Below are 57,671 nucleotides of genomic sequence, written 5' to 3' on the forward strand. Positions count from 1 at the left end.
CTGCTGGGGCTGGGGCTGGGGCTGGGGCTGGGCGTACGGAGTGGGCGGCTGGGCACCGGGGGCCTGGTACGGCGGGGCGGGGGCCGGGTGCGGGCTGCCGTAGGGGCCGGGGGTCTGGGGCTGTGCGTACGGGGTCCCGGGCTGGGCGGCGTATGGGGTTCCGGACTGGGGCGCGTACGGGGTCCCCGGCTGGGGGGCGTACGGGGTTCCCGGCTGAGGCGTGTACGAAGCGCCCGGAGCCTGGGCGTAGGGACCTGATCCCGCTCCCGCTCCCGCTCCCGCCCCTGCCCCTGTTGCGGCCTGCGCGGCGTACGGCGCCGGCGGCAGGTACCGGACACGGCCGCCCTCCTCCGTCACCGGCGTGAACCCGGCGCTCTGGAGCCGGGCCGCGAACTTCGCGTTGCGTTTGCGCGTGACGACCAGGCCGACGCCGAGGACGACCATGAGCAGCGCCCACAGCGCTCCCGCCACGGTGAAGGCGACGGAGTCCCCGCCCGCACGTACGCCCAGGACCACACACCCGACGGTGGCGCCGACCGCCCCGTACAGCATCCGCTTCTCGGCGTGCCTGCCGGTCAGATCGAAATTGATCCGGGCCTTGAGCAGCTCCAGCGCGTCGGGGACGACGGGCGGCAGCGACTCCCCGTCGGCGGCCTTCGGGAACTGCGCCCAGTTCTGCGCGACGCGCGCCTGGGCCTGCGGGCTGTGGTCAGGCACGATGAGCATCGTGAGCGCGTTGTTCCGCCCGCTCCCCTGCCGCACGTCCGCGTACTCGTAGCCGAACTGCTGGGCGACGAAGGCGAGCCGGGCGAGCTTCTTCACGGAGGCCATGCCGCTGGTGAGCTGCACGGGTTCCCCGCCGGACATGAGCTGGAGCATCTTGCGAACCTGCCGCTTACTCACCCGCGTTCACTCCCCCACCGCCGGGTCACACCGTTCACTTCCGCAACTCGGGCAGTCTTCCACAGCGGCGCGCCGCGACGGAACAGCGGCCCAACGACGTTGACCGGCCCTTGACTTGCGTCTTTGGATCCGACGAGGCGCGCCTGGGGATGCGATTCGCTCAGCGGTTGACGGCCTGGATCTCCTGGACGACGACGTCCTGTTCCGCGCCGAAGGTGCCGTCCGGGAGGTCGTCGCCGGTGTTGCCGGTGCCCGTCCAGTGGATCTTCCAGGTGATGGTCGCCCTGAGCTTGTACGAGCCGTCGCCCGACGAGCGCAGGTACTGCACCCCGCACGGCGGCGTCTCGTCCGACTTCCCCTTCGCGTACGCCTCCCCGATCCGGCCGCCCTTGATCGCACAGACACCGGAGGCGGGGTAGGTGGTGGCGTCTTCGGTGCCGGGTTCGATCTTCAGGGAGACGGGCTCCGCGGTGGTGGTCGCCGAGACGCCGAGCAGCGGTACTCGCGCCGTGACGGACACCGGCTTGAACTTCGCCGTGTCCAGCCATGCCCAGGTCGGCAGATTCACCTTCGTCGTACCCGCCGGGGCCAGATCCACCTTCGTCGACGGGACCCGGATCTCGGCGTACGCGAGCTGCGCCAGCATCTTGGGCGTGATGGCCTCGGGGATGTTCGCGGGTGGGGGATCGCCCTTGTCCACCCAGAAGATGGGCTTGTCGCAGTCGAGCGCGCCAGGGTCGCCCTCACGCCCCTGGGTGACGTACGAGTCCCACCAGTAGCCCTTGTCGGCCTTGTCCTTGTTGAAGTCCTTGTACGGCTCGCCGTTCACATAGCGCTTGCGCTGTTCCAAGTCCCACTGAGAGCCGGTCGACTCGGCACTCCAGATCGGCTCCAGGTACTTCTGGAGTTGGTCCGGGGAGTACTTGGGGGCGTAGTAGCAAGCGGGCGGAGTCCACGTCGTCGTGGAGACCACGGGTCCAGCGGAATCGCCGGAGCCGTTCTTCGAACGATCGAACACCACGGCACCGGCGGTCGCCGACAGCGTCTTGTCCTTCCGCTGTCCCTCGACCTGCGTCTCGGAACCCGTACCCTTGCCGCCTGGCGTGAAGTCCGCCCAGGCATTGGGGCAGTTGACGAACACGAGAACGCCGGCGAGCAGAGCGACTCTAGTGGCGTTCCTGGTCATGGCTGGCACTGCGCTGCCCCCCGAGTGGAAATGATCTGCGAGGTCTGCCACACGCCTTCGGAGCTCTTGTCCAGGCGTGTGTTGTAGAAGACGTAGCTGTTCTTGGTGACAGGCGTCTTCGCGACCTTGTTCGTCTTCTTGTCCTTGCTGAAGCCCTTGCTCTCGTCCGCACAGAAGGTGAGCGAGGCCGTCGTCTTGTTCTTGAGGGTCACGGTGCGGTCGTAGTAACGCGCCTCACCGGTGAGCGTGGCGCCGGCGTCCTTGAACTGCTTGACCCAGGTCAGCGCCGCTTCGAGTGCCTTACCGGTGTTGTAGTAGGCGAGCGCCTCACCCTTGGCGTCCGTCCCGGTGATCGCCGCGTCGACCGCCCGCATGCGCTCGGCATTGTCGGCGAGTACTGCTTCCTTGACGGAGTCCCCGCCCTGCGGAGTCTCGAAGGTCAGCGTCAGGTCGGAAGGCAGCGTGATCTTCGGTCGCCCCGCGGCAGCCGTGGCGCTCGCGCTCGGCGACGCCGACGCCTCGCTCCCCGTGTCGGCCCCGGCAATCTTGTCGTTGTCCTTCGAGCTGCCGTCGCTCCCGCCGCAGGCGGTGAGGAGGAGAGCCGCAGCCGCACCGACGGCGGCTGTGGTGAGCAGGCGAGGACGGCGATTCACGGCGGACTCCTGATGGGGCGTATGGGGTCTGGAGAGCAGCGACACGCTATCGGTGACGCGTGAGGCGACACCAGAGCGAATTGCATACACGGAGGGAACAAGCCACTCAAAGCCGCCCGCACCATGCCCAATGCAGCCCCGAAACCACCCCTTGAGTGACGCAAACGACCAGGCGCCGACGGCGAGTTGGCCACCGCAAAGGGCTCCGTCGTCACTCCGTCATGCTCGGCCCCCGTTCCAGCGGATCGTCGAAACTGACCAGCTCCGCCATATGCCGGAGGATCAGTCGGTACTGCTCCCGACGGGCGGTGGCCGTCGTGCTCAGCGTCAGGACGATCAGACGTCTGCAGTCCGGGTGCGGCACATAGGCGTGGATCTGGAGCAGCGGGACCCGGGGAAGGCCACTGCAAGCAGAAGGAGTGAGCGTGGTCTCGCTCAGCGCCGCCGGTCCACAGGGCAGTTCGACGTACTCGATGTGCGTGTGTCCCTCGGCGGTGGCCACGGCACGGGCCGCCGTGGCACCCCTCGACGCGACGGCAGTCTGCTTCCACGAGACCGTGAGGAGGGACAGCAACGGCCGACCGGCCCCTACGACATCGTCACGGTGCAGGCCGATCGCGCAGTGCACGGTACCGACCTCGCACAGAGCGCCCAGCAGTTGCTGCCCCTGCGCCAAGTGGGCGAGGAACGCCTGGCGAGCCATCTCGTCGGGCGCCGCGTCGAGAAAGGGCGCGAGGGCCCTGCGTACGTTCGCGTCGCGGACGTCGGACGCGGAGAGCAGGGCGCCCATGGGAACGGCCACGAAACCCGCCGGCTCCGCGAACCAGACATCGGCGTCGGGGTCCCTGGCCGAATCGGCAACGGTGACAAAGGAAGCGGTGGTCATCAAGTCCCGTCCATCGCAAATCAGTTCGGACGCGGAAACGGCGGCACGGATTCGGGCACGTGCGCTCCGGCGCGGCGGGCGCGTTCCAGTGCGGCAGGGCAAGCGTTCCAGTGCACCGGATCTGCGCCGCGGCGGCCCGCGGCCGCGCGCTGATAGAGCAGGTGCAGCCTCTTGGGGCCCTTGCCGCCTCGGCCGGTGGCCGCGACGACCGCGACGAAACGAGGGTCTCCGGCGAACCAGAGCGGTTCGATCTGAGCCTTCAGCTCCGGCTTCGTACGGGTCGTTCCGAAGCGCCGCATCCACCAGAAGGTGCGCATCGTCGACAGGAACGGCAGCGGAATCCGCTGCTCGGGATCCTCCGGGTTGGGCAGTTCCAACCACATCGCGTCGTCCTGAAGCCCGGGGTGCTTGTTCCGGCCACGGGGAACATCCGTGAGGAACTGCCACGGGTACTGCCAGAGGACCCGCTGGATCTGGATCGACGGGCCGAGGTAGGCGAGTTGGAGTACGGCGCGGAAGGTGGCGTACACAAGCAGGAGGAGGAAAGCCCAACCGATCCAGCGTGGTGTGGCCACAACGAGGAACAAACTCCCCAGCCAAGTGGCGACCCATCCCACCGAACGCACAACGATCAAGACCATGTGGTGTACCCACGCGCGTCTCGTGGATGGATGATGCCAGGCCGTGGGGTATTCGGTCGGATGCATACGCACTCCTCTCCGTTCCGGAGCTCAGAAGACATGACGGGCGACACTGACGATCCCGCCGGCGTCGAGGCCGAGCCGGGATCCGTCGACACCTGCCACGGAGCCGTCCTTGATCCCGTCGTCGTCGGTGTCCACGGCGGTCATGACGAGGCCGAAACCTGCCGTGGTGACACCGGTGGAGGCAGAGGTGACCTCGATTGCCTTGGTGATCTGTGCCGCTCGGGCACCTCGCACCGTGACGCCGAGCAGTGCGTTGTCCAGGCCCGAAATGGACTTCGCCTGCTCCATCGTGCTGCTCCCGACACGGGCCAGACGCTGACCGAGCGTGAGAACCTCCCCCGCCTCGCCAGTGGCCCGCAGGGCGGTCTCGACTCCTTTGCCCGCCGCGCCGACCCCGGGCACCAGGCCCAGGGCATCTCCACCGACGGTGACCAGATTGCTCCAGAAGTCCGTGTCGAGCTCCCCCTTGGCGAAGCCGTCCCACAGCGAGGCGCGCATCGCTGGGTCACCGATCGCCCTGATCGCCAGCGACGCGCCGCTCAAGACCGAGGCCGCAATCAACAAAACCGCCGCAGCCGTCCCGCCCGACACCACGAACAGGGCCGCCAGTCCGATCACGGCGCCCACGGTGCTCAAAATGTCCGGCAGATTCTCCCCCACCCACTCCAGCGCCTGATCGAAGGCACCCGGCTCGTGAGGGGCGAGTTTGTTCGTCGCGGCGCGGATCTTGGAGGCGCGGTGCTGGGCCTGGTGGTCGTGTTCGGCGGCGAGCTTCCGGGCGCGGGCGCGGATCTTTTCGAGTTCGGCCTCGGCGTGCTCGACGGCGGCGTTCGCCTTGGTGCGGGCCTTCTGCGCCTCGTCCTGCCGGGCACCCTTTCCCTGCAGTTCGGGGCTGGTGCCGGCCGTGGCGGCGTGGCCCTTCGCTCGGTCCACGGCGGCCTGCGCCTCCTCGGCGTCCTCCTCCAGCCGCCTCGCCCTGCGCTGGAAGTCGTCGAGTTCGCCCTCCCAGCGGTCGAGCTGCCGGGCCGCCTTGCGGAGGGAGTGCGCGGCGTTCTTCAGGTTCAGCGACAGCGGGCCTCCGTCGAGCTGCTCGCGGAAGGCGACGGCGGCGTCGCCCTGCCAGTAGCTGCCCTCCATGAGCCTGGTGACCAGTTCGTGCGTCTCTTCGAGCGCCTTCGCGCAGCCGCCGAGCTTCTTGCGCAGGCCGCGTACGGTGCCGGTGCTGCCCGGCACCGGGTTGAAGCCGAGGTGCGGATGGTCGGGGTGGGGGATGCGCGGGGCGGACTTGAGCCCCTGCGGCCGGCCCAGGTCGGCCCGGGACCGCGGGTCGAGAGCCGCTCCCGATCCCCCGGCGGGCCGGTGCGTCATCGCCCGCCCCCGGCGCCGGTCCCGCCCGTCCGGGACTTCCGCAGGGCCTCCTCCAGCGCCCTGTCCACCTCACGGTAGCTGTCCTTGCTCTTGCCGATGATCTCGGCGAGGTCCTCGGTCTGTTCGCCGATCCGGTCGGCGCCGTACTTCCAGTCGTCCTGGAAGTCTTCGCAGGCGGAGTCGAGGTCGTCGGTACCCAGGCCCGTGACCGTGGCGTCCTCCAGGGCTCTGCGCAGCCCCTTGAGCGAGTCGGCCGACTTCCTGAGCATCCTCATGAAGTGCGCCAGCTCGTCGCCGTCGACAGCCAACCGCTCCGCCACGCGTGCTTCCTCTCTGCGGGAAGGGTCCGCTTTCGGGACACGCGGAACGACATCAGAGCAGGTCGCGTCGGCGCGAGCGACAAGTCGGGCAATTCACCGCAGAGCGCGAGTAATTCCAGGTGGGAAACCTTCGATCGGGTGACACGAAGCGAGGGGCGGGACATGTCGTCCCGCCCCTCGGCATCAGGTCACCTCGGCCCCGGGCCACCTCGACCCCAGGCCCCACCGTCGGGTCCGCCCTACCCCCGGTGCGCGGCCCCGCGGCCGGCCCGGCCCCGGGAGCGGCCCTTCTTCACCCCGTTCGGCCACAGCCGAGGACTCCGCTTCGCCGCGATGTCCTCGATCCAGCCGAAGGCGAGGATCGTCAGACCGATCAGCGGCCAGACGAGGACGAACATCCACAGCATGTACGTCGAGTCGAGGGCCGCCGTGGCGCGCTCGCTCTCCATGAAGGGGAGGTTGTACACCTGGTCGATGATCGGGACCGTGGCCATGATCAGCATGTTGTGCCACAGGTAGATCGTGACGGCACGGTTGTTGGACAGGGTGACGAGCTTGTCCCACTTGGCCAGGCGGCCGGGGAGTTCCTGCCAGGACGGCGAGTACTGGAGCAGGATGACGACGAAGCCGAACGACCACGTGGCCTGGGCCAGCGGGATGTCGTTCAGGTCCCAGCCGTCCGGGCCGAGGTGGCCCGAGGCCCACCACAGGCCGAACGCCATGACGAGGGCCGAGCAGGACACGGCGACGTAGCGCGGCACCCGTTGCAGGACGCCCTCGTGGTGGGCGAAGCCGAGGACCCAGCAGCCGCCGTACACGGCGAAGTCCGTGATCGTGTTGCCCGTCTCGCCGGGGATCGTCACGATGCCGGTGCCGACGACGGCGGTGAGCGCGAGCGGGAAGAACAGCGTCGCCCACGGCACCCGGCGGAACGCCCACAGGAGCAGCGGCGACGCCACCACGAACCACAGGTACGCCCGCAGGTACCAGAGCGGGCCGACCGCCTGGACCGCCCACGTGTCCTCCAGCAGGCCCGCCTTGTCCCCGATGTGCCAGGGGAACGGCGGCGCGCCGAACGGGAAGACGTAGTTGATCATCTCGACCAGGCCCCAGGTGCCGCCGTGGTCGGGGTCCTTGGTCACGCTCCAGCCGCCGGCGAACATCAGGACGAGCGCCACCGCGCTGAACGCCCACAGGGGCGGCAGCAGTCGGCGGACACGACCGCGGATCACGCTGAACGCCGGGCGGTTCAGCGAACGCGCCATCAGGGAGCCGGCCAGCGCGAACATCACGCCCATGGAGGGGAACAGGACCGTCAGCCACGCCCAGCCGAAGAGGTGGTACACGACCACGCGGACCAGGGCGATGGAGCGCAGCAGGTCCAGGTAGCGGTCGCGGCCCGGGCGACGCGGCGCGGACGGCGCCGGCGGCTCCGGCTGCGCCGGGGGTCCGGGCTGCTGGTGCGACGGCTGGTGCGGGATGGAGACCCGCGGCGCGCCCAACGGCGGTGTAGGGGTGGCTCCCGTCGTGTACTCGTGCGTCGTCATCCCACCGGCCTCCGATCGTCACCGCTGTGTGCCGCCCGCTGCCGCGGGATCGCCCCGGGCGCCTCCACCACTCCGGTGCGCCGCAGCTTCTGCCAGCGCAGGCGGCCTCCGGTGAGGGCGGTGATCCAGGACTGGAGCAGCACCACGTACATCAACTGCCGGTAGAGGATCTGCTGGAGGGGGAGGGAGATCAGGTGTGTCATGCGCTCTCTGTCCAGCCGGAAGGCGTACGCGGCGCAGGCGGCCTGGACAGCCAGGACGCCCAGCCAGGCGATGATCGTCTTCTGGGTGGGGCCGAAGACCACGCCGTAGAGGAGGAAGACGTCGATCAGGGGGGCGAGCAGCGGGGCCAGCACCATGAAGAGCGAGACGAGCGGCAGCCCGACCCGGCCGAAGCGGCCCGACGGACCGCGTTCGATCAGGGCCCTGCGGTGCTTCCAGATCGCCTGCATGGTGCCGTACGACCAGCGGTAGCGCTGGGACCACAGCTGCTGGACGGACTCGGGCGCCTCCGTCCAGGCGCGCGCCTTCTCCGCGTACACCACGCGCCACCCGTCGCGGTGCATCGCCATGGTGATGTCGGTGTCCTCGGCGAGCGTGTCGTCGCTCATCCCGCCGACCCGTTCCAGGGCGGAGCGGCGGAAGGCTCCGACCGCGCCCGGGATCGTGGGCATGCAGCGCAGGATGTCGTACATGCGGCGGTCGAGGTTGAAGCCCATCACGTACTCGATGTGCTGCCACGCGCCGATCAGCGAATCGCGGTTGCCGACCTTCGCGTTGCCGGCGACCGCGCCGACCTGGGGGTCGGCGAAGGGCTGGACGAGTTCACGGACGGTGGCCGGTTCGAAGACCGTGTCGCCGTCCATCATCACGATGATGTCGTACCGGGCGTTCGCGAGGCCCCTGTTGAGGGCGGCGGGCTTGCCCGCGTTGAGCTGGCGCACGACGCGTACGTTCGGCAGGCGCAGGTTCTCGACGATCCGCGCCGTGCCGTCGCTCGAACCGTCGTCGATGACGATGACCTCGATGGGGTGCTCGCTCGCCATCAGTGAGTGCACGGTGTTCTCGATGCACTTGGCCTCGTTGTACGCCGGGACCAGGACCGAGACCGGTTCGGTGATCGGCAACGGGCCCCAGCGGAAGGTGCGGCGCCGCACCCGGCGCGCGTGCGCGGCGGACAGCAGGAGCATCAGGCCGAAGCGGGTGAAGACGAGGACACCGGTGATCGCGATGCCGACGACGAGGGCGTCGGTGATCCCGTCGGAGGCGCCGACCAGGAAGATCCACGCCTTGCCCTTCCACAGGTCGAGGCCGGTGACCGGGGTGTGCGCGCTGGGCGCGTTGAGCGCCTCGGTGAGGTTCTTGAACTCGTAGCCCTGCTTCTGGAGCTGGGGCAGGAACCGGTCGAGCGCCTGCACGGTCTGGTGGCGGTCGCCGCCGGAGTCGTGCATCAGGACGATCGCGCCCTTGCCGCCCTTGGGGGTGGCCCGGCGGATGATCTCGTCGACGCCCGGCTTCTGCCAGTCCTCACTGTCGGTGTTGTTGACGACGGTGATGTAGCCGCGCGTGCCGATGTACTGCGTCACCGGCCAGGACTTGTCGTCCATGGCGTCGGCGAAGGAGGAGTACGGCGGGCGGAAGAGGGAGGTGCGGATGCCCGCCGCGCCCTCCAGCGCCAGCTGGTTCTGGGACAGCTCCCAGTCGATGCGCTTCTTGGACTGGTACGAGAGGTCGGGGTGGTTGAAGGTGTGCAGGCCGACCTCGTGGCCCTCCTCCACCATGCGGTGCACGAGTTCGGGATAGCGCGAGGCCATCGTGCCGGTGACGAAGAAGACGGCGTGCGCGTGGTGCGCCTTGAGGACGTCCAGGACCTTGGGGGTCCACTCGGGGTCGGGGCCGTCGTCGAAGGTGAGGACGAGCCGGTGGTCCGGCACGCTCATGCTGGTCGTGCGGCCGCTGCGGGTGTCGATGACCGGGCCGCCCTCGAGGATCTTCTCCGGCACCTTGTCGGTGGCGGCCTCGGGCTGGACGCGGTGGTCGGCGAGGATCTCGCTGTGGACGTAGCCGCGCAGCATCAGCATCGCCATCAGGGCGACGAGGAGGAGCAGCGGCAGCAGCAGGCGCAGGGGAATGCGGCGGCGCCGGACTTGGGGGGCCGCGCGACGCGGGGTGCGTGCGGGGCCGTGACGGCTGGTGCGGGATGCCATCAGAGGACGTTCTCCGGGGACGAAAAGGCGTACGAGGAGCTGCCGGCAGCCTGCTGCCCGAGCTCCGGGGAGGTCTGTTCGAGGGACGCGGGAGCACCGTGGGCGACGGCGTCGGTGCCGGCACCGGCGCCGCCGGCGGTCTCGGTCGGATCGGCCGTGGGGCCGCCGGTGTCCGTCGGGCCGGCGGTCGTGGGTTCGACCACCGGGTCGGTCGGATCGGGGTCCGGGTCCGGCTTCTTGGTGGTGCTGGTGCCGGAGCCAGGCTTCTTGGTCGTGGACGTCGTGGGGTCCGGGTCGGCGGACGTGCCGGGGGCGGCCGCGCTGCCCGAGGCGCCCGGCGTCGGGCTCGCGCCCGCGGACGGCGTGGTGCCGTCGCTCGCCGTGGCGCTCGCGCCGGGCGAGACGCTGCCGGTGCCGGACGGGTCCACCGAGCCGGTGGGCAGCGGCGAGCTGTCGACCTGGCCGGCCGGCGGGTCGTCCTCCTGGCCCGGTACGGGGAGCCAGGGCGCGTCGGAGCTGCCCGACAGGAGCGTGGCGACGATGACGACGGCGTAGACCGCGCAGGCGAGGCCCACGAGGATGCCGAGGCGGCGGAAGCGGCGGCTGCGGCGGCCCGACTCGTCGACGAAGACGGGACCGTCCGAGCCGTCCTGGGCGCCGGGAGCGTCCTTGGCCTGCTTGACGAGCCACTCCTCCAACTGCCGTCCGGCGCCGTCGAGCTGGACGGTGACCTCGTGCGGGTCGTGGGTGTGGCCGGGGTCGTCGGGGTGTTCCCAGGACGTCCGGTCGTCGGTCCGGGCCGCGAGCGGGCGGTCCGGTCCGCCGGGGGCGGCTGAGGAGAGCAGTCGGGTCTCCGGCTCGTCGCTCATGGAGTGCGCGGCACCGGACGGGAACGGGCTCACACCGCGGGTCGCGGGCCAGGACGCCGTGGTGCCGGTCGCCTCCGGCCAGGACGCCGTTCTGCCGGCCGCGTCGGGCCAGACGACGGCGTCGTCGGCTGCTGCCCCGGGTGACGGATCGGCTCCGTGCCCTTCGCCCTGATCGACATCACGCCGACCCGGTTGGGCATCTTTCCGCCAGTTTTCCACGCGCACGCACATCCCCCCACGGGACAGTTCTCGGGTGCGCAACGACTCCGGGCACTCCACGTTCGCCGTCGGACCGGGCCCCCACCCAGCCCGAGCGCCCCCCTTATCACACTGTGCCCGGAGGAAGAATGTAGCGCACGTGGCGGAGACGTGCGCTTGCAGCTCATGTATGGCTCATCATGATGAGTGCATCCGTGGCCGGAATCCACCCGTTCTCGGGGCGATGCAGCCACCCTTCCTCGGCCGCGAGTTCGACGGCGGCTCGTCGAAGCGCGTCAATCCCGGGATGCACCAGCCCCTTCCGCCACACCAGCGACAGGGGTGACAGGGGAACGGGGTCGACCAGAGGCCTCAGCACCGTTTCAGGCATGGCCGGAAACTCCACGACGGCGAGGACGGGGTTCCGGTTCTTGGCCATGATCCGCCGGAACTCCTCGGCTCCCACGGCCATCGGAGCGGGCGGCGCGAGCGCGATCCCACGTCCCTCGAACAGGTGATGGGCCAGGTCGGTCCATTCCAGCGTCCGGGGATTGCCCGCCCCCGCGTACACGGTCTCGCCCGCGAGCGCGGCCAGCGGGACGGCCTCCAGTGCGGCCAGCGGGTGGTCCTCGGGCAGCAGCACGGCCATCGGCTCGTACCGTACGGGCTGCTGTTCCAGACGGGCCCGCAGCGCGGGGTCGAGCCCGGCGAACCGGCCGAACGACGCGTCCAGCCGGCCGGTGAGCAGATCCTGCGCCGCGCCCGTGAGGCCGCTCTCGAAGCGGGCCATCAGCTCGAAATCGGGCGCGAGTTCACGGGCCCGGTCGAGGACGCGGCCCGTGGCGAGTCCCGGGGTGTTGACGTCGACGAGCAGCGGACGCTGCTCCTGTCCACGCGCGAACGCGGACAACAGGGCCTCGTGCGCGGCGAGCACCCGCCGCGCGTACGGCAGCAGGCGCTCCCCGTCCGCGGTCAGCGTCACCTGCCGCGTGGTCCGCGAGAACAGCTGCGCGCCGAGTTCCCGCTCCAGCCGCCGGACGTCCCGGCTCAGTGCCTGCTGGGCCACGTACAGCCGGGCGGCGGCGCGGGTGAAGTGCAGCTCCTCGGCGACGGCGAGGAAGGCGTGCAGCAGGCGCGGGTCGAGATGACCGCCGGCGGGTGACTGGACAGGCATCACGCGAACCTACAACCCAGGTGCGTCAATCTCCACGGACAAGGTGTTGGACCTCGTGATCCACTCCGGGCGACGGTTGATCCATGCCGCACCAGCCCACCCTCGGCCCCACACCCGCGCCACCTCCGCCCGCTCTCGGCCCGACTCCCGCGCCGCCTTCGCCCGCCCCCGGCCCGACTCCCGCGCCGTCATCGCCCACCCTCGACCCCATGCCCGCGCCGTCATCGCCCGCCGCCGAGCACGCGCCGAGCCGGTCCGCCCGGGCGCGGACGCCCCGGGGCCGCACCCCGTACCACCGTCTCTTCGCCGTCCCGGGCGCCTGTGCCTTCACCATCGGGAACCTGATGGCCCGGCTGCCCATGGGGATGTTCAGCGTGAGCGCGGTCATCATGATCGCGGGCTCGCGCGGTTCGTACGCGCTGGCCGGCGCGGTGACGGCGACCGGGCTGGCGGCGACAGCGGTGGTCGCCCCCTGGACCGCGCGCCTCGTCGACCGGCACGGGCAGGCCCGGGTGGCCGTGCCCGCCACCCTGTTCGCCCTGCTGGGCGGCATCGCTCTGGTGCTGTGCGTGCGCTGCGGCGCGCCCGACTGGACGCTCTTCGCCGCGTACGCCGCCACGGCCACGACCCCCAACACTGGCGGCATGTCCCGGGCCCGCTGGGCACATCTCCTCAAGGGCGACCCGGCCGCGCTGCACACCGCGAACTCCTTCGAACAGGCCGCGGACGAGCTGTGCTTCATGCTGGGTCCGGTGCTCGCGGCGTTCCTGTGCGGGACGTTCTTCCCGGAGGCGGGCACGCTGGCCGGCGGCGCCCTGCTGATCACAGGTGTGCTGGTCTTCGCGGCGCAGCGCGCCACGGAGCCGCCGCCCCAGCGGCGCACGAAGGCCCCGTCCCCGGTGCTGTCGCCGGGCATGCCCCCGCTGTTGCTGTGCTTCCTGGCCACTGGTGCGGTCTTCGGTTCGATGGAGGTGGTCACGATCGCGTTCGCGGACGCCCAGGGGCACAGGTCGGCGGCGGGCGCGGTCCTGGCGCTCCAGGCGGCGGGGTCGTGCGTGGCGGGTCTGCTGTTCGGCACGGTGCGGCCGGCCGGTCCCGCCGAGCGGCTCTTCCCGCGCTGCGTCGCCGCGATGGCGGCCCTGCTGACGCTGCCCCTGCTCGCGGCCTCCCTGACCGGATCGCTGCCGGTTCTCGCGGGCGCGCTGCTCGTCGCGGGGATGGCCACCGCGCCGACCATGGTCACCGGCATGACCCTGGTCCAGGCCCGCACGCCCGAGGGCCGGCTGAACGAGGGCATGACCCTCGCGGTGACGGGTCTTCTGGGCGGGATCGCCGGGGGTTCGGCGGCGGGCGGATGGGTGGTCGAGCGCGGGTCGGCGACCGCCGGCTACGGCGTTCCGCTCGCCGCGGCGACGTCGGCCTTCCTGATCGCGGCGGCGGGTGCCGTCCTGCACACGCGTCGCACCGCGCACCGGCGGGCCGGAGCGGCCCGCCACGCGTAGGACGGCGGCCCACCACGCGTAGGACGGCGGCCCACCACGCGCAGGACAGCGGCCCACCAGGCGTAGGGCAGCGACTCACCACGCGAGGGCAGCAGCGCATCACGTGCGGGACGACGCGCCGCCCGACCGCGATCGAGCGCCGTGTCGTCCGGCCCGTCGAACCCGCGCCCCAATTCCGGCGCACCCCATTGACGCGCCCACGGCCCCCACATACCTTCCCCCGTCGAAGCGCTTCGACGTCACGCATCGAAACGATTCGACGATTGCTGCGTGACGCTTCCGTGACCCATCCAACTCCCCCGGAGGCAATGGATGTCGACGAAACGAAGGCGCACGGCGGCGACGGTGGCGGCGGCCCTGGCGGGCTCCCTGCTGCTGGCCTCCTGCGGCGGCTCGGACAGCGGGGCCGAGGACGGCAAGACGCTGCGGCTGTGGCACTACGAGGCGCCGAACAGCGCGATGGGAGTGGCCTGGAACGAGGCCATCAAGGAGTTCGAGGCGAAACACCCGGGCGTGAAGGTGAAGTTCGAGGAGAAGGGCTTCGAGCAGATCCAGAAGACGGCCCCGATGGTCCTCAACTCCGGTGACGCGCCGGACCTCATGGAGTACAACAAGGGCAACGCGACGGCGGGCAAGCTCTCCCAGCAGGGACTGCTGACCGACCTGACCGCCGAGGTCACCCGGCACGGCTGGGACAAGAAGATCAGCGGCGGGGTGCGGACCATCAGCCAGTACGACACGGACGGAGTCATGGGCTCCGGGAAGTGGTACGGCGTCCCCAACTACGCCGAGTACACGATGGTCTACTACAACAAGGACCTCTTCCAGAAGTACGGCGTCGCCGAACCCACCACGCTCGGCGAACTCACCTCCGCCATGGACACCTTCGTCGCCAAGGGCGTCACCCCGCTCGCGAACGGCGGCGCCGAGTACATCGCCCAGCAGTACCTCTACCAGCTGGCGCTCTCCAAGGCGGACCGCTCCTGGGTCGACGCGTACGAGCTCTACAAGGGAAAGACCGACTTCCACGACGCCGCCTGGACGTATGCCGCCGAGACCTTCGCCGACTGGGTGAAGAAGGGCTACATCAGCAAGAAGTCGACGGGTGTGAAGGCGGAGGACGCGGGCGTCTCCTTCATCCAGGGCAAGAGCCCCATCCTGTTCAGCGGCAGCTGGTGGTACGGCCGCTTCAAGGAGGAGAACAAGTTCGCCTGGGGCACCTTCCTGTGGCCCGGCAGCAACCTCACGCTGGGCTCCGGCGGCAACCTCTGGGTCGTCCCCAAGGGCGCCAAGAACAAGGAACTCGCCTACGACTTCATCGACATCACCATGTCGAAGAAGATCCAGAACCTGCTCGGCAACAAGGGCGGCATCCCGGTGGCCGCCGACCCCGCCGCCATCACCGACCCCCAGGCCAAGACGCTGATCGCCGACTTCAACACCCTCTCCGGCAAGGACGGACTGGCCTTCTACCCGGACTGGCCCGTCGCCGGCTTCTACGACGTGCTCGTCTCGGAGACCCAGAAGCTGATCACCGGGAGCGAGAAGCCGGACGCCTATCTGAGCGCGCTGCAGAAGGCGTACGACAAGGGCGTACCGAAGACATGACGGTCACCGTCGAGCGGGGCGGCCGGGTCGTCCGCAAGCAGCACGGCAGCGCACCGCGCCCGCGCCGCCCCCGCGACTCCTACCTGCCCTTCCTGCTGCCCGGCGTCCTCGCCTTCCTCGCGGTGGTCGCCGTCCCGTTCCTGATGAACACCGGTGTCAGCTTCACCGACTGGCAGGGCGTCGGCGCTCCCAAGTGGTCCGGGCTCGCCAACTACCGTGAGCTGATGGACGACGCGGAGTTCTGGGCGTCGTTCCGGCACAGCCTGTTCATGGTCGTCGCCATGGCCGCCATACCCACCGTGCTCGGACTGGTCCTCGCCGCCGCCCTGTTCGACTTCATCGGCCGGCACTTCGGCGGCAGGGTCGCCTCCGTGCTGCGGGCCTGCTTCTATCTGCCGCAGGTGCTGCCCATCGCGGTCGCCGGCATCGTCTGGAGCTGGATCCTCGCGCCGGACAACGGCTCGCTCAACGAACTGCTGAAGGCCGTCGGTCTCGGCTCCTGGCAGCAGGACTGGCTCGGCGACCCCGACCTCGCCCTGTACAGCGTCATGGGCGTGATGGTGTGGGTGCAGCTCGGCTTCCCGCTCGTCGTCTTCATGGCGGGCCTGCAACGCGTCGACCCGCAGCTCCACGAGGCCGCCGAACTGGACGGCGCGGGCTGGTGGCGGCGCTTCTGGCACGTCACGCTGCCGCAGATCAGGCCCGAGATCTACGTGGTACTGCTGTGGTGCACGATCGCCGCGCTGAAGGTGTTCGGGGCGGTGTACGTCCTGACCAAGGGCGGACCGGGCGGCGCCACCGACGTCCCCTCGTACTTCTCCTTCACGACCTTCTTCGAGAAGACCCAGGTCGGCTACGGCGCCGCGATCTCCACCGTGCTCACCGTGATCATCCTCGTCCTGGCACTGGCCGGGCTGAGGTTCCAGACCCGCGCGGAGGACGCGGAGGAAGGGGTCCGCACATGACAGCCGTCCGCACCGGCGCGGTGAGGACGCGCGGGCCCGCCCGCGGTGTCCTCGCCCGCTACCCGGTCCTCGTCGCCCTGGTGATCGCGGCCCTGTTCATGGTGCTGCCGTTCCTCGTCGTGGCGGTCAACGCCGTCAAGTCGCCGGCCGAGTACGCGGAGAACGGGCCGCTCAGCCTGCCCCGGGGTCTGTACCTCGACGGCATCGAGGACTTCTGGGACCGCGTCGACTTCGGCCGCAAGCTCGTCAACTCCGTCCTGATCTCCGGGTCGGTGGCGGTCGGTGCCGCCGTCCTGTCCGTCCTCAACGCCTACGCGATCGGCATCGGCCGGATCAGGGGCCGCACCTGGGTGCTCGCCTTCTTCGTGCTGGCGAACATGCTGCCGCAGGAGGCGCTGGTCTACCCGGTCTACTACCTGAGCAAGCAGGCCGGCCTGTACGACACGAGGCTCAGCGTGATCATCGTCTTCACGGTGATCCAGGCGGCCTTCGGCACCTATCTGCTCGCCTCCGTCCTCGGCCGGTTCCCGCGCGAGATCATCGAGGCCGCCCGGATCGACGGGGCGAACAAGTGGCAGGTGCTGTGGCGGATCGTCGTCCCGGTCAGCCGCCCCACCATCGGCGTGCTCCTCGTCTTCTTCTTCATCTGGACGTGGAACGAGTTCCTGCTGCCGCTGGTCATGCTGATCTCCAACGACAACCAGACGGTGTCGGTGGCCCTCGGCGTCCTCCAGGGCCAGCGCCTGATGGACGCCACCATGACGAACGCGGCCGCTCTCCTGGGCGTCCTGCCCGCCATCGTCTTCTTCCTCGTCTTCCAGCGGACCCTCACCCGCGGCATCGCCGTCGGCGCAGTGAAGTAAGGGGTACGACAGTGAAGTTCACGGACGGCTACTGGCTGCTGCGCGAGGGCGTCACCGCGGCCCATCCGGTCGAGGTCCTCGACGTGACCTCCGGACCCGGCAGCCTGGAGATCCACGCGCCGACCCAGCCCATCCGCCACCGCGGCGACCTGCTGAAGGGACCGGTCGTGACCATCACCGCCCACGCGCCGATGCCCGACGTCATCGGTGTCACCCTGACGCACTTCGAGGGCGAGCAGCCACGCGGCCCCGAGTTCGAGGTGCGGGCCGGGGAGGGCGCCGCCCAGGTGTCGTACGACGAGGAGTACGCGACGCTGACGTCCGGCGCGCTGTCCGTCCGGGTCGCCCGCGGCGGACCCTGGCACGTCGACTTCCTCGCCCACGGCCGCACGCTCACCAGCAGCGGCCCCAAGGGCATGGGCATCATGAGGGACGCCGGCGGCTCCCACTACCTGCGCGAGCAGCTCGGCCTGCGGGTGGGCACCAGCGTCTACGGCCTCGGCGAGCGCTTCGGCCCGCTGGTCAAGAACGGCCAGGTCGTCGACATGTGGAACGCCGACGGCGGCACCGCGACCGAACAGGCCTACAAGAACGTGCCGTTCTACCTGACCGACGCGGGCTACGGAGTCTTCGTCGACCACCCGGGCCGGGTCTCCTTCGAGGTCGGCTCGGAGGCGGTGTCGCGGGTGCAGTTCAGCGTGGAGAGCCAGCAGCTGACGTACTACGTCATCCACGGCCCGACCCCGAAGGACATCCTGCGCAAGTACACGGCCCTCACCGGGCGTCCCGCGCTGCCGCCCGCCTGGTCCTTCGGACTCTGGCTGTCCACGTCGTTCACCACCTCCTACGACGAGGAGACCGTCACCTCCTTCATCGACGGCATGCGGGAGCGCGAACTGCCGCTCTCCGTCTTCCACTTCGACTGCTTCTGGATGCGCGAGTTCAACTGGTGCGACTTCCGGTGGGACCCCCGGGTCTTCCCCGACCCGGAGGGCATGCTGGCCCGGCTGAAGGAGAAGGGCCTGCGCATCTGCGTGTGGATCAACCCGTACATCGCGCAGCGCTCGCCCCTGTTCACGGAGGGCAAGGCGCTCGGTCACCTGCTCCGCAAGGCCGACGGCAGTGTGTGGCAGTGGGACCTGTGGCAGCCCGGCATGGCGCTGGTCGACTTCACCAGCCCGGACGCCCGGGACTGGTACGCGGCCAAGCTGGAGGCGCTGCTCGCGCAGGGCGTCGACTGCTTCAAGACCGACTTCGGCGAGCGGGTGCCCGTCGACGTGGCGTACGCGGACGGCTCGGACCCCGAGCGGATGCACAACTACTACACGTACCTCTACAACCGGACCGTCTTCGAGGTGCTGCGCAAGCACCGGGGCGAGGCGGAGGCGGTCGTCTTCGCGCGCTCGGCGACGGCCGGCAGCCAGCGGTTCCCGGTGCACTGGGGCGGCGACTGCGAGGCGACCTACGAGTCGATGGCGGAGTCGCTGCGCGGCGGGCTCAGCCTCGGCATGTCGGGGTTCGGGTTCTGGAGCCATGACATCGGCGGGTTCGAGGGGACGCCGTCGCCGGCGCTGTTCAAACGGTGGATCGCCTTCGGCCTGCTGTCGTCGCACAGCCGGCTGCACGGATCGTCGTCGTACCGCGTGCCGTGGCTGTTCGACGAGGAGGCCGTCGACGTCCTCAGGCTGTTCACGCGGCTGAAGCTCAGCCTCATGCCGTACGTGTACGAGGCCGCGCGCGCCGCCCACGCGGAGGGCGTGCCGGTGATGCGGTCGATGGTCCTGGAGTTCCCCGACGATCCGGGGTGCGCGCACCTGGAACGGCAGTACATGCTCGGCCCCGATCTGCTGGTCGCGCCGGTCTTCAGCGACGACGGCGACGTGTCGTACTACGTGCCGGAGGGCACCTGGACGCACTTCCTGAGCGGGCGGACGGTGACCGGGCCGCGCTGGGTGCGCGAGCGGCACGGGTTCCTGAGCGTGCCGCTCCTGGTGCGGCCCGGGGCGGTGATCCCGGTGGGCGCCGTGGACGACCGGCCCGAGTACGACCACGCCGACGGCGTCACCCTGCGCGCGTACGGCCTGGGCCGTGGCACCCAGGTCACGGTGACGGTCGGCGGCGTCACCTTCACCGTCGTACGGGAGGGGAACACGCTGCGCGCCTCGTCGAGCGATCCGGCGGCGTCGTGGGGGCTCGCGGCGCAGGGGCGCGAGGTGCGGGCGCGGGCCGGCACCGGGTTCCTGTCGCTGGAGCTGGAGTCCGACTGATGGTCAAGATCACCGATGTGGCGCGGCACGCCGGGGTGTCCCCGAGCACCGTCTCCTACGCCCTCAGCGGCAAGCGCCCGATCTCCGAGGAGACCCGGCAGCGCATCGAGGCCAGCATCCGCGAGCTGGGCTACCGGCCGCACGCGGGCGCGCGGGCGCTGGCCAGCAGCCGGTCGAACGTGCTGGCGCTGGTGGTGCCGCTGCGGGCGGGCATCCATGTGCCGGTCGTGATGCAGTTCGCGGTGTCCGTGGTGACGGCGGCCCGCCGAAACGACCACGACGTCCTGCTGCTCACCCAGGAGGAGGGCGAGGAGGGGCTGCGAAGGGTCGCCGACACCGCGCTGGTGGACGCGCTGATCGTGATGGACGTCCAGTTGCACGACGCCCGGCTGCCGCTGCTGCGCGCGCTCGACCGGCCCTCCGTGCTCATCGGCTTCCCCGCCGCCGCGGACGGGCTCACCTGCATCGACCTGGACTTCAAGGCGGCGGGCGAGCTCTGCGTGGAGCGGCTGGCGGGGCTCGGGCACCGGGTCGTGGCGCTGGTCGGCTCGCCGCCCGAGGTGTACGTGCGCGGGACGGCGTTCGCCCAGCGGGTGGTGGAGGGGTTCACGGCCGCCGCCCACCGCAACGGTCTGTCGTCGTCCGTCCACCCCTGCGAGGCCTCGCCTGCCGCCGCGCGCCGGATCGCCGAGCAGCTGCTGCGCGAGCACCCGGCGCTGACGGGCGTCGTCGTCCACAACGAGCCGGTCCTGGAACCGCTGATCGACGCGTTCGAGCAGCTCGGGCTGCGGGTTCCCGGCGATCTCTCCGTCACCGCCATCTGCCCGGACGAGGTCGCCGAGGGTCTGCGGGTGCCCGTCACCTCCATCGCCCTGCCGTCCGCCGAGGTCGGCGCGCGGGCCGTGGAGCTGCTGATGCGGAAGCTGGACGGCGCCGACGTGCCCGGGGCGACGCTGCTGGCGCCCCGGCTGACGGAGCGCGCGAGCACCGCGCCGCGCAACGCCCCCTGAACGTCCCGAACGCCCCGTGCAAGGCCCTACCCGAAGGAGCCGTGACATGAAAGGCACGAGAAGAAGACCCGGCGCCACGCTCGTCGTGGCGCTGGCCCTGCTCGCGGGCCCCGGCGTCTGCCTCCCCGCCCACGCCGACGCCGCTCCCGCGTTCCGCGACCCGGACCTCCCGGTGGCCGCGCGCGTCGACGACCTGCTCGCCCGGCTCACCCTCGACGAGAAGGTCTCGCTGCTCCACCAGTACGAACCGGCGATCCCCCGCCTCGGCATCGGGGCGTTCCGCACCGGCACCGAGGCCCTGCACGGAGTCGCCTGGCTGGGGAAGGCGACGGTGTTCCCGCAGGCGGTCGGGCTCGCGTCGACCTGGGACCCGGCCCTGATCGAACGGGTCGGCTCGGCGGTCGGCGACGAGGCGCGCGGCTTCCAGCAGGAGCGCCCCGACGGCTGGGGCCTGAACCTGTGGGCACCGGTGGTGAACCTGCTGCGCGACCCGCGCTGGGGACGCAACGAGGAGGGCTACTCCGAGGACCCGTACCTGACGGGGTCGATCTCCACCGCGTACGGCGACGGCCTCACCGGCGGCGACCCCGACCACCTCAAGACGGCGCCCACCCTCAAGCACTACCTCGCCAACAACAACGAGACGCACCGCACGACCACCTCCTCCGACCTGCGCCCGCGGGTGCTGCACGAGTACGACGAGGCGGCCTTCCGGCCGGCGATCGCGGCGGACGCGGCGACGGGGGTGATGTCCTCCTACAACCTGGTCAACGGCCGTCCCGACACGGTCAATCCCGACCTGGACGACGTCGTGCGCGGCTGGACGGACAAGGATCTCCTCAACGTCACCGACGCCTTCGCCCCCGGCAATCTGCTCCCCGGCAACCAGGACTACTACCCCACGCTCGCCGAGGGCGACGCCGCCGCGCTGAAGGCGGGCATCGACAGCTTCACCGACAACAGCGCCGACCCCGACCCGACCACGACGGCCGTCGAGTCCGCCTTGGAACAGGGCCTGTTGAAGGAGTCGGACGTGGACACGGCGGTGTCCCACATCCTCGCCGTCCGTGTCCGGCTCGGCGAGTTCGATCCGGGCGGCGGCCGGTACGGCTCGATCGACAGCTCCGTGATCGACAGCCCGGCCCACCGGAAGCTGGCCCGCGAGGCGGCGACGAAGGCCGCCGTCCTGCTGAAGAACGACAAGGCGCTGCCGCTGAAGGCGTCGGCCAGGAACGTCGCCGTCGTCGGCCCGCTCGCCGACACCCTCTACACCGACTGGTACTCGGGGACGCTGCCGTACGCGGTCACCCCGAAGGACGGCATCGCGGCGAAGCTCGGCACCTCGGTGGCGAGCAGTGAGGGCGCGGACCGCATCACCCTCAGGAACAGGGCGACGGGCCGGTACGTCACCGCGGGGGCGACGGCCGACGGGGCGGCTCTGAAGGAGAGCGCCGAGAACGGCACCGCGTCCCGGTTCGACGTCTTCGACTGGGGTTCCGGCATCGTCACGCTGCGCTCCGCCGCCAACGGCAAGTACGTCGGCTACAACTGGTCCGGCTTCGTCAACGACCAGGTCCAGCCCAACGGCTGGTACGTGCAGCAGCAGTTCGTGCTGGAGCGGCAGGACGACGGCAGCAGCCTCCTGCGGTACGCGGGGTACGAGACCGCCGAGTCCTGGTGGTCGAACCCCGTCTACCTCGGTCCGACCGGCGACGACGGCACCCTCGGCCTGGTTCCGAAGGAACGGGCCGCCCACTACGACAAGGACGTCGTGCGCAGTGGCGTCGACGAGGCGGTGGCCGCGGTGAAGGGCCGGGACGCCGCGGTGGTCGTGGTCGGCTCGATGCCGTCGATCAACGGCCGCGAGGACCACGACCGCACCGACATGGGTCTGGCACCCGCGCAGGAAGCGCTGGTCGAGGCGGTGCGCGCGGCCAACCCGAAGACCGTCGTGGTCGTCGAGAACAGCTACCCGACCACGCTCGGCGCCCTCCAGAAGAAGGTCCCGGCCGTGCTGTGGACCACGCACGCGGGCCAGGAGACCGGCAACGCGCTCGCCGACCTGCTGTACGGGGACGCGAACCCGGCGGGCCGCCTCACCCAGACCTGGTACGCCTCGGAGTCGGACCTCCCGTCGATCCTGGACTACGACATCATCAAGTCCGACCGCACGTACCAGTACTTCAAGGGGCGGCCGCTCTACCCGTTCGGCCACGGCCTCTCCTACACGTCCTTCCGCTACGGCGGGCTGAAGCGTGTCGACGGCGGTTACGAGGTCTCCGTCACGAACACCGGTTCCCGGGCGGGCGACGAGGTCGTGCAGCTGTACACGCACCAGCGGACCTCGCGCGACAAGCAGCCGCTGAAGCAGCTGAAGGCGTACGCGCGGGTGTCGCTGGAGCCGGGCCGGACGAAGACGGTGCGGCTGGGGTTGCGCACCGAGGACCTCACCCACTGGGACGTCACGCGCTCCCGCCCGGTGGTGGAGAGCGGCACGTACGACGTACTGGTCGGGGCGTCCTCGTCCGACATCCGCGCCCGTGCCTCGCTCGCGGTGCGGGGCGAGACGATCCCGCCGCGGGACCTGACGAGGGCGACGCGGGCCGAGAACTTCGACGACTACGCCGGGGTGCGGCTGGTCGACGAGTCCAAGGTGCGCGGTACGGCGGTGGGCGCCGGCGGCGACGGTGCCTGGCTGAAGTTCGCGGACGCCCGGCTCGGACCGGGCACCGGACGGTTCACCGCCCGGGTGGCCGGGACCGCGGGCTCGGTCGAGGTGCGCCTCGGCTCGCCGACGGGCACCCTGCTCGGCACCGCGCACACGGACGGCACGGCGTCCCCGTACTCCTACGAGACGGTGTCCGCCGCCCTGGCCACCGCCACGGGACGCAAGGACGTCTATCTGGTGCTGAGCGGCGGTCTGCGCCTGTCGTCGTTCACGCTGCGGTGAGCCGGCCCGCCGAGGTGATCCGCTGAGGACCGAGGGCGCCGCCCGGGCCACCGAAAGGAAGAGCCCCGCTGCCGTGGCAGCGGGGCTCTTCCTCTGTATCCAAAACATGGGATGAGTGGAGATGGCGGGAATCGAACCCGCGTCCAACGGTGCAAAATCAGGGCTTCTCCGTGTGCAGTTCGCTGTGATTTTCTCAGCCCCGGCGATCACGCGAACAAGTCGCCGACGGGCTCAGTCACTGTTTGATTTCCTTCTGCACCCCGTGACCGGGTTCAGAAGTTTAGTCCCCTAGCTGATGCCAGGATCCGGGTCGGGAACAGCCCCGGGCTGACACTTCGCAAGTCGCTACTTAGGCAGCGAGGGCGAAGGAATCGCGCTTGGTGTTGGCGATTATTTTTTGCGACATATGGTTTACGAGATCATTGCCGCTTCCTCGACACGCTTCCCCTGCTTCAACAGCCGCTGTCGAAACCGATCATCCCCATGTTGTTTTTTCAAACCGGGACCTTCCGGCCCCTGGACCTTTCGGTCCGCGCACCCTCTGTGAGGTGCGTTGCCATCGTACGTGACCAACGCACGACGATGCCAGCCTATTCCTGCGGGCGGCGGCCTAGTCGCCCCGCTGCTTCCGCTTGGCCGCCGCGATCGCGCGGTCCGACTCCCGCCGGTCCTGCTTCTCACGCAGTGTCTGCCGCTTGTCGTACTCCTTCTTGCCGCGGGCGAGGGCGATCTCCGCCTTGGCGCGGCCGTCCTTGAAGTACAGGGCGAGGGGCACGATCGTGTGACCCGTCTCCTGCGACTTGGACTCCAGCTTGTCGATCTCCTCACGGTGCAGCAGCAGCTTGCGCTTGCGCCGCACGGTGTGGTTGGTCCAGGTGCCCTGGCTGTACTCGGGGATGTGGGCGTTGTGCAGCCACGCCTCGTTCCCGTCGATCTGGACGAAGCCGTCCGTCAGCGAGGCACGTCCCTGGCGCAGCGACTTCACCTCGGTGCCGGTCAGCACGAGCCCGGCCTCGTAGGTGTCGATGATCGCGTAGTCGTGGCGCGCCTTCTTGTTCTGCGCGACGATCTTGCGCTTGCCGTCCTTGGCCTTGGCGGAGCCGCCCCCGCCCTGCTTCGGCTGGGACTCCTTCGGTACGTACATTCCCTTGCTCATAGTGCTGGCCATTTTCGCACCACACAGGGGTGTGAGGGAAAGCCGATTACGCGGACCGCGAGCAGCGGGTCAGCGGGCATCCCCGAGACCGCTCAGCACGGTCTCGGCCCGCTCCAGCGACTGCTTGTCCGCCTCCAGGTCGGGGGTGATGCCCCGGCCGTCGACACCACGCCCGGACGGGGTGCGATAGTGCCCGACGGTCAGCTCGGCGACGGAGCCGTCGGGCAGCCGGCTCGGCATCTGGACCGAGCCCTTGCCGAAGGTCCTGGAACCGACGACGACCGCTCGGCCGCGGTCCTGGAGGGCTCCGGTGAGCAGCTCGGCGGCGCTCATCGTGCCGCCGTCGACGAGCGCTACCAGGGGTCTGGCGGTGTCGCCGCCGGACTCGGCGTGCAGGGCGCGCTGGCGTCCGTCCACGTCGTACGTGGCGACGAGGCCGCCGTCGAGGAAGGCGGAGGCGGCGGTGACGGCCTCGGAGACCAGGCCTCCGGAGTTGCCGCGCAGGTCGAGGACCATGCCCGCCTCGCTCGGTGCCTGGGTGACGGCGGTCCGTACCCGGTCGCCGACGCCCTTGGTGAAGGCGGCGACCTTGATCACGACGACGCCGCCCGGGAGCCGGTGCACGGTCACGGGATCCGTGGAGAGCCTGGCCCGGCGCAGGGTCTCGGTCCACTCGCGGGTGCCGCGTTCCAGGCCGAGGGAGACCTCCGTGCCGGCCGCCGCGTCGTCCGCGTCGCCGCGCAGTAAGGAGACGACCTCGGTGACGGGCCGGCCGTCGACCTTCTCGCCGTCCACGCTGCGCAGCCGGTCGCCCTCGCGGATACCGGCGCCCGCCGCGGGCGAGCCGGCCCGGACGCGCGTCACCTCGATGCGTCCGTCGCGCTCGCGCCGGGCCGACAGCCCGACGCCGGTGTACTGGCCGTCGAGCGCCTCCTCGAACTCCTCGTACTCGCCCTGGGAGTAGACCGCGCCCCAGCGGTCGCCGCTGCGGCTGACGGCACGCTCGGCGGCCTCCATGGGGGACTTGCCGTCGGCCATCGCCTCGGCGGCCGCCGCGGTGACGTCCTCGTGGTGGGCGGCCGGCGTGGAACGCACGTCGGGGGAACCGGGAGTACGCGGTCCGCGGCCGGCGTCGGAGAAGGATCCGGTCGCCGCTCCTGCGACGAGGACGCTCGCGAACACCAATGTCAGGGCCGCCCCGCGGCGGATGCGGCGGGGCTCACAGAACAGGTCACGGCCTGACATGCCGGTGAGTCTAGGACAAGGCGAAGGGCCGCACCGCCGGTTGACGGTACGGCCCTCTTGGCATGTGTCACACCTTCAGGTACTTGCGCAACGCGAAGAACGCGGCCAGCGCGGGCATCAGCAGACTTGTCGCGAGGATGAGCGGCAGCTTGGTCAACACGGCGTCCCAGCCGATGAAGTTGATCAAGTTCAGCTTCTCGGACAGGGCCAGACCGTGGTCGATGATGAAGTACCGGGCGATCAGCAGGAATCCGCAGGCGACACCACCGCCGATGAGCCCGGCGACCGCGGCCTCCATGATGAACGGCGCCTGGATGTAGAACCCGGAGGCGCCGACCAGGCGCATGATCCCGGTCTCCCGCCGACGGCTGAACGCCGAGACGCGCACCGTGTTGACGATCAGCATCAGCGCGACGACGAGCATCATCGCCATCACCGCGCGTGCGGCCCAGTTCATGCCGTTGAGCAGCCCGAAGAGGTTGTCGAGGATGCCCTTCTGGTCCTGCACGGACTGCACGCCGTCCCGCCCGTTGAAGGCGGTCGCGATGACCCGGTACTTCTCCGGGTCCTTCAGCTTGATCCGGTACGACTCCTGCATCTGGTCCGGCGTCAGGGAGCTGGCCAGCGGGGAGTCGCCGAACTGCTCCTTGTAGTGCTTGTACGCCTGGTCCGAGGACTCGTACGAGACCTTCTCGACGACCGTCATCTTGTCCAGGTCGGCGAGGATCTGCTTCTTCTGGTCGGCGGTCACGGCGCCCTTGGCGCACTTGGGGTCGGACTCGGCGTCGCTCTTGTTGCAGAGGAAGATCGAGACGTTGACCTTGTCGTACCAGTAGCCCTTCATCGTGCTCACCTGGTCGCTCATCAGGAGCGAACCGCCGAACAGGGCGAGGGACAGGGCGACCGAGACGACGACCGCGAAGGTCATCGTCAGATTGCGGCGGAGACCGACACCGATCTCCGACAGAACGAACTGGGCGCGCATGGCGTCTTCTTCAGACCTTTCCGTGGACGATGATCAGTGCTGGTAGCCGTAGACGCCGCGTGCCTGGTCGCGGACGAGACGGCCCTGCTCCAGCTCGATGACGCGCTTGCGCATCTGGTCCACGATGTTCTGGTCGTGGGTCGCCATCACCACGGTCGTGCCCGTGCGGTTGATGCGGTCGAGCAGCTTCATGATGCCGACGGAGGTCTGCGGGTCGAGGTTTCCGGTCGGCTCGTCGGCGATGAGCAGCTTCGGGCGGTTGACGAACGCGCGCGCGATGGCCACGCGCTGCTGCTCACCACCGGACAGCTCGCCGGGCATCCGGTCCTCCTTGCCGCCCAGGCCGACGAGGTCGAGCACCTGGGGGACGGACTTGCGGATCTCGCCGCGCGACTTGCCGATGACCTCCTGTGCGAAGGCCACGTTCTCGGCGACGGTCTTGTTCGGCAGGAGCCGGAAGTCCTGGAACACGGTCCCCAGCTGGCGGCGCATGTGCGGCACCTTCCAGTTGGAGATGCGCGCGAGGTCCTTGCCCAGGACGTGCACCTGACCGTGGCTGCACCGCTCCTCGCGGAGGATCAGCCGCAGGAAGGTGGACTTTCCGGAGCCGGAGGACCCCACGAGGAACACGAACTCACCACGCTCGACCTCCAGGGAGACATCCCTGAGAGCGGGGCGGGTCTGCTTGGGGTAGACCTTGGAGACATTGTCGAATCGGATCACGGATGCACCACGGGTCGCCGGGGGTAGGTGTGCGTGACCATACGCGAACCGGGTGTGCGTCCGCAGTCGGCGTACGGGGTTTGCGCGAGGCTTGCACGTTTTGTCAGGGATCTGAAGGGGCAGGTGCCGCCCGATTCACGAAGGTCCGAGGACGCGGGTCCGGGCGGCCGGGCCCGGGGAGCGCGGGCGCCCGGATGTCGCCGTTTGTGGGGCTGGGGCCCGCCGGCGCGGGGCAGGATAAGGCGAGCCGCGCCGAAATCCGCGGAACCTGGCACAGTGGAGGGGGAACGGTTGCGTACCCCGCAGCGTTATGTACAGCGTTGTGTACGCGGAGATGGCGCAAGGAGGGCGAGCGCATGACGTACGACCGATTGGTGTGCGCGAACTGCGCGGCGCCCGTCAGCGAGGGCCGCTGCCCGGTCTGCCGCGCGAACCGTGAGCGGCTCCAGCAGGAGAGCCCCTTCGCGGGCCTGAACCCGATGGCACTGATCGCGCTGCTCGCCGTGCTGATCGCGGCCCTGGCCCTGGTGGCCCACCAGACGGTGTGAGACCGCCGGGATCCCGGACGGAGCCGGCCGTACCCCATGCGTGGTCCAGGCCGCCCTCCCGCGGGCGTGAGCAAGACCACATGTGACCGAGAACACGAGAAGGCCCGGAGCGAGCCGCTCCAGGCCTTCTGTCATGCGTGGTGCGCCCGTCAGGCTGCGGCACCGCCGCGGCCGCCCATGACGCGCGGCATCATCCGGAAGCCGATGCCGCCGGCGATCATCGTCGCGGCGCCGATCAGCAGGAACGTGGTCTGACCGGCACCGGTCTCGGCGAGCTCGCCGTCCTTCTTGCCCTGGGCCGAGGTGTCCGAGCCCGTGTCGGTGAGGGCCGAGGAGCCCTCCTCCTGGGCGGAGGAGCCACCGTCGGGGTCGGCGTTGTTGCCGCCGCCGGGGCTGCTGGTGCTGCCGTCGCCGGGCTCGGAGGGCTCCTCCGTGGGCTGAGTCGGCTCCTCGGTGGGCTCGGTCGGCTCCTCCGTCGGCTCCGTGGGCTCCTCGGTGGGCTCGGTCGGCTCCTCCGTGGGCTGCGTCGGCTCCTCGGTGGGCTGGGTCGGCTCCTCGGTGGGAGTCGGCGTGTTGGTCGGAATGCCCGTCTCGGTCGGGGTCGGGGTCGGGTCCTCGTCGCCGACGCTGACACCGATGCCGACGTTCAGGTCGAGCGCCGAGGCCGCACCCGCGGCGGTCAGCGAAGCGCCCGCGGCAATCACCGCACCGGCGGCTATCCGCGCCACGCGGATCCGCGTCTTCTTGGTCATCTGCCTGCTACCCCCAGTAGCTGATCGTCAATGGAGCAGCGTCCAGGGCCACGGCGTCACAGGCGACTTGGGCTCAAGCCCCCCGGTGCACATGCGCCCCAGTGATACGCATGCCACGGTTACCCTTCCGAGTTTTCAAAGCATCGTCAAGGTCGTTGCGTACGCGATGTCCGTATCAACATCATTTGCCTGCCGTGAGGACATGTGACTGTGACGTAAAACCCAGATAACCCCCACACAAAAGGCAACTGCCGTCCGCTGGACGGCAGTTGCCTTGTCGACAAAGAGGTCCGAACAGGACCTGTTCGTGCCCGCTTACTTCTCCTGCTGCTTGCGCCAGCGAATTCCGGCCTCGAGGAAGCCGTCGATCTCGCCGTTGAACACGGCCTCGGGGTTGCCGACCTCGCACTCCGTACGCAGGTCCTTGACCATCTGGTACGGGTGCAGCACGTACGAACGCATCTGGTTGCCCCAGGAGTTGCCGCCGTCGCCCTTGAGGGCGTCCATCTTGGCCTGCTCCTCCTGCCGGCGCCGCTCCAGCAGCTTGGCCTGGAGCACGTTCATCGCGCTGGCCTTGTTCTGGATCTGCGACCGCTCGTTCTGGCAGGAGACGACGATGCCCGTGGGGATGTGGGTCAGCCGCACCGCGGAGTCGGTCGTGTTGACGCCCTGGCCGCCGGGGCCCGACGACCGGTAGACGTCGACGCGGAGCTCGGACTCGTCGATCTCGATGTGGTCGGTCTGCTCGACGACGGGCAGGATCTCGACACCCGCGAACGAGGTCTGGCGCCGGCCCTGGTTGTCGAACGGCGAGATGCGGACCAGGCGGTGGGTGCCCTGCTCCACCGACAGCGTGCCGTACGCGTACGGGGACTGGACGGCGAAGGTGGTGGACTTGATGCCCGCCTCTTCCGCGTACGAGGTCTCGTAGAGCTCCGTCTTGTAGCCGTGGCGCTCCGCCCAGCGCAGGTACATGCGCTGGAGCTTCTCCGCGAAGTCGGAGGCGTCGACGCCGCCGGCCTCGGCACGGATGGTGACGAGCGCCTCACGCGAGTCGTACTCCCCGGACAGGAGGGTGCGGACCTCCATCTCGTCCAGCGCCTTCCGGACGGACGTGAGCTCGGTCTCGGCCTCGGCACGGGTGTCCGGGTCGTCCTCCTCCTCGGCCATCTCGAAGAGCACAGCGAGATCGTCGATGCGCCCGCGCAGCGCCTCGGCCTTCCTGACCTCCGCCTGGAGGTGGCTCAGCTTGCTGGTGATCTTCTGCGCCTCGTCCGGGTCGTCCCACAGGGACGGCGCCGCCGCCTGCTCCTCGAGCACGGCGATGTCTGCCCTCAGCTTGTCGAGGTCCAGGACGGCCTCGATCGACTCCATGGTCGAGGAGAGGGACTTGAGCTCTTCGGATACATCGACGACTGCCACGCCTCCAGCGTAACGGCTACGGCAAGCGGGGCTCGCCGCTCGCCCTCGCGGGGCAGGGCCCCGGACGCGTCTGCTCCCGGACACCCCGGCCATCAGCCCCGAACATCAGCCCCTCCGGCGCTTGAGAAGCCGGGTCCGGGCGGAGCCCCCACCATCAGCCACTCCGGCGCTTGAGGAGCGGGGTCTGGGCCGGAGCCCCACCATCAGCCCCTCCGGCGCTTCAGAAGCCGGCCCCGGGCCGGAGCACCCACCATCAGCCCCTCCGGCGTTTGAGGAGCGGGGTCCGGGGCGGAGCCCCGGGGACGGGACGGGCAGGGGCGGAGGGGGCGAGAAAGGGCCGTCGCCCAGCCCCGGCGCCGACCCCAGGGACGGCACCTCCGGGCACGCCCCTCCAAGGGCACCGCCCACGGGCACACGGCAACCCGGGGTCACGGCGAGGCGTGCGTCACGGCACCCCGGAGTCACGCGGAGGCGTACGTCACGGCAACCCGGGGTCACGGCGAGGCGTGCGTCACGGCACCCCGGAGTCACGCGGAGGCGTACGTCACGGCAACCCGGGGTCACGGCGAGGCGTGCGTCACGGCACCCCGGAGTCACGCGGAGGCGTACGTCACGGCGAGGCGGGCGCCGAGTTCTTCGTGTCCTGGGGCGTGCCGTCCGCGTCGTCGCCGGACACGGCGATCCAGGTCCCCACCCCGATCGCGGCGACGAGCACCGCCCCGGCGACCCCGAGCGTGATCCGCCGACGCCGGGCGGAGGCCCGATGGCGTGCGGAGCCCGGCCGGGGCGCCCCGGTGGCGCGCGGCGCGCGAGCGGTCCCGCGCGCACCCCCCGCCAGTTCGTCCGGAGCCGGCACCCGCATCGACGTGTGCGTGTCCCGGTTCGAGTCGGGCGCGGCCCCCGGCACCAGCGGCACCGCCCCGCGCCGCTGTCGCGCCACGGGTGCGGACGGCTCCGCCGTCTCCTCGTACGTCTCGTCCTGTTCCTCCGCCTCGGAGTCCGGGGAGTCGACGTCCAGCGGCGGCATCCCGGCGAGGAGCGGCAGCTGCTCCCGCAGCCGCGCGCCGAGCTCCGACGCCCGCAGGCGCGAGGCCGGCGCCTTCGCCAGGCACTGCACGATCAGCTGCCACAGCTCCTCCGGGATGCCGGGCAGCGGCACCACGGTCTCGGTGACGTGACGGCGCAGGACCGCCCCCGGGTGGCCGCCGCCGAAGGGCGTGAACCCGGCGAGCAGCTCGTACAGCACGGTCGCGAGGGCGTAGATGTCGACGGCCGCCCGCGGGGGCAGTCCCTCGATGATCTCGGGGGCGAGGTAGTCCGGCGTACCGATGATCTTCGTGGCGCGGGTCCGCCGGGGCGAGTCGATGAGCTTGGCCACCCCGAAGTCGGTGAGCAGGGCGGGGTGCGAGCCGCCGGGGCCGAGCGGGCCCTGCATGTCGAGCAGGACGTTCTCCGGCTTCACGTCCCGGTGGACGACGCCCGCGGCGTGCGCGGCGGCGAGCCCGTCCGCGACGTCGGCGACGATCGCGACGGCGGCCTCGGGGGCGAGGCGCCGCTCCCGGTCGAGGCGGGTCCGCAGGTCGGTGCCGCGGACCAGGTCCATGACGAGCGCGAGGTCGTTGCCGTCCACCACCAGGTCGCGCACCGAAACGACGTGCGGGTGGTCGAGTCCGAGCAGCGCGGTGCGCTCCTGCACGAAGCGCCCCACGAGCTCCTGGTCGGACGCGAGGTCCTCGCGCAGCAGCTTGATGGCGACGGGCCCCTCGGGACCCTCGCCCAGCCACACCGTGCCGGCGCTGCCTCGTCCCAGGATCTGGTTCGCGGTGTACCGGCTGCCGATCTTCCGTGCCAAGACTGCTCCTACAGACGCGTGGTTGCCGCTAAAAGTACGCGTCCGTGGCCCCAACCTTCACCGCGGAGACGGAAATCACCCGCCAGGTGTCGACAAATCACCAGAGTCGGCTTCCCCGAGGGCCGGACACGACAGACTCCGCCGGCGGAAGTCCGCCGGCGGAGGTTCCTGTCGCAGGGTCAGTTGCCGGACGAGCCGCCGCCGAGGTCACCGATCCATCCGGTGACGGTGTCGAACCACTCGCTCAGCTGGGCCCAGTAGCCCTTCGTGGTCCCGATCCACTCCTGGAGCGGGCTCAGCTCCCAGACCAGCCATCCGGCGACGAACAGGATGACGAGGGTGAACAGACAGCCCTTCAGGCAGCCGAGTCCCGGGATCTTCATCGGGTTGGAGCTGCGCTGACGGGGCTCGCGCGGCTGGCGCGGTGCCGGCTGCTGCGGCGGCGCGTACCGCTGCGGCTGGGGCTGCTGCTGGGGAGCGGGGGCGTAGCGCTGCGGCTGCTGCGGCGCGTACTGCTGCGGCTGCTGCTGGGGGTAGCCGTACCCGGGCGGCGGCTGCTGGCCGCGCTGGGGCCGCTGCTGCGGCCGCGCGACCTGGCGCTGCGGACGACGGCGCAGCGGGTCCTCGTTCGGGTCCAGGTACTGCACCTGGGTCTGTTCGTTGCGGTCGCGGGCCGCGCGCAGCTGGTTCTGCCAGGGGTGCGGGTCCTCGGGCTGTCCGCCCTGCCCGCCCGGCTGATGCCCCGGCACGGGCGGCATGACGGCGGTCGGGTCCGCCGCGCTGCGGTGCGGCAGGACGGACGTGGGGTCGGCGTCGCCGGTGTGCTGCATCACGCTGGTCGCGGCGTTCGGGTCGTACGCGCCCGCCGGGGCGCCGTGCGGCAGCACCTGCGTGGGGTCGGCCGCACCGGGCGTGCCGGGGACGGTCGCCGGTGCCGGATCGGGGGCGAGCAGCGCCCCCACGCCCTCCGCGGCGGCGATCTGCGCGGCGTTCGCGTGCACACCGACGCCCGCGGCCACGGCGCGCAGTCCGCGCGCCAGATTCTCGGCGCTGGGCCGCTCGTCCGGGTTCTTGCGCAGGCAGCGTTCTATGACGGTCCACAGCGGGTCCGGCACGGTCGACGGGCGCCGCGGCTCGGCGCTCAGGTGCTGGTGCAGCACTTCGAGCGCGGAACCGCCGGAGAACGGCGGGCGGCCCGTGACCAGCTCGTACAGCAGGATGCCCGCGCCGTAGATGTCGACCGCGGACGTCTGCGGACGTCCTTCCGCGGACTCCGGCGCGACGTACGCGGGCGTGCCGACGAACTCGTGCGTGCGCGTGAGGCCCGGGGAGTCGGCGAGCCGGGCGATGCCGAAGTCGGTCAGCATCGGGTGCATCTGGCCGTCGTCCTGCTTGAGCAGGACGTTCGCGGGCTTCAGGTCGCGGTGCACGACGCCGTCGGCGTGGCTGGCGGCGAGCGCGTCGGCGACCTGGGCGGTGAGCAGGGCCGCGGCGACCGGGCTGAAGGGCCCGTTCTCGCGGAGGTAGCGGTGCAGGTCGGGCCCGTCGACCAGGTCCATGACGAGCGCGAGCAGATCGCCCTCGACGACGAGGTCCCGCACCCGCACGATGTTCGGATGGGTCAGCCGGAGCAGCACCGAGCGCTCCCGCAGGAACCGCATCACGACATCCGCGTCGCTGGCGAGTTCCTCCTTCAGGACCTTGATCGCCACGGTCTCGCCGGGCTGGCCCGCGACGGCCGCCTCGGCGCCCGCCGTCTCCCTCTGGCGAGCCCGCCAGACGGTGCCTGTGGCGCCGCGCCCAAGCGGCTCCTCAAGGAGGTACTTGCTCCCTACCGGCCGCACGTCATGCGCTCCCTGTTGCTTGCTTGCCTGGTCCGTCCACCGTGATCACCGTGGTAAAGGTGTTCCGACCCACTCTAGTGCCGCCGTACGCGGCACCGGGCTGTCGTCCTCGTGTGCTTCCCATGGGTTCCACGCGCACCTGTGCCTCGCATAAGCGCTTACGTACGCGTTCCCGTACATGTTCGATGGAAAGACGCTCGGTCCGGTCACTTGGTTGCCGAACCCCGGACGTGACCGATCTCAAGCGGACACCGGTCGGGCACTGGTCAGGCACTTTTGCGGGCAGAGCCGACCAATCAAGATCACTTACGGGTGGGGGGCGGGCGTGTTGTCGGTGGCAGGTGCGAGGATGCCCTCAGTACTGGCCGACGTGCCCGTGTGCGGTGGGGGAATTCTGCGGTGGGGGACCGCAGCGCAGCCTCGTCCTCGTCGCGGACACCTGCGCGGAAGGGACCCCGGACGGCGATGCAGATCCGGCTGACCGTCGTAGACCCGCTGGGCCCGCCCTCGGAGCCACGGGGGCGAACCGCGGCCTGCGATGTGCTGGTGACCGCGCCCGCCGGGACGGCGCTGGCAGCGGTCGCGTCGGGGCTGGCCTCGGCGGTCGGCGGGGACGCGGGCGGCGCCCCGGCCGAGCGGGGACGGGACCTCGGGGGCGGCCCGGTCGTGCTGTACGCGGGCGCGGAGCGGCTCGACGCGCAGCGCTGCACGCTCGGCGAGCCCCCACTGACGGACGGCGCGGTGCTGTCCCTGGGCGCGCCCGCGGAACCGGGCCCCGAGGTGGACGACGTCGCCCCCCAGCTCCATGTGGTCGCGGGCCCCGACGCGGGCGGCGTCCACCTGCTGCACGGCGGCCAGATCCACATCGGCCGCTCCGCCGACGCGGACGTCCCCCTGGACGACCCCGACGTCTCCCGGCTGCACTGCGCGGTCACCGTCACCCCCGAGGGCCGTGTCTCGGTCTCCGACCTCGGCTCGACGAACGGCACCTCGCTGGACGGCGGCCCCGTCGGCACCCGCCCCGTCCGCTTCACGCCGGGCTCGCTGCTGCGCGTCGGGGAGTCCGCCCTGCGGCTTGCGCCGCCCGGGGGACCCGGGGCCCTGCGGACGGCTCCGGACGGGGAGGGCCATGTGCGGGTGACGGCGGCCGAGGCCGACGCCGACGGGGTCACCGCCCCGCGGGCGGACCCGACCGCCGCCGTGCCGCCCACGCGCGTGGAGGGCACCCCGGACGGGCGCACCGGCGGCAGAAGCGCCCCCACCGACACCCCGCACACGCATCACGCGTACGGAGCGGCCGAGTGGGGCTCCGCGGGCGGCGGGGTCCCGGGGGCCCAGGAGCACCGCCGCGGCGTCCCGGAACAGGGCGGGGCACCCGGCATCGAGAGCAGGCCCCGCGGCACCGGACCGGACGGTGCTCCGGCGTCCGCACCGCACACGGCGGGGGCACCGGGCCCGTCCGGAGCGGACGAGACCTCCGGCACCCGCAAGGGCACCCCGATGCGCGGCACGGACGTCCCTCTGGGCGTGCGCAGGCGGGGCGGCATCGGCGCGTGGGCCCGGCGGCTGGCCGGCGGCCGGCCCGGCCCGGCCGCGGCAGGACAGGACGTGTACGAGGAGGGGGAGGCCGCGGCGCGGGAACCGCTGCCCGCCGCACCCCGGTCCCCGGAGAGCTGGCCCGACCCCGCGACCCTGCTGCTCACCGCGCTGGGGCCGGGGTCCCGGCTGTGGGAGCGCGGCCCCGGGCACCCGGAGGCGCTCACGGTGCGGCTGGGCACGGCGGACCGGACGGCGCCGGACGGTTCGGGCCTGCTGCCCGTGGTGCCGGTGACCGCCGGTCTGCGGGAGGTCGGTTCGCTGGGCCTGGCCGGGCCGCGGGCACGACTGGCGGGTCTGGCCCGCGCGGTCCTCGCGCAGCTCGCCGCGCTGCACTCGCCGGACACCCTGGAGATCGTCCTGATCAGCACGGACCGCTCCCGCACGGCGCAGGAGCGCGCCGCCGAGTGGTCCTGGCTCGGCTGGCTCCCCCATCTGCGCCCGGCGCACGGCCAGGACTGCCGTCTCCTCCTCGCGTACGACCGCGAGCAGGCCACGGCCCGCACGGACGAGCTCCTGCGCCGCCTGGACGAGCAGCTCGCGGAGGCGGGCCGGGCACCGCGAGGCCGTCCGTACGCGGCCGGCGACGACACGGACGGCACCGCGGGCGCGGGCGTCCGACCCGCACCGGACGACCGTGCGGGCCGCCCGGCCACGGAGGACGGCGGCGTGCGCGGAGCGGCGCGGCGGCCCTCCTGGGCGCGGGACGACGACGCGGACGACGACCGCTTCGACGGGCCGTACACCGTGCTCGTGGTGGACGGCGACCCCGGCGGCGCGGACGTGCGGGAGGCCGTGGCGCGGCTGGTGCACGAGGGTGCGCGGGCCGGGATCCACGTGGTGTGCCTGGCCGAGACGGCCGCGGCATCGCCCGCGTCGCCGGTGACGGAGACGTACGAGGCGGCGTGCCAGGTGTCGCCCGCGTTCCGCGAGTGCGGCGCGGTCGCCCTGCTCAGCGGTGACGTGGCCACGGCGCTGCGCCTGCTGCGGGTCGCGCCGGGCGGTCCGGCCGGGCAGCGGCCGGACGGCACCCCGGATGCAACACGCGGCGAGGGCAGCGAGACCGGCCGGGGCGGACGCGGTGACGACGCGGCGCACCGCTCGCACGGGAGCGGCCGTGCGGCCGACGCCACGCACGCGGGCTCCGCGTACGGCGGTTCCGGGCTCGAAGGGACCGCGCACGGCGGATCCGATCACGGCGTGCCCGGTGCCTACGGCGGCACGCGCGCGGACTCGTACCGGTCCGCGGACGACACCGGTCCGTTCCGGGGCGGCCGGGTCTCCCCCGGTGGCACCGGACAGCTGCCGCGCGGCCCCGTGGGCCACGGCACGGTCGCCGCGGTCGACGCCGTGTCGGTCGCCTGGGCCGAGCGGTTCGCGCGGGCGCTCGCGCCCCTGCGCACGGACGGCACACAGGCCGACCGGCAGGCGCGGGTGTCGGCCCCGCTGCCGCAATCGGCTCGGCTGCTCGACGAGTTGGGGCTGGCGCGGGCCACCCCCGCATCGCTGATGACACGTTGGGCGGACGCGGCGGACGACACCGGGGCGCTCGGCGGGCGGGCCCGCGCCGTCCTCGGCGCCGGCCCGCGCGGGCCGGTCGCCGTGGACCTCGCCGTCGAGGGACCGCACCTGCTGATCGAGGGCCCCGCGGGCAGCGGCCGTACGGAGCTGCTGCGCTCCGTCGTCGCGGCGCTCGCCGCCGCGGAGCGGCCCGACCGGCTCGGGATCGTGCTGATGGACGGCCGGGACGCCACGGGCGGCCACGGCGCGGGACACCCGGCCCAGGCCGGCGAAGGCCTCCAGGCGTGTACGGACCTCCCGCACGTCACGACCCACCTCACCGCCAACGACCCGGTGCGGATGCGGGAGTTCGCCCAGTCCCTCAGTGCCGAGCTGAAGCGGCGGGCCGAGCTGCTCGGACGGGTCGACTTCACGGAGTGGCACACCCGACGCCGGGTGCCGGGCCGCATCGTCGCCCAGCGCTCGGCCCCGTCGTCGCCCGCCGTCACCTCCGGTGGCGCGACGGGCGGCGCCCCGTCCGGTGCCGCGCCCGGGGCCGCCGATCTCGACACGCCGCCGAGCTCGACGCTACGGCTGCGGCCGGCCGCCGCGCGGGAGCGCACCGAGCCGGGACCGCCGCTGGCCCGGCTCGTCGTGGTGGTCGACGACCTGGACGCCCTGCTGGCCCCCGCACTCGGGTCGCCGGGCCGTCCCGCGGCCGGTTCGGTCATACGGGCCCTGGAGGCGGTCGCCCGTGAGGGCGAGCGGCTCGGCGTGCACCTCGTGGCGGCGTCCGGCACCAACAGCCGTACGGAGGCGTCGGAGTTGGCCCGTTCCGCCGCGTTGCGCATCACCCTCGACACGGCGTCGCCGGGGCCAGAGGAGCCGGCACCCGGCCGGGGCAGCCTGCACCGCCCGGACGGAAGGGAGACACCGTTCCAGGGCGGCCGGGTCACCGGGCGCATCCCCCGGACGGCCACCCTACGTCCCACGGTCGTCCCCCTGGAGTGGCAGCGCATGGGCGACCCTCCGGCCCGTCGCCCCGTCCGCGAACTCGGCAACGGTCCGACGGACCTGGCCCTGCTCGCCAGCGCGCTGGAGCGTGCGGCGCGCTCGGTCTCCGCGGCCGAGGTGCCGTCGCTGCTCTAGTCACCGGTGCGTCCGGGCACGGGATGGGGGGTGAGCGCCACGGCTCTCGCCCCGCCCTCCGGTGCCCGGGCATTCCGCTTGCCGACCACCGCCCGTCCGAGGGGCGCGTCCGCGCGCACCCGCCGTACGGGTGGGAGCACGTCACGACCCAATCACGATCGCTCTCTTGACAGCGCAGGCGCCCTTGCAGCTTTCAAGCCACCGGGCGTAGACCAGATCGCACGGGACAGCGCTCAGACGTTCGACGAGGCTCGAAGAACGGGGCAGTGATGCGCAGCAATCTTCGTACACCCAGGGCCGCTCAGGCCGCCGCGGCCGCCGTCGTCGCGGGCACTCTCATCCTCACCGCGTGCGGCGGCGGCGACAAGGACAAGGACAGCGGCGGGAAGGAGAGCGGCGGCAGCGGCTCCGTCTCCCTTCCCAAGCTCGACGGGGCCAGCCTGGAGGTCGCCGCCGTGTGGACCGGCTCCGAGCAGGCCAACTTCAAGAAGGTGCTGGCGGAGTTCGAGAAGCGCACGGGCGCCAAGGTCACCTTCGTACCCGCGCAGGACCCGATCATCAACTTCCTCGGTTCGAAGATCGCGGGTGGTGCACCGCCGGACGTCGCGCTGCTCCCCCAGGTCGGTGCCATCAAGCAGGCCGTCGACAAGAAGTGGGCCAAGCCCGTCGGCAGCGAGGCCCAGGCCCAGCTCGCGAAGAACTACTCGCAGGGCTGGCAGGACCTCGGCAAGGTCGACGGCAAGCAGTACGGCGTCTACTACAAGGCGGCCAACAAGTCCCTGATCTGGTACAACAACAAGGTCTTCGAGAACGCGGGGGCCTCCGAGCCGAAGACGTGGAAGGACTTCCTCGCCACGGCCCGGACCGTGTACGACTCCGGCGTCACCCCCGTCTCCGTCGGCGGCGCCGACGGCTGGACCCTCACCGACTGGTTCGAGAACGTCTATCTCTCGCAGGCCGGACCGGAGAAGTACGACCAGCTCGCCCAGCACAAGATCAAGTGGACGGACCCGTCCGTGAAGGACGCGCTGACCACGCTGGCCGAACTGTGGGGCAACAAGGACTACATCGCGGGCGGCCCGGACGGCGCGCTCCAGACCGAGTTCCCGGCCTCGGTGACGCAGACCTTCACCGGCGGCGACCAGCCGAAGGCGGGCATGGTCTTCGAGGGCGACTTCGCGCAGGTCAACATCGCGGAGACCAAGGCGAAGGTGGGCACGGACGCCAAGGTGTTCCCGTTCCCGGCGGTCGGCGACAAGGCGCCCGTCGTCAGTGGCGGTGACGCGGCCGTCATCCTCAAGGACTCCAAGGCCGCGCAGGCACTGGCCACCTTCCTGGCCTCCCCGGACGCGGCGACCGTCCAGGCGAAGCTCGGCGGCTACCTCTCCCCCAACAAGGGCGTCGCGCCGTCCGCGTACCCGAACGCGGTGCAGCAGAAGATGGCCAAGGCCCTGATCGCCGCCGGGGACGACTTCCGCTTCGACATGTCCGACCAGGCCCCGCAGGCCTTCGGCGGCACACCCGGCAAGGGCGAGTGGAAGGCCCTGCAGGACTTCCTGAAGAACCCGAAGAACGTGGCGGGGACGCAGGCGAAACTGGAGGCGGACGCGACCGCGGCGTACAAGGGCTGATCCGGCGATGACGTCGGCTACGACGGGAGGGGCCTCCGGGGCCCCTCCCGCGGCACCGCGGCACAAGAGCGTGACCGGCACGCGCAGAACGGTGGTGGCGCTCTTCCTGCTGCCCGCGCTGGTGCTGCTCGGCGCGCTCGTGGTCTACCCGATCGGGTACTCGGTGGTCCGCAGCTTCTACGACCAGTCCGGTGACGGCTTCGCCGGGATCGACAACTACAAGTCCCTGTTCACCGACGACGGCATCCGCGCCGCGCTGAAGAACAACATCATCTGGGTGGTGTTCGCCCCGACGGTCGCGACCGCGCTCGGTCTGATCTTCGCGGTGCTCACCGAACGGGTGCGCTGGGGCACGGCGTTCAAGCTGGTCGTCTTCATGCCGATGGCGATCTCCATGCTCGCCGCGGGCATCATCTTCCGGCTGGTCTACGACCAGGACCCGGAGAAGGGCGTCGCGAACGCGGTGTGGGTGGGTGTGCACGACACCTTCGCCGAGTCGTCGGCCTTCCCGAAGGCCCATCCGGGACGGCAGTCGCCGCTCCGGCCCGACCAGGGCGGGTTCATCACCAGGCAGGCCGTCCGGGCCGGGCAGCCGGTCGCCCTCCCGCTCGTCGGCGTCGCCCCCGACCAGATGCCCGGCAACGCGCAGAAGGCCGCGCAGGCGAGTTCCGAGCCCGGCAAGGTCACCGGCACGGCCTGGCAGGACTTCACCCGCGGCAAGGGCGTGGGCAGGCTCGGCCAGGTCGACGCGAGCGAACTCGGCTACCCGGGCATGAAGATCGAAGCCGTCAAGGACGGCAAGGTCGTGGACTCGGCGAAGGTCCGTGACGACGGCACCTTCACCCTCTCGGACAAGGCCGACGGCGCGCTGCTCCGCCTCCCTGCGGACAACTTCCGCGAACCGTACAACGGGCTGGACTGGCTCGGCCCGTCGCTCGTCACTCCGGCCATCATCGGCTCGTACGTGTGGATGTGGGCGGGCTTCGCGATGGTGCTGATCGCGGCGGGGCTCGCGGGTGTGCCGCGTGAGCTCCTGGAGGCGGCGCGGGTGGACGGCGCGAACGAGTGGCAGGTGTTCCGCAGGGTCACCGTGCCGCTCCTCGCACCCGTGCTCGCGGTGGTCACCGTGACGTTGATGATCAATGTGCTGAAGGTCTTCGACCTGGTCTTCATCATCGCGCCGGGCTCGTCGCAGGACGACGCCAACGTGCTGGCCCTGGAGCTGTACCGCAAGGGCTTCTCCGAGGACCAACCGGGCGTCGCGAGCGCCATCGCGGTGTTCCTGCTGCTGCTCGTGATCCCGGTGATGCTGTTCAACGTCAGGCGGCTCAGGCGGGAGGTGCGGCGATGACGGCGCACACCGGAAGTCTCACGAAGACGGCTCCCGCCGCGGAGTCCGGTGCGAAGAGGTCGCTGGGCGCCCGGCTCGCCGAGGGCGTGAGCGGCGGACTGCTGCGGGTGTTCCTGATCGTGGTCGGCCTGTTCTGGCTGGTGCCGACGATCGGGCTGCTGCTGTCCTCGCTGCGCGATCCGCAGGACATGAGCGCGAGCGGCTGGTGGAAGGTCTTCACCGAGCCGTCGCAGCTCACCGTGGACAGCTACCAGAAGCTCCTGGAGAACGGCGACATCACCGACTCGCTGGTGAACACGGTGCTGATCACGGTGCCGGCGACCCTTCTCGTCGTGGTGATCGGCGCGCTCGCGGGCTACGCCTTCGCCTGGATGGAGTTCCCGGGCCGCGACTGGTGGTTCCTCGGCGTGGTCGGCCTGCTGGTGGTGCCCGTGCAGGTGGCGCTGATCCCGATCGCCGAACTCTTCGGCAAGATCGGCATCTTCGGGTCCGTGATCGGGGTGGTCCTGTTCCATGTGGGCTTCGGTCTGCCCTTCGCGGTGTTCCTGCTGCGGAACTTCTTCGCGGAGATCCCGCGGGAGCTCCTGGAGGCGGCCCGGCTGGACGGTGCGGGTGAACTGCGCCTGTTCGTGCGGGTCGTGATGCCCCTCGGCGGTCCGGCGATCGCCTCGCTGGGGATCTTCCAGTTCCTGTGGGTGTGGAACGACATGCTGGTCGCGCTGGTGTTCTCCGACTCGGGCAGCCAGCCGATCACGGTCGCGCTGCAGACCCAGGTACGCCAGTTCGGCAACAACATCGACGTCCTGGCCCCCGGCGCGTTCATCTCGATGGTCGTCCCGCTGGCCGTGTTCTTCGCGTTCCAGCGTCAGTTCGTGTCCGGCGTGATGGCGGGTGCCGTCAAGTAGGACACCGGAAAGCGCAGTTGAGGGGCGGGCCGGACACCGGCCCGCCCCTCGGCGTTCACCCGGCATCCCCCGGATGCCACATCTGGCGTAACCAAGTCACCCCTTCGGCCGTTCCCGGGCAGGTATGCCCGCGCCGACCCATGGATGTCCCGTGCCCAGGTTCAGTGTCATCGTCCCCGCGTACAAGGTTCAGGCGTACCTGCACGAGTGCCTGCAATCAGTGCTCGGACAGTCCTACCCGGACCTCGAACTCATCGCCGTGGACGACTGCTCACCGGACGCCTGCGGCGCGATCATCGACGAGTTCGCGGCCCGCGACCCCCGCGTGCAGGCCCTGCACCTGCCCGAGAACGTGGGCCTGGGACGCGCCCGCAACGCGGCCCTGGAGCACGCCACCGGCGACTACCTGATCTTCCTGGACAGCGACGACACCCTCACCCCGGACGCGCTGCGCGCCATCGCCGACCGGCTGAAGGAGACCGCCGAACCGGACGTCCTGGTCTACGACTACGCGCGCACGTACTGGTCCGGCGAGGCCGTCCGCAACCAGTTCGCGGGGCAGCTGACCGAGGAGGGCCCGGCACCGTTCCGGCTCGACGACCGGCCGGGGCTGCTGCGGGTCCTGATGGTGGTGTGGAACAAGGCGTACCGCCGGGAGTTCGTCGAGCGGGAGGGCTTCACCTTCCCTCCCGGCTACTACGAGGACACGCCCTGGACGTATCCGGTGCTCATGTCCGCCGAGTCGATCGCCACGCTCGACCGGGTCTGCGTCCACTACCGGCAGCGGCGGCACGGCAGCATCCTCGGCACCAGCAGCCGCAAGCACTTCGACATCTTCGACCAGTACGACCGGGTCTTCGCGTACATCGACGCCCGCCCCGAACTGGCGCACTGGCGCCCGGTCCTGTTCCGCCGCATGACCGACCACTTCTCGACGGTGTTCCTCAAGCGGGGCCGGCTGCCGCGCGGCTCGCGGGCCGAGTTCCTGCGCAAGGCCCGTGTCCACTACCGCCGTTACCGCGCCCCGGGCGCCCCCGTCCGGCCACGCACCCGGGTGCGGCACACGCTGGTCGGCCTGGGCGCCCACCGCACGTATCGCCTGCTGTCCCTGGCGTCACGCTCGCGCCGCCTGGTCCTGCGCCGGTGCTCCGCCCTGCTGCGCACCGTACGGGCGGCCGCGCTCCAGCTGCACTACCGCGTCCAGCTCCGCCTTCCGCTGCGCTCCGACCGCGCCGTCTTCTCCAGCTACTGGGGCCGCGGCCACGGCTGCAACCCGGGCGCCCTGGAGGCCGCCTTCCGCAGCCACGCCCCGCACATCACCACCGCGTGGATCGCGCACCCCGAGCACCACCACACGATCCCGGCCGCGACCCGCCGACTGCGCCCCGGCACGGCCGCGTACTGGACGGCACTAGCCCGCTCCAAGTACCTGGTGAACAACGTCAACTTCGACCGGAGGCTGGTCAAGCGGCGCGGCCAGATCATGATCCAGACACAGCACGGCACCCCGCTCAAGCACATGGGCCTCGATCTCCAGGACCGCCCGGCGGCGGCGCGCGGCACCGACTTCGCCGAGCTGCTGCGCAGCGCCGACAAGTGGGACTACTGCCTGTCCGCCAACCGCCACTCCACACTGGTGTGGGAACGCGTCTTCCCGTCCTCCTTCACGACGCTGGAGTACGGCATGCCCCGCAACGACGTGTTCCAGCAGGCGACTTCGGCGGACGTGTCGAGGCTGCGCGAGTCGCTCGGCATCCCGCAGGGCACGGTCGCCGTGCTGTACGCGCCGACGTACCGGGACTACCGGCGCACCCAGCGGCGCACCCTGGACCTGGAACGCGTCCTGCGCCGGCTCGGCCCGCGCTTCGTGGTGCTGACCCGCGCCCACCACTCGTACGAGGCGCCGCTCGCCCAGGCGGCCGGCGGGCGGCTCATCGACGTGTCGGACCATCCGAGCGTCGAGTCGCTGTGCCTCGCCTCGGACGCGCTGGTCACCGACTACTCGTCCCTGATGTTCGACTACGCGAGCCTCGACCGGCCGATCGTCGTGCACGCCGACGACTGGGAGACGTACGAGGCCTCCCGCGGCACCTACTTCGACCTGCGGGCCTTCCCGCCGGGCGCGGTCGCGCGCAGCGAGGACGAACTGATCGACATCTTCGCCTCCGGTCACTGGCGCGGCTCGCGCTCGTCACAGCTGCGGGCCGCGTTCCGTGACCGGTTCTGTCCCTACGACGACGGACAGGCCGCCGAACGCGTGGTGCGCCGGGTGGTGCTCGGCGAGAGCGCCGGTCTGCCGCCGTTCGTCCCGGTCGCCGACCGCCACCCGGTCCCCTCGGCGATGGCCGCCCGCCCGACGGCCGCCCTCACGACCGTCCCGGCACCGGGTGGTCCCGTCCCCGTCACCGAGAACCTCTGAATCGGAGGCCACGTGCCCTCCAGCTCGTCGCGACCCACCCCGACGCGACCCACCACGTGGCGGCCCACCGGACGCCCCGGGCGTTGAGAACCGATCCCGGCGCCCCTGAGAGAAAGAGCAGAATGCCCCGCTTCAGCGTCATCGTGCCCACCCATGGAGTCGCCGGACGCCTGTCCCAGGCCCTGGACTCGGTCCTCACCCAGTCCTTCGGCGACGTCGAGCTGATCCCGGTCTGCGACGCGCCCCGGTCCCCGGCGGGCGAGGTCGCCGCCTCCTACGCCGCGCGGGACGGCCGGGTCTCACCGGTCCACTCGCCGCCGTCGGGCGGGCTGAGCGCGGCACGCAACGCCGGGATGGCGGTCGCGACCGGCACGTATCTGCTCTTCCTCGACGGCGACGACGTCCTGGTGCCGGGCGCGCTGGCGGTCCTGGACGCCGGACTGCGCGACGACGGCGACGCGGACGTCCTCTGCTTCGCGCACGAGCGGGTGCACTGGTGGGAGGGCGAGTCGAGCGTCCCGCCACTCGACAAGGGCCCGCACGTCATCGGCGTGCACGTCCCGGCGTGGAGCGCGGCCTACCGGCGGGGCTTCCTCCAGGAGCAGGACCTCACCTTTCCCGACGGGCACTTCACGGACGCCGGCTGGGGCGGCCTGGTGGCCCTGGCGGGCGGGCGGACGGCGGTCCTGCGCTCGGTGTGCGTGCGGCATCACCTGCGGCGCCAAGGCAGCCGCGTCAACGCGCCGGGTGAGCACCAGCTCGATCTCCTCGACCAAGTGGAGCTGGTGCTCACCCGTGCTTCCGCCCGGACCGCGGCGGTGCCCGCGGCCGTGTCGCAGGCACTGTTCGGCGGGCTGTTCGCCCTGGTGCTGAAGTCGGCCGCCCATCCGGCACGGGTGCCCGCGCGCCGCCGCCGGGCCTTCTTCCGCCGCGCCGGCCGGCTCTACCGGCGCCACCGCCCGGACGGCTTCCGGCCGCCCGAGGGCAGTCTCGGGGTGCAGCACCGGCTCCTCGCGGCCGGCGCGTACGGCGCGTTCCGGGCGCTGCGGGGCGCCAACCAGGGGGCGGCGCGGGCGATGCAGCGGTTGCCGCGACCGCGCGGCCTGCGCACCCGTGTCCGCTACGCGGCGCAGTTGCGCCGCCCGCTCGACGAGAACCTCGCCGTGTACTGCGCGTACTGGGGCCGCGGCTACGCCTGCAACCCTGCCGCGATCCATGCCAAGGCCCGCGAACTCGCCCCGCACATCCGCTCGGTGTTCCTCGTCGAGCCCGACGCGGTGGACGCGCTGCCGCCCGGCGTCGACCACGCGGTGATCGGCAGCCACCGGTCCTGGGAGCTGCTGGCCCGCGCCAAGTACCTGGTGAACAACGCCAACTTCGCGGACGCCGTCGTCAAGCGCCCCGGCAGCGTGCACGTGCAGACCCAGCACGGGACGCCGCTGAAGAAGATGGGGGTCGACCAGTCGACGTACCCGGTGGTGGCCGCGGCGACCGGCAGCTTCACCAAGCTGCTGAACCGGGTGGACCGCTGGGACTACAACCTCTCCTCCAACCGTCACTCCACGCAGATGTGGGAGCGGGCCTTCCCGGGCACGTACGAGGCGCTGGAGTACGGCTATCCGCGCAACGACGTCTACTACACGGCGACCGCCGAGGACGTGGCCCGGGTACGCCGGTCCCTCGGCGTCCCCGAGGGCGCGACGGCCCTGCTGTACGCGCCCACGCACCGCGACTACAGCACCGGCTTCGAGTCCCGCCTGGACCTGGAGGCCTTCTGCGAGCAGCTCGGCGACGAGTTCGTCGTCCTGCTGCGCGCCCACTACTTCTATGACGCGGGCACCGCGCGCGGCAGCGGCCGGATCATCGACGTGACCGGGCACCGGTCCTCGGAGGACGTCTGTCTGGCCGCCGACGCTCTGATCACGGACTACTCGTCGATCATGTTCGACTACGCCAACCTCGACCGGCCGATCGTCGTGTACGCGGACGACTGGGAGGTCTACCGGGAGACGCGGGGCGTCTACTTCGACCTGCTCCAGGCGCCCCCGGGGCCGGTGGCGCGCACCCCTGGGGAGCTGGCCCGGGTCTTCGGCGACGGCATCTGGTCGGACGCGGTCTCGACAGCCCTGCGGGCCCGGTTCCGTGAGCGCTTCTGCCAGTTCGACGACGGAAGGGCCGCCGAACGGGTCGTCCGCAGAGTGCTGCTGGGCGAGTCGCGGGAGGCGATCCCGCCCGTCGTGCCGCTCGCCGAGCGCATCCCGGCCCCCGCCGCGACCCTGGTTAGGAGCTGACGTGCCCCGCTTCAGCATCATCGTCCCCGTCTTCAAGGTGCAGGGCTTCCTGCGCGAGTGCCTCGACTCGGTCCTGGAGCAGTCGTACACCGACCTGGAGGTCGTCGCGGTGGACGACTGCTCGCCGGACGGCTGCGGCGCCATCCTCGACGAGTACGCGGCCCTCGACCCGCGCGTCCGGGTGCTGCACCTGCCCGAGAACGTGGGGCTCGGCCGGGCCAGGAACGCCGGCATGCCGCACGCCACCGGCGACTTCCTGTTCTTCCTGGACAGCGACGACACGCTCACGCCGGGCGCGCTGCGCGCCATCGCCGACCGTCTCGACGAGACCGCCGACCCGGACGTGCTGGTCTTCGACTACGCCCGCACCTACTGGTGGGGAGGCACCCGCAGGAACGTGCTCGCCCGGCTGCTCACGACGGAAGGCACCTTCACCGCCGCCGAGCAGCCCGAGATCCTCGACCTGCTGATGGTGGTGTGGAACAAGGTCTACCGGCGGGAGTTCGTCGAACGCGAGGGCTTCGCCTTCCCGCCCGGCTACTACGAGGACACGCCGTGGACGTTCCCGGTGATGCTCAGCGCGGGGCGGATCGCCACGCTGGACCGGATCTGTCTGGCCTACCGCCAGCGCCGCCAGGGCAACATCCTGTCCACCACGAGCCGCAAGCACTTCGACATCCACGACCAGTACCATCGGGTCTTCGCGTTCGTCGACTCCCGTCCCGAGCTCGCCGGGTGGCGCCCCTACCTCCACCACAAGATGGGCGAGCACTGTCTCGACATCCTCTCCAAGCCGGACCGGCTCCCGGAGTCCGACAAACGGGAGTTCTTCCGGCTGACGGCGGCGCTGTTCCGCACCTTCCGCACGGGTCCCGTACCCGCCGAACTGCGCGTCCTGGAGGGCGGCTACGGGCGCTACCGGGTCCGGCGGGAGGCGGGGCGGGCGGTCCGTGAGCTCGGGCGTCGCGGCGCACAGGCACGCAAGGCCGCCGCGACGCGGGCCGGGCGGAGCTGGTCGGCCGTCCACGAGCACCGGCCGCTGGACCCGGATCTGGCGGTGTACTCGGCGTTCTCGCACCGGGGTGTGCTCGGCGACCCGGCGGCCGTGTACCGCGCGGCGCGCGAACTCGCCCCGCACATCCGGGGGGTGTGGGTGGTGCGCGACGAACAGCAGGCGGCACTGCTGCCCCCGGACGTCGAGCATGTGCTGCTCGACTCGCTGCGCTACCGCCGGATCACCGCGCGGGCCACGTACTTCGTCAACAACGTCAACTGGCCCGGCGCGCTGGCCAAGCGCCCCGGCAGCGTCCATATCCACACCCACCAGGGCACCCCGCTCAAGCACATGGCGGCCGATCTGCTCGACAAGCCGGGCGCCCGGCACGGCATCGACGTGCCGCAGATGCTGCGCCGCGCCGACCGCTGGGACTACAGCCTGGTCGCCAACCGCCACTCCGAACTGGTCTGGGACCGCGCCTACCCCTGCCACTTCGCCTCGCTGCGCACCGGCAGTCCGCGCAACGACGTCCTGGTGCGCGCCCGGTCCGGGGACGGCACGGCGGCTGCCGCGGTCCGCGCCCGCCTCGGCATCCCGGACGGCCGGCAGGTGGTGCTGTACGCGCCGACGCGCCGTGACTACGTCCGGGGCGGCCACGCGGACCGGCTCGACCTGGCCCGCTTCGCCGACGACCTCGGCGACGGCCGCACGCTCGTCGTACGGCTGCATCCGTCGCTCACGGACGGCCCGGCGCGCGGGATGGGGCTGTCGGAGCTGCACCGGCGCGGCGTCGTCGTCGACGCGACGGACGAGCCGCACGTCGAGGACCTGATGCTCGCCTCCGACGTCCTGATCACGGACTACTCGGCCCTCATGTTCGACTACGCCAACCTGGACCGGCCGATCGTCGTGTACGCGGACGACTGGGGCGCCTATGCGGCGAGCCGGGGCGCGTACTTCGACATCACCGCCGACGCGCCCGGCCATGTGGCGGGCTCCTACCGGGAACTGGCGAGGCTGTTCGACTCCCAGGCGTGGCGGGACGACGAGTCGGCACGGCTGCGGGCCGGATTCCGGGCGCGGTTCTGCGAGTTCGACGACGGGCTGGCCGCCGAGCGGGTGGTGCGGACGCTGATGCTCGGCGAGCGGCCCGGCGAGCCGGCCTCGGTCGTCACGGTGCCCGCGCAGGCGGCGCACGACGCCGTCACCGCCTCGTGAGGCCGCGCTCGCCCCGGTTCTGGGTGCTCGTCCTGGCCACCGTGTTCGCGCTGCTCCAGCTCGCCAACGTCACCGGCCGGGACACCCCCGACACCAAGAACTACCTCTCGTACGCGCTGAGTCTGCGCGGCGAGAGCAAGCACGACGCCGCGGCGGCCACGATCGACTACGCCTGTGCGGGCAAGGTGGCGATCGCGCACCGCAACCACGACGTGGACGTGATCCGCTTCCACGCCGCCAGCCCTGACGCGCGGGTGCTGGCGGAGTGCCGGCGCGACCAGTGGCGGGGGGTGTCGAAGCGGCTGGCGGCCGGGGAGACGGCCGGGCACACCGTGCCGTTCATGCCGCCCCGGTTCATGCGGATCTTCGAGGTGCGGCCGGGCTATCCGGTGCTGCTGGTGCCGTTCATCACGGTGCTGGGGGTGACGTGGGGGCTGTGGGCGTCGGCTGTCGTCATCACGGTCGCCGGGGGCGTCCTCGCCTTCCTCGTGCTGCGCAGCCTGCGCGCCTCCACCGTGACGGCGCTGACCGGGCAGGCCCTGTTCTACGTCCTTCCGTGCGGCACGACGGCCATGCGCCCGATGACGGAGGGGCTGTTGCTGACGCTGACCCTCGCCGCCCTGTGGGGCTGCGCGCTGGTGCTGGAGGGCCGGGAGCGGGCCGGGACCTGGCTCGTCGGGGCGGCTCTGGCGCTGCTGTTCACGGTGAAGCACTCGCAGGCGCTGTTCCTCGGCCTGTGCCTCGCGGGTGGATGCGCGCTGCTCTGCGTGCGCCGGCGGCGGTGGTCGGGCCCGCTGCGGACGCTCGCGGTGGTCGGCGGGTGCGGGGCGGCGGCCACGGTCCTGCTGGCGAGGGTGCTGCACTACCCGTCCGAGACCGAGAGCCTCCAGGATCTGCTGACGAACCACTTCGCGCGTCCCGACCGCGTCCGGGTGTGGCCGGAGTTCTTCCATCTGCAGTTCAACTTCTGGCTGGAGTGGCTGCGCCGCCAGTTGTGGGAGCCGCTGCTGCCGGCGGCGCTGGCGGCCGCCGCGTGGGGCGTGCTGCGTCGGCGTCCGGCCTTCGGCGTCCTCGTGCTGGCGGCGGCGTTCACCGGGGTCCTCAACCAGGCCGGGCACCCCGACATCAACATCTGGGGCGACCGGCTGATCGTGCTGGTGTGGCTGCTGCCGGTGGTGGGACTGCCGCTGCTCCTGGAGGAGGCCGTAGGGCCGCGGTTGCGGGCGGCGGGCGCCACCGTGCCGGGACCGCTGCGCAGGGACACCGAGGTCGCTCGATGAGGTGAATCCCGGCTAGCGCGTTGACCTTCGCGGGAATATACGGCAAATGCCGCAACCCGCCCTGGTCCGCCCGCCCTCCCGCGCCCGCGTCCGCCCGCGGGACCGCACCCGGCCCCGCCCGCTCCCCGGGCGGGTCCCGGCACCGGCGGGGCGGCTCCGGTGAGCGCCGACGTCCTCGTCCGGCGGGTCGCGCACGGCGCGACCGCGCTGCGCGGCGGATCCTCCTGGCGGCCCACCCCGTACCAGCTGTTCGGCGGTCTGTTCTTCCTGGTGATGACGCTGGCGTACTGGCGCGTCCCGCTGTGCTGCGACGCCGGCCAGCACGCGGCCGTCGTCGAACGCCTCAAGGCGCACCTGCTCAGCCCTCGGCATCCGATGGCGGACCTGCCCGGCGAGGGCAGTCCGTACTACTCGCCGTACGCCGTGGCACAGGGGGCCTTCGCCCGGCTGACCGGGCTGGGCGGCTGGGCGGTGGTACGGCTGTCGGGGCCCTTCAACCTGCTCGTGCTGCTGACGGGCATCGGCCGGTTCGTCCGTGTCCTGACGCCCCGCCCGTGGGCGCCGGTGCTGGGGCTGGGCGCGATGGTGCTGCTGTGGGGCACCGAACGGGCCTGGTGGAGCGGCTATCTCGGACTGATGTCGATGACGGGCAACCTGGGCTACCCGTCGACGTTCGCCATCGGACTGGCCTTCTGGGCCTGGGCGCTGACGGGCGCGCGCGCCGGGGGGACCGGCGGCCCCGTCCGCTACGTCGGGCCGAGCGGACTCGGCAGCGCCTCCGGATACGCGGGGGTCGGCGCCCTGTACGGGCTGATCGTGCTCGTGCACCCGATCACGTCGATCGCGGCCGTGCTCGGCGCGGTCGCGTTCGTGGCGGGATGGTGGCGTGGGGCGGGGACCGGCGCCGGACCGGCGGCGTGGAGCACGGCGGCGGTCGCGGGCCGCTGGCTGCTGGCCGGTGCGGCGGCCCTGCTGGTCGCCGCCTGCTGGCCGTACTTCGACGTCTTCGCGCTGGCCGGCGACCGCAGCGTGGACGCGATGCACGAGCGGCTCTACGAAGGGATGCCCGGGCACTTCTGGCTCGCGCTGACCGGGGTTCCCGCGCTGTGGCTGCGGGCGCGACGGGCCGAACGGGAGGCGGGGCACCGGTGGCGTGACCCGCTGGTGCTGATGTTCGCGCTGGAGTGCCTGGCGGTGGCGTACGGCTGGGTCAGCGGGCACTACACGTACGGCAGGATCCTCGGGCTGACGCTGGTGCCGCTCCAGTTCGCGCTCGGGGTGGAGCTGGCGGCGCCGCGGCCGTGGCCCCGGTGGCGGCGCGGCCTCGGTCTGGTGGCGACGGCGGGGGCGTGCGCCGGTTTCCTCACCGTGCAGGCCGGCGCGGTCGTGCCGCCCGCGCTCGACCCGGTCGGCTTCGACCAGCCGCCGCGGTGGCCGACGTACGCCTGGGCGGCGCGGCACATCGAGCCCGGCGAGGCGGTCATCACCGACGGGTACTACGCCGTCCATCTGATCTCGGGCTACGGACCGGACCTCGCCGCGCCCGCCTGGCCCGACCCCGCCCTGGACGAGGGCGAGCGGCTGCGGCGGCTCGCGGCGGTCCGTTCCTATCTCGACCCGGCGTCGACCCGGGCCGAACGCACCGCCGTCGCCCGCCGGTACCACGTCCGCTGGCTGCTGCTGACGCGCTGGCGGAAGGTCCCCGAGGAGGCGACGGTGGTGGCGTGGAGCCGGGAGACGGGCGAGGTGCTGGCCCGGGTGGGGCCCTGAGCCGTCACAGCCGGCCGGGCGACTACTCGACGACGAGGTTGACGTCGATGTTGCCGCGGGTGGCGTTGGAGTAGGGGCAGACCTGGTGGGCCTGCTCGACGAGCTTGCGGCCGGCGGCCTGGTCCACGGTGTCGGGCAGCTCGACGCGGAGTGTCACCTTCAGACCGAAGCCCTCGCCCTGCTTGCCGATGCCGACCTCGCCGGTCACCGCGGCCTCGCTGACGTCGACCTTCGCCGCGCGGCCGACGAGGCCGAGGGCGCTGGCGAAGCAGGCGGCGTAGCCGGCGGCGAACAGCTGCTCCGGGTTGGTGCCCTGCCCGTTGCCGCCCAGCTCCACCGGCGGGGCCAGCTGGACGTCCAGCTTGCCGTCGGAGCTGACGGCGCGGCCCTCACGGCCGTGGGTGGCGGTGGCGACAGCGGTGTAGAGCGCGTCCATGGAGACCATCTCTCTCAAGTCGGGGGCTTGCCGGGGCGGCCGGTCCGACCGCCTTGCGAGCACTATTAGAGCACGCAATTCAGTTGTGCACAACTCAATGGCTCGCCAAGGCTATCCTTGACCCATGACCGCCACGCCCGCCCCGAGCCCCGAGGACACGTCCGACGACGCCTTCCTCCGCCTCGACGAGCAGATCTGCTTCTCCCTGAACGCCGCCTCGCGCGCCTTCGGCGGCGTCTACCGCGTCCTCCTGAAGGACCTCGGACTCACCTACCCCCAGTACCTGGTGATGCTGGTGCTGTGGGAACACGGCGAGCAGCCCGTGAAGAAGCTCGGCGAGCACCTGCGGCTGGACTCCGGGACACTGTCGCCGCTCCTCAAGCGCCTGGAGACGGCCGGTCTCGTACGGCGCGAGCGCAGCGCCCGCGACGAACGCTCCGTGCATGTCCACCTCACCGACGAGGGCGCCGCGCTGCGCGAGCGCGCCCGGGTGGTGCCGCGCCGGATCGCCGCGGCGACGGGCGCCGGCCTGGAGGAGATCCGTGAACTGCGGGCCCGCCTGGACCGGCTGACCGCGGCCCTGGACAGCGCGGCGCTGGAGGAGACCCCGGGCTGCGACTGAGCCGTCAGCCGGCCGGCGGGGTCCTACGCGCGTACAGCCGCAGTGTCACGCCCTCCCGCACCACCTGCTCCCGAGGCACGAACTCCTCGTCGACCACGGCGAGTTTGACCCGCTCGGTCGCGCTGCGCGGGTACCAGGACGGGCTCAGCGCGAAGGGCTCGGCCACCATCCACACCCGGTCGATCCGGTCCAGCCGGCGGCGCAGCTCCTCCGGCCCCGCCTCCTGTCCGTACAGCGTCCCGGACACCGGGCCCGGCACCCTCAGGGCGACGTCGCGCACCCCGCGGAACCCCCGCGGGTACGCCAGTGCCGAGCGCCGCACGATCGACGGCAGGTACAGCACCGGGTCTCCCGGGCGCAGCGCGCGCCGGGCGGCGGCGGAGACGGCGGCGAGATCGTCGGCGCCGTGATGCTCGGGCGTGCGGTCCCGGCGCATCAGGGGCAGTTGGACGGCAAAGGCGAGGGCGACGGTCAGCACACCGGTCAGCGTGACGGCCGTGGCACCGGCGGGCCGGGGACGCGGGCGCCGCCGCACCCCCGCCAGGAGCCGCGCGCCCCTCGCCGCGGACAAGGACCTGAGCCCGGCGTCGACACGACCCCTCGTGCGGGCGCGCACCCCGGCTCCGACCCGTGCCCCGGCGATCAGCGTCGCCGCGCGTTCCACCCCTGCCGCGGCGAGCAGGGGCGCCCCGGCGAGGGCGTACAGCACGTACCGCTCGTCGTAGAGCGGCCAGGCGCACGAGACCGTCATCAGCACGGCCGGCGGGACCACCGTCAGGGGCAGGGCCACCGCGGGGAGCGAGAGCCCGCCGCACCGGAGCCGTGACGGCCGCACGGCGAGGGCGACGAGGAGCAGGTACGGGACGGCCACCGGCAGCGCCGGGCCCACGAACGCCCCGAGCAGACGCCCCACGCTGCCCGGACCGGGCGGCGTCAGCCAGGCGACCTGCGCGGACTGCCCCCGCGAGACGAGGACGAGCGGCACCAGCGCCACGACCGCGGCACCGGCCGCGCACGCCCACCGCGACCACACCCGCGCCGGCACCCGGGCCAGCGCCAGCGTGCCCGCGTGCGCCAGCAGCACGAGCGCCGCCAGCTCGTGCAGCAGGCAGGTGACGGCCACCGTCCCGCCGTACACCGCCCACCAGCCGCCCGCCCGCCGGGTCCGTGCCGCCCGGACCAGCAGCAGGGTCGCCCCCACCGCCCCGGCCGCGACGAGCGCGTACGACCGGCCCTCCTGGGCGTAGTGCCCGGTCATCGGCGTGACGGCGTACAGCAGTCCCGCCCAGAGGCCGACGCGCGGGCGGCACAGCCGGACGCCGAGCGCGGCGACGCCACCCGCGGCCGCCGCCGCACCGCAGACGGAGGGCAGGCGCAGGGCGAACTCGCCGGGGTGCACGGCGAGGACAGGGTGCATGAGGAGGTAGTACAGGCCGTGCACCGCGTCGACGGTGTGCAGCAGGTGCCAGATCTGCGGCACCGAGCGCTGCGCGACCTGGAAGGTCACCGCCTCGTCGCGCCACATCCCGCCGCGGTCGAGCCCCCAGAGCCCGACCGCGGTCATGACGAGCACGGGCAGCAGGACGGCCACCGCTTCCGGACGTCCGCCTCCGGCACGCCTCAGCCACGCACAGACCATGCGCCCAAGTTTTTACTATTAACCAACCTATGCGAGGTATTGACGGCGTATCAACTTACCTGAGGCATTCACGCGGCTTACGATCCGGGCTTGATGAGCACCTTGAAGAGCCTCAGGAAGAGCCCCCGGTACCTGAAGGGCGCACCGGACGGACAGAGCCGGCCGGACCGGGGGAACAGCCCGCGCGGGCGCCGCCCATGGGCCGTCGCCGCCGCCTGGCTGGCGACCCGCGCCCTGATGGTGTGGCTGCTCGCGCACGACCACCTCGCACCGCTCGGCCGGAGCGGCGTCTCGCGCGAGGTGCGCCACCTGTACTTCGGCTGGTACGGCGTCCTGAAACAGGGCGCGTTCCCGTCGGGCGACCACCTGTGGCAGTACCCGCCGGGCGCCGGCCCGGTGCTGCTCGCACCCGCCCTGCTGCCGGCGCTGACGTACTTCACGGCCTTCGTGACGCTCACGCTCGCGACGGACGCGGTGATCACATGGACCCTCACGCGCGCGGGGCTCCGGCCCGGCCGCAGTCTGCGCGGCGCCGCCCTGTGGGTGCTGGCCCTCCCGCTCCTGCTGCATCTGCCGCTGGCCCGGTACGACGTCCAGGTCACCGCCTTCGCCGTCCTCTCCCTGCTCTCACTGACCCGCTCCCCGCGCGCGTGCGGCGCGTTCGCCGCGCTGGGCGCCCTGGTGAAGGTCTGGCCCGCGCTGGCGCTCGTCGGCACGCCGCGCGGCCGCACCACCCGGGAGGCGTGGACGTCGGCGGCGGTCGCCGCGGTCGCGCTGCTCGCCCTCCTCGCCGCCCTCTTCCGCAACTCCTTCGACTTCCTGCGCCAGCAGGGCGGCCGGGGCGTGCAGATCGAGTCGCTCGGCGGAACGGTGCTGGGCCTGGCGCGCCACGCCGGATGGCCGGGCAGGGCGCGCTACCGGTACGGCGCGATGGAGTTCGTGGGCCCGTACGTCGCCGAGGTCGCCGCGGTCTCGCTGGCCCTCACCGTCGCCGCGTTCGGGCTCCTGCTGCTGTGGCGGGTGCGGGCGCGGCACTGGACGACGGCGACACCGTACGACGCGGCGCTCGCCGCCGTGCTGCTGTTCACGGTGACGAGCCGGGTGATCAGCCCCCAGTACATGGTGTGGCTGCTGGGCCTGTCGGCCGTGTGCCTGACCTCGCGGCACACCACGCAACGACCGGTCGTGGCCCTGCTGGTGACCGCCACGGCGGTCAGCTCGGTGATCTATCCGGCCCTGTACGGCGAGGTGGTCCACAGCACCTGGACGGGCTGCGCGCTGATGGTCGTGCGCAACGGCCTGCTGGTGACGGCGGCGGGCCTCTCACTGGTGCGGCTGTGGCGACCGGGCCCCGTCGCGGCCCTGCCGGACCCGGCGGCCTCGTACCGGCATGCCGGTACCGCCGGAGGAACTCCCCTGGCCTTCCGCGCAGGACATCGAGCACCCTTTAACGGATAATTGCCCGAAACCCCTACGATTCGGGCCTCTGGATCCCATGAAACCTCAGCAGTCGCAGGTCAGCGTGGTCGTCATCGGGTACAACGACGCCGCCCACGTCGCGGACGCGGTGCGCTCGGCGCTCGCGCAGGGCCCGGCCGTCCACGAGGTGCTCGCCGTGGACGACTGCTCGACGGACGGCAGCCGGGCCCTGCTCGACGGCCTCGCCGCGGACGAGCCACGCCTGAGGGTGATCGGCCGTACGGCCAACAGCGGCGGCTGCGGCACCCCGCGCAACGACGGGATCGACGCCGCGACCGCCCCGTACGTGATGTTCCTGGACAGCGACGACGTGCTGCCGCCCGGCGCGGTGGACGCGCTGCTCTCGGCGGCGGACGGGCAGCACACCGAGGTCGCGGCCGGGCTGTGCGTACGGCGCGAGCTGCCCTCGGGCCGCGAGACCCCCTGGGAGCGCGCCCTCTACGCGAGGCCCGCCCTCGTCCCCCACCCCGCGCGCCGCGCCCGCCTGGTGCACGACACGCTCTGCGTCAACAAGCTCTACCGCACCGATTTCCTGCACGAGCACGGCATCCGCTTCCCCGAGGGCCGCTTCCGCTACGAGGACTTCGTGTTCGGCGCGCGCGTCCTGGCCGCGGGACCGCGCATCGCCCTCGTCCCCGACACGGTCTACGTCTGGCACGTACGACGCGACGCCGATCACCTGTCCATCTCCCTCGACCGCGCGGACATCGGCAACTGGCGGGCGCGGACCGAGGCCAACCGGGCCGCCCACGAGATCCTCCTCGGCGCGGGCGAGAAGGGGCTGGCGCGGGCCGTGCACGCCAAGTTCCTCGACCACGAACTGCGGATGTACACACGCGAGCTGGAGCTGCGCGCGCCCGAGTACCGCCGCGCGTGGTGGGGCCTCACGCGCGCGTACCTGGCGACCTTCGACGCGGCCGACCTCACGGTGAACCCGACCGCCCCGGGCCGCCTGGTCGCCCGGGTGGTACTGGCCTCCCCCGTCCCCCGCGACCTGCCCCGTCTCACGGAGCTGGCGGCCCGCCCGGCCCGGCTGCTCCCGCCGTACGCCCGCTCCGGCGACGCCACGCCCGTCTGGTCGGACGACCTGCCCCGCATCACGCTGGACCACTTCCTGGTGCGCCCCGCCCATCTGCTGCCCGCCGCCGTGGACGCGGAACTGCGGCCGCGCGCGCGTGGCACCCGACTGCGGCTGCGGCTGCACGAGCTGTACGGGCGGCTGGCCGAGGCCGGTCCGGCCTCGATGGACGTGGAGTTCGTGCACCGGGACGACGGGCGGGTGGGCCTGCGCCGCCAGGTCCTTCTGCGGCCCGACCGGTACGGCGACCTGTGGTCGGCCGAGACGCCGGTGGACCTGTCCGTGCTCGGCGCGGGCACCTGGGACCTGCGGCTGAGGCTCCGCTTCCGCGACGGCTCCGCCCGGGACGTCACGGCGCACGCGGTCGCCGGGCGCGGTCTGCTGCGCCGCCGCGCCGTCCCGGACGCCCGTCACGGCGTACTGCTGGTGCAGCCGTACCGCACGCACTCCGGCGCGCTGGCGTTGCGCACAGCGCCCGGATGGAGAGGAATGACCGAAGTGGCGCGTCGCCGCCTCCGCCGACTGCTTCACTGATACGCGACCGAACGACCCGTGCAGCACCGGGCTCACTGACGAGGGGACGGCCCACATGACCTGGCT

42 protein-coding genes and 1 other RNA gene (1 of these 43 running past the window's edge) are annotated in these 57,671 nt (G+C 71.8%); 21 read left to right on the forward strand and 22 right to left on the reverse strand.

Annotated features, from left to right (window positions below):
- The 11 genes from BKI49_RS14520 to BKI49_RS14570 all read right to left on the reverse strand — a co-directional run.
- Window positions 1-903, reverse strand: a 903-nt coding sequence (locus tag BKI49_RS14520; RefSeq protein WP_095934759.1) for a hypothetical protein, incomplete at its 3' end; no start/stop codon positions are given.
- 160 nt (window positions 904-1,063) lie between these two features.
- Window positions 1,064-2,098, reverse strand: coding sequence for a hypothetical protein (locus tag BKI49_RS14525; RefSeq protein WP_095934692.1), 1,035 nt, complete (start codon window positions 2,096-2,098; stop codon window positions 1,064-1,066).
- Window positions 2,086-2,742 (reverse strand): hypothetical protein, encoded by a 657-nt coding sequence (locus BKI49_RS14530; protein WP_095934693.1) that lies wholly within the window; start codon window positions 2,740-2,742, stop codon window positions 2,086-2,088. Before BKI49_RS14530 ends, BKI49_RS14525 begins: the two co-directional genes overlap by 13 nt.
- A gap of 211 nt (window positions 2,743-2,953) precedes the next feature.
- Window positions 2,954-3,628: a hypothetical protein gene (locus tag BKI49_RS14535; protein WP_095934694.1), complete on the reverse strand. Its 675-nt coding sequence runs from the start codon at window positions 3,626-3,628 to the stop codon at window positions 2,954-2,956.
- 20 nt (window positions 3,629-3,648) lie between these two features.
- On the reverse strand, window positions 3,649-4,335 hold the full coding sequence (locus BKI49_RS14540; RefSeq protein ID WP_143658448.1) for a hypothetical protein: 687 nt from the start codon (window positions 4,333-4,335) through the stop codon (window positions 3,649-3,651).
- Between the two features lie 24 nt (window positions 4,336-4,359).
- Window positions 4,360-5,703 carry an AAA family ATPase gene (locus BKI49_RS14545; protein WP_095934696.1) on the reverse strand — a complete coding sequence of 448 codons (1,344 nt, stop codon included), beginning with the start codon at window positions 5,701-5,703 and terminating at the stop codon, window positions 4,360-4,362.
- Complete coding sequence (locus BKI49_RS14550) at window positions 5,700-6,023, reverse strand: hypothetical protein (RefSeq protein ID WP_095934697.1); 324 nt, start codon at window positions 6,021-6,023, stop codon at window positions 5,700-5,702. Before BKI49_RS14550 ends, BKI49_RS14545 begins: the two co-directional genes overlap by 4 nt.
- Window positions 6,024-6,262: 239 nt before the next feature.
- On the reverse strand, window positions 6,263-7,570 hold the full coding sequence (locus BKI49_RS14555; protein WP_095934698.1) for an acyltransferase family protein: 1,308 nt from the start codon (window positions 7,568-7,570) through the stop codon (window positions 6,263-6,265).
- Window positions 7,567-9,777 carry a bifunctional polysaccharide deacetylase/glycosyltransferase family 2 protein gene (locus tag BKI49_RS14560; protein WP_095934699.1) on the reverse strand — a complete coding sequence of 737 codons (2,211 nt, stop codon included), beginning with the start codon at window positions 9,775-9,777 and terminating at the stop codon, window positions 7,567-7,569. The genes BKI49_RS14555 and BKI49_RS14560 overlap by 4 nt, the downstream gene beginning before the upstream one ends.
- Window positions 9,777-10,646 (reverse strand): hypothetical protein, encoded by an 870-nt coding sequence (locus tag BKI49_RS35310; protein ID WP_095934700.1) that lies wholly within the window; start codon window positions 10,644-10,646, stop codon window positions 9,777-9,779. The genes BKI49_RS14560 and BKI49_RS35310 overlap by 1 nt, the downstream gene beginning before the upstream one ends.
- A gap of 382 nt (window positions 10,647-11,028) precedes the next feature.
- Window positions 11,029-12,018 carry a LysR family transcriptional regulator gene (locus BKI49_RS14570; RefSeq protein ID WP_095934701.1) on the reverse strand — a complete coding sequence of 330 codons (990 nt, stop codon included), beginning with the start codon at window positions 12,016-12,018 and terminating at the stop codon, window positions 11,029-11,031.
- A gap of 209 nt (window positions 12,019-12,227) precedes the next feature.
- Between BKI49_RS14570 and BKI49_RS14580 the strand changes: the two genes are divergently transcribed.
- The 7 genes from BKI49_RS14580 to BKI49_RS14610 all read left to right on the forward strand — a co-directional run bounded on the left by BKI49_RS14580 (window position 12,228) and on the right by BKI49_RS14610 (window position 23,183).
- Window positions 12,228-13,520 (forward strand): MFS transporter, encoded by a 1,293-nt coding sequence (locus tag BKI49_RS14580; protein ID WP_095934760.1) that lies wholly within the window; start codon window positions 12,228-12,230, stop codon window positions 13,518-13,520.
- Between the two features lie 312 nt (window positions 13,521-13,832).
- Window positions 13,833-15,128 carry an ABC transporter substrate-binding protein gene (locus tag BKI49_RS14585; RefSeq protein WP_095934702.1) on the forward strand — a complete coding sequence of 432 codons (1,296 nt, stop codon included), beginning with the start codon at window positions 13,833-13,835 and terminating at the stop codon, window positions 15,126-15,128.
- Window positions 15,125-16,093 carry a carbohydrate ABC transporter permease gene (locus BKI49_RS14590; protein ID WP_095934703.1) on the forward strand — a complete coding sequence of 323 codons (969 nt, stop codon included), beginning with the start codon at window positions 15,125-15,127 and terminating at the stop codon, window positions 16,091-16,093. The genes BKI49_RS14585 and BKI49_RS14590 overlap by 4 nt, the downstream gene beginning before the upstream one ends.
- Window positions 16,090-16,956: a carbohydrate ABC transporter permease gene (locus tag BKI49_RS14595; RefSeq protein WP_095934704.1), complete on the forward strand. Its 867-nt coding sequence runs from the start codon at window positions 16,090-16,092 to the stop codon at window positions 16,954-16,956. Before BKI49_RS14590 ends, BKI49_RS14595 begins: the two co-directional genes overlap by 4 nt.
- 11 nt (window positions 16,957-16,967) lie before the next feature.
- A complete protein-coding gene (gene yicI / locus BKI49_RS14600; RefSeq protein ID WP_095934705.1) occupies window positions 16,968-19,223 on the forward strand; it encodes an alpha-xylosidase in 2,256 nt (751 codons plus the stop codon).
- Window positions 19,223-20,233 (forward strand): LacI family DNA-binding transcriptional regulator, encoded by a 1,011-nt coding sequence (locus tag BKI49_RS14605; RefSeq protein WP_095934706.1) that lies wholly within the window; start codon window positions 19,223-19,225, stop codon window positions 20,231-20,233. The genes yicI and BKI49_RS14605 overlap by 1 nt, the downstream gene beginning before the upstream one ends.
- A 46-nt stretch (window positions 20,234-20,279) precedes the next feature.
- Window positions 20,280-23,183, forward strand: coding sequence for a glycoside hydrolase family 3 protein (locus BKI49_RS14610; protein ID WP_095934707.1), 2,904 nt, complete (start codon window positions 20,280-20,282; stop codon window positions 23,181-23,183).
- Between the two features lie 113 nt (window positions 23,184-23,296).
- On the opposite strand, the gene ssrA is transcribed toward BKI49_RS14610, so the two are convergent.
- From ssrA to ftsE, 5 genes are all read right to left on the reverse strand, one after another.
- Window positions 23,297-23,666, reverse strand: a transfer-messenger RNA (tmRNA) gene (gene ssrA / locus BKI49_RS14615).
- 127 nt (window positions 23,667-23,793) lie between these two features.
- Window positions 23,794-24,339: an SsrA-binding protein SmpB gene (gene smpB, locus BKI49_RS14620; protein ID WP_095934708.1), complete on the reverse strand. Its 546-nt coding sequence runs from the start codon at window positions 24,337-24,339 to the stop codon at window positions 23,794-23,796.
- 69 nt (window positions 24,340-24,408) lie between these two features.
- Entirely contained in the window at window positions 24,409-25,584 is a 1,176-nt protein-coding gene (locus tag BKI49_RS14625; RefSeq protein ID WP_179332448.1) for a S41 family peptidase, read from the reverse strand.
- 67 nt (window positions 25,585-25,651) lie between these two features.
- Complete coding sequence (gene ftsX, locus BKI49_RS14630; protein WP_028805020.1) at window positions 25,652-26,569, reverse strand: permease-like cell division protein FtsX; 918 nt, start codon at window positions 26,567-26,569, stop codon at window positions 25,652-25,654.
- 33 nt (window positions 26,570-26,602) lie between these two features.
- Window positions 26,603-27,292 (reverse strand): cell division ATP-binding protein FtsE, encoded by a 690-nt coding sequence (ftsE, locus tag BKI49_RS14635; protein ID WP_028805019.1) that lies wholly within the window; start codon window positions 27,290-27,292, stop codon window positions 26,603-26,605.
- A gap of 356 nt (window positions 27,293-27,648) precedes the next feature.
- Here ftsE and BKI49_RS14640 point away from each other — a divergent pair, with 356 nt between their 5' ends.
- Window positions 27,649-27,840 (forward strand): hypothetical protein, encoded by a 192-nt coding sequence (locus BKI49_RS14640; protein WP_028805018.1) that lies wholly within the window; start codon window positions 27,649-27,651, stop codon window positions 27,838-27,840.
- A gap of 149 nt (window positions 27,841-27,989) precedes the next feature.
- Here BKI49_RS14640 and BKI49_RS14645 read toward each other — a convergent pair whose 3' ends face one another.
- The 4 genes from BKI49_RS14645 to BKI49_RS14660 form a co-directional block, all read right to left on the reverse strand.
- A complete protein-coding gene (locus BKI49_RS14645; protein WP_095934710.1) occupies window positions 27,990-28,592 on the reverse strand; it encodes a hypothetical protein in 603 nt (200 codons plus the stop codon).
- Between the two features lie 315 nt (window positions 28,593-28,907).
- Window positions 28,908-30,014 carry a peptide chain release factor 2 gene (gene prfB, locus BKI49_RS14650; RefSeq protein WP_095934711.1) on the reverse strand — a complete coding sequence of 369 codons (1,107 nt, stop codon included), beginning with the start codon at window positions 30,012-30,014 and terminating at the stop codon, window positions 28,908-28,910.
- A gap of 610 nt (window positions 30,015-30,624) precedes the next feature.
- Window positions 30,625-31,866 carry a serine/threonine-protein kinase gene (locus tag BKI49_RS14655; protein WP_095934712.1) on the reverse strand — a complete coding sequence of 414 codons (1,242 nt, stop codon included), beginning with the start codon at window positions 31,864-31,866 and terminating at the stop codon, window positions 30,625-30,627.
- A 179-nt stretch (window positions 31,867-32,045) separates the two neighbouring features.
- Window positions 32,046-33,710, reverse strand: a complete 1,665-nt coding sequence (locus tag BKI49_RS14660) for a serine/threonine-protein kinase (RefSeq protein ID WP_095934713.1) — start codon at window positions 33,708-33,710, stop codon at window positions 32,046-32,048.
- 465 nt (window positions 33,711-34,175) lie between these two features.
- Between BKI49_RS14660 and BKI49_RS14665 the strand changes: the two genes are divergently transcribed.
- From BKI49_RS14665 to BKI49_RS14705, 9 genes are all read left to right on the forward strand, one after another.
- A complete protein-coding gene (locus BKI49_RS14665; protein WP_095934714.1) occupies window positions 34,176-37,955 on the forward strand; it encodes an FHA domain-containing protein in 3,780 nt (1,259 codons plus the stop codon).
- A 269-nt stretch (window positions 37,956-38,224) separates the two neighbouring features.
- On the forward strand, window positions 38,225-39,586 hold the full coding sequence (locus BKI49_RS14670; RefSeq protein WP_095934715.1) for an ABC transporter substrate-binding protein: 1,362 nt from the start codon (window positions 38,225-38,227) through the stop codon (window positions 39,584-39,586).
- Window positions 39,587-39,656: 70 nt separating this feature from the next.
- Window positions 39,657-40,937, forward strand: a complete 1,281-nt coding sequence (locus BKI49_RS14675; protein ID WP_095934716.1) for a carbohydrate ABC transporter permease — start codon at window positions 39,657-39,659, stop codon at window positions 40,935-40,937.
- A complete protein-coding gene (locus tag BKI49_RS14680; protein WP_095934717.1) occupies window positions 40,934-41,842 on the forward strand; it encodes a carbohydrate ABC transporter permease in 909 nt (302 codons plus the stop codon). Before BKI49_RS14675 ends, BKI49_RS14680 begins: the two co-directional genes overlap by 4 nt.
- Window positions 41,843-41,993: 151 nt before the next feature.
- Complete coding sequence (locus BKI49_RS14685; protein ID WP_095934718.1) at window positions 41,994-44,261, forward strand: bifunctional glycosyltransferase/CDP-glycerol:glycerophosphate glycerophosphotransferase; 2,268 nt, start codon at window positions 41,994-41,996, stop codon at window positions 44,259-44,261.
- A gap of 122 nt (window positions 44,262-44,383) precedes the next feature.
- On the forward strand, window positions 44,384-46,552 hold the full coding sequence (locus BKI49_RS14690; RefSeq protein WP_095934719.1) for a bifunctional glycosyltransferase/CDP-glycerol:glycerophosphate glycerophosphotransferase: 2,169 nt from the start codon (window positions 44,384-44,386) through the stop codon (window positions 46,550-46,552).
- Between the two features lies 1 nt (window position 46,553).
- The gene (locus BKI49_RS14695; RefSeq protein ID WP_095934720.1) at window positions 46,554-48,767 is read left to right on the forward strand and encodes a bifunctional glycosyltransferase/CDP-glycerol:glycerophosphate glycerophosphotransferase; all 2,214 of its coding nucleotides are present in this window, start codon (window positions 46,554-46,556) and stop codon (window positions 48,765-48,767) included.
- Complete coding sequence (locus tag BKI49_RS14700; RefSeq protein WP_373557550.1) at window positions 48,764-50,047, forward strand: hypothetical protein; 1,284 nt, start codon at window positions 48,764-48,766, stop codon at window positions 50,045-50,047. The genes BKI49_RS14695 and BKI49_RS14700 overlap by 4 nt, the downstream gene beginning before the upstream one ends.
- A gap of 159 nt (window positions 50,048-50,206) precedes the next feature.
- Window positions 50,207-51,817, forward strand: a complete 1,611-nt coding sequence (locus tag BKI49_RS14705) for a hypothetical protein (protein ID WP_095934721.1) — start codon at window positions 50,207-50,209, stop codon at window positions 51,815-51,817.
- 22 nt (window positions 51,818-51,839) lie between these two features.
- Here the strand turns inward: BKI49_RS14705 and BKI49_RS14710 are convergent, their stop codons facing one another.
- Window positions 51,840-52,253, reverse strand: coding sequence for an organic hydroperoxide resistance protein (locus BKI49_RS14710; RefSeq protein WP_095934762.1), 414 nt, complete (start codon window positions 52,251-52,253; stop codon window positions 51,840-51,842).
- Window positions 52,254-52,377: 124 nt separating this feature from the next.
- On the opposite strand from BKI49_RS14710, the gene BKI49_RS14715 reads away from it, so the two are divergent.
- Window positions 52,378-52,875, forward strand: a complete 498-nt coding sequence (locus BKI49_RS14715) for a MarR family winged helix-turn-helix transcriptional regulator (protein WP_095934722.1) — start codon at window positions 52,378-52,380, stop codon at window positions 52,873-52,875.
- Window positions 52,876-52,879: 4 nt separating this feature from the next.
- Here the strand turns inward: BKI49_RS14715 and BKI49_RS14720 are convergent, their stop codons facing one another.
- On the reverse strand, window positions 52,880-54,514 hold the full coding sequence (locus tag BKI49_RS14720; RefSeq protein WP_257004790.1) for a glycosyltransferase family 39 protein: 1,635 nt from the start codon (window positions 54,512-54,514) through the stop codon (window positions 52,880-52,882).
- Between the two features lie 93 nt (window positions 54,515-54,607).
- Here BKI49_RS14720 and BKI49_RS14725 point away from each other — a divergent pair, with 93 nt between their 5' ends.
- The 3 genes in view from BKI49_RS14725 to galE are tightly spaced (at most 55 nt apart) and all read left to right on the forward strand, a layout consistent with a single transcriptional unit that may run on beyond the window.
- Window positions 54,608-55,972, forward strand: a complete 1,365-nt coding sequence (locus tag BKI49_RS14725; protein WP_095934723.1) for a glycosyltransferase 87 family protein — start codon at window positions 54,608-54,610, stop codon at window positions 55,970-55,972.
- A gap of 37 nt (window positions 55,973-56,009) precedes the next feature.
- A complete protein-coding gene (locus BKI49_RS14730; protein ID WP_095934724.1) occupies window positions 56,010-57,605 on the forward strand; it encodes a glycosyltransferase family 2 protein in 1,596 nt (531 codons plus the stop codon).
- A gap of 55 nt (window positions 57,606-57,660) precedes the next feature.
- A protein-coding gene (gene galE, locus BKI49_RS14735) for a UDP-glucose 4-epimerase GalE (RefSeq protein WP_095934725.1) crosses the window boundary here: on the forward strand, window positions 57,661-57,671 show its 5' end (the start). 970 nt of this gene lie beyond the right edge of the window; 11 of the gene's 981 nt are visible here — the first part of the coding sequence; its start codon is at window positions 57,661-57,663; its stop codon lies off the right edge, out of view.

Source organism: Streptomyces sp. Tue6028 (genome assembly GCF_002300165.1).
Taxonomy (GTDB): Bacteria; Actinomycetota; Actinomycetes; order Streptomycetales; family Streptomycetaceae; genus Streptomyces; species Streptomyces siamensis.

Coding starts and splice junctions, on each gene's coding strand:
- BKI49_RS14560 (WP_095934699.1), bottom strand. CDS start 9,777: ATGGCATCCCGCACCAGCCGTCACGGCCCCGCACGCACCCCGCGTCGC.
- BKI49_RS14690 (WP_095934719.1), top strand. CDS start 44,384: ATGCCCCGCTTCAGCGTCATCGTGCCCACCCATGGAGTCGCCGGACGC.
- BKI49_RS14595 (WP_095934704.1), top strand. CDS start 16,090: ATGACAGCCGTCCGCACCGGCGCGGTGAGGACGCGCGGGCCCGCCCGC.
- BKI49_RS14545 (WP_095934696.1), bottom strand. CDS start 5,703: ATGACGCACCGGCCCGCCGGGGGATCGGGAGCGGCTCTCGACCCGCGG.
- BKI49_RS14720 (WP_257004790.1), bottom strand. CDS start 54,514: ATGGTCTGTGCGTGGCTGAGGCGTGCCGGAGGCGGACGTCCGGAAGCG.
- BKI49_RS14730 (WP_095934724.1), top strand. CDS start 56,010: ATGAAACCTCAGCAGTCGCAGGTCAGCGTGGTCGTCATCGGGTACAAC.
- BKI49_RS14570 (WP_095934701.1), bottom strand. CDS start 12,018: ATGCCTGTCCAGTCACCCGCCGGCGGTCATCTCGACCCGCGCCTGCTG.
- BKI49_RS35310 (WP_095934700.1), bottom strand. CDS start 10,646: ATGAGCGACGAGCCGGAGACCCGACTGCTCTCCTCAGCCGCCCCCGGC.
- BKI49_RS14555 (WP_095934698.1), bottom strand. CDS start 7,570: ATGACGACGCACGAGTACACGACGGGAGCCACCCCTACACCGCCGTTG.
- BKI49_RS14670 (WP_095934715.1), top strand. CDS start 38,225: ATGCGCAGCAATCTTCGTACACCCAGGGCCGCTCAGGCCGCCGCGGCC.
- BKI49_RS14535 (WP_095934694.1), bottom strand. CDS start 3,628: ATGACCACCGCTTCCTTTGTCACCGTTGCCGATTCGGCCAGGGACCCC.
- BKI49_RS14665 (WP_095934714.1), top strand. CDS start 34,176: ATGCAGATCCGGCTGACCGTCGTAGACCCGCTGGGCCCGCCCTCGGAG.
- BKI49_RS14715 (WP_095934722.1), top strand. CDS start 52,378: ATGACCGCCACGCCCGCCCCGAGCCCCGAGGACACGTCCGACGACGCC.
- BKI49_RS14680 (WP_095934717.1), top strand. CDS start 40,934: ATGACGGCGCACACCGGAAGTCTCACGAAGACGGCTCCCGCCGCGGAG.
- BKI49_RS14710 (WP_095934762.1), bottom strand. CDS start 52,253: ATGGACGCGCTCTACACCGCTGTCGCCACCGCCACCCACGGCCGTGAG.
- BKI49_RS14610 (WP_095934707.1), top strand. CDS start 20,280: ATGAAAGGCACGAGAAGAAGACCCGGCGCCACGCTCGTCGTGGCGCTG.
- BKI49_RS14590 (WP_095934703.1), top strand. CDS start 15,125: ATGACGGTCACCGTCGAGCGGGGCGGCCGGGTCGTCCGCAAGCAGCAC.
- BKI49_RS14645 (WP_095934710.1), bottom strand. CDS start 28,592: ATGACCAAGAAGACGCGGATCCGCGTGGCGCGGATAGCCGCCGGTGCG.
- smpB (WP_095934708.1), bottom strand. CDS start 24,339: ATGAGCAAGGGAATGTACGTACCGAAGGAGTCCCAGCCGAAGCAGGGC.
- BKI49_RS14640 (WP_028805018.1), top strand. CDS start 27,649: ATGACGTACGACCGATTGGTGTGCGCGAACTGCGCGGCGCCCGTCAGC.
- ftsX (WP_028805020.1), bottom strand. CDS start 26,569: ATGCGCGCCCAGTTCGTTCTGTCGGAGATCGGTGTCGGTCTCCGCCGC.
- BKI49_RS14725 (WP_095934723.1), top strand. CDS start 54,608: ATGAGCACCTTGAAGAGCCTCAGGAAGAGCCCCCGGTACCTGAAGGGC.
- BKI49_RS14585 (WP_095934702.1), top strand. CDS start 13,833: ATGTCGACGAAACGAAGGCGCACGGCGGCGACGGTGGCGGCGGCCCTG.
- BKI49_RS14605 (WP_095934706.1), top strand. CDS start 19,223: ATGGTCAAGATCACCGATGTGGCGCGGCACGCCGGGGTGTCCCCGAGC.
- BKI49_RS14540 (WP_143658448.1), bottom strand. CDS start 4,335: ATGCATCCGACCGAATACCCCACGGCCTGGCATCATCCATCCACGAGA.
- BKI49_RS14625 (WP_179332448.1), bottom strand. CDS start 25,584: ATGTCAGGCCGTGACCTGTTCTGTGAGCCCCGCCGCATCCGCCGCGGG.
- BKI49_RS14580 (WP_095934760.1), top strand. CDS start 12,228: ATGCCCGCGCCGTCATCGCCCGCCGCCGAGCACGCGCCGAGCCGGTCC.